Below are 57,671 nucleotides of genomic sequence, written 5' to 3'. Positions count from 1 at the left end.
CGCCTGCGGTATAGCAGGGGTCCCCTGCTAACAGGTGCCGGACAGCGAGCGCAAGACAGCGGTGCCGGGCGGCGCGTGAGGGCAGGGCGTCAGGGGCGCAGTGTCCGCAGCTCCGTCAGGTGTCGGGGCAGGTGGACGCGGGTGTGCAGGTCGATGACGCGACCCCAGGGCAACGGCTCGTCGACGACGAGGTCGAAACCCTCGCGCAGGTGCGTCTCCACCGGCGTGTCGGCCCCCGCGCCGAGCCGGGCCACCAGGGCGACCAGGCGATCGCTGCTGCGCCGGAGCCGGTCGGCCAGCCCGGCCAGGCCACCCGCCTCGGCGACCAACGCGTCCAGTTCCGGCCGGTGGATCTCGTCCAGCTCATAGAAGGCGTACGGGGAGCCGGCGAGCACCGCCTCGGTCGCCTCGCTCATCAGCTCGTCGCTGGTGACCAGGTGCGCCACGATCTGTTCGGCGCTGTAGCGGCCGGTCGGCGGCGGCCCGAACCCGCCCACGTCGATCTCGGTCAGCAGCGCGTCGTACGCCTGCCGCAACCCGTCGACCTCCACCCCGCCGAGCCTAGCGGCGACCGCGCCGTGACCGCAGGTAGTCGCTGACCACGTACTCGCCGAGGTCCTCGGTGTCCGGGGTGAAGACCCGGCCGCCGCTGCGCCGGGCCACCGCGTCCACGAAGCGGCGCAGCCCCGGATCGTCGCCGAGCATGAACAGGTTCAGCGTCGCGCCGTACCGGCCGATCCGGTCCACCTCGCGGATGGTCGCCTCGACGGTCTCCGGCAACGACGGCCAGTGGAACACCGCCTCGCCGTCGGCCGGGTCCAGGTGGGCGGTCGGCTCGCCGTCGGTCACCACCAGCACCACCGGTTCGGCGTCCGGGTGGCGGCGCAGGTGCCGGCCGGCGAGCCGCAGGGCGTGTTGCAGGTTGGTGCCCTGGGTCATGTCCGGCTCGGCGGCGGCCAACTCCTGCTGGGTCAGCGTCGCCGCCCGCCGACCGAACCCGATGATCTGGAGCGCGTCCTGCGGGAACCGGGTCGCCATCAGGTGGGCCAGCGCGAGGCCGGTCTGCTTCATCGGACCCCACCGGCCCTGCGAGATCATCGAGTACGACAGGTCCACGCAGAGCGCCACCGCCGCCGAGGCCCGTCGCTCGGTCTCGACCACCTCGAAGTCCTCGACGGCCAGGTGCAGCGGCACTCCGGGGCCGGCCCGGCGTACCGCCCGGGTCAGCGTCCGCACCACGTCGATGGGCTGCTCGTCGCCGTACCCCCAGGGTCGGGACGCGCCGGTGACCTCGCCGGCCGCGCCCGCCGACCGCAGGTCGTGCTCTCCCCGGGGCCCGGCGGTCAACTCGGCGAAGACCTGCCGCAACGCGGTGCCGCCGAGACGGCGCAGCGCCTTCGGACTCAGGGTCAGGCCCTCGGCGTCCCGGGTCACCCAGCCCTGCCGCCGCAGCTCCCGCTCCAGTTCCCGGAGTCGGCGTACGTCGTCGGCGGCGTCCCGGCCGAGGGTACGGGCCACCGACTCGACGTCGATGTCGTCCAGGGTCGCCCCCGGGTACTCCTGCCCCAACTGGTCCAGCAGGTCGTCCAGCTCGGCGATCTCGTCCAGCGCCCCCGTCGCCTCGCCGTAGCCGAGCGGCTGCTCACCGCGCATCCGCTCGCCCCGGCCCCAACGCAGGTCGGGGCGGAGCGCCCGCAGGTTGCCCTCCAGGTCGGCCAGTTCGCCGGCCAGCCGGTCGCCGAGCGACTGGCGCATCAGGCCGGCGAGTTCCTCCCGCTGCCGGTCGGAGAGCGAGTTCATCAGCCGTTGCCCGGCCGCCGACCGCCGGGCCAGCAGGTCGATCAGCTCGTCGACGTCGGCCGGACGTTCCGGGAAGAAGTCGCCGTGCCGGCGCATGAACTCGGCGAACGCGTCGGTCGTGTCCTCGGCGCGGGCGTGCCGGGCCAGCAGGGCGTTCAGGTCCCGCATCATCTCGACCAGCCGCTCCTGCACGGCCGGGTCGGCGGCCATCTGGGTCGAGGAGCGCAGCCCGGCGAAACGCTGGCCGAGTACGTCGTCCCGCAACCCGTCGAGGATCCGCTGGTAGGTCTGCCGGGCGTCCGCACTGGCCCACCGGTACTCGGAGAGTTCCCGCACCGCCTGGGCGGTGGAGCGGGGCAGGTCGTCCAGCATCGCCTCGGCGAACCGGGCCGCCTCGTCCGAGCGCCCGGACAACTCGTCCCGCTCGGCGGCGAGTGCCTGGTCCAGCAGGGCCTGTGCCCGGGTCACCGCACCGTCCAGGTCGCCCCGGCGCAGTGCCTCCCGCCGGAGCCGACGGGCGCGGGCGGTCAACGGGTCCAGTCCGCCCCGTTCCTGCGGTCCCCGACGCAGCAGCTCCCGCAACGCGTCCCGCAGGCTGCCGCCGGCCAGCACCTCCTGGCCGACCTGGTCCACCGCCGACTGCACGTCGTACGGCGGCGCCAGCGGATCGGGGCCACCCCGCCACTGCCCGTACCGGAACCGGTTGCCCGCCATGGTCAGTCCCGGCCGCCGTAGCGGGTCCGCCCCGAGTCGGTCACGTCCTTGTCCAACCGTCGACTCAGGTGCAGCCCTTCCAGCACGAACTCGACCGCCGCAGCGGCCTGCCCGGGGCTGGGCGCGTCACCGACGCCGAGCCGGTCGAGCACCTTGGCCAGCCCCGGCACGGTGCCCACCTGGCGCAGCAGCTCGGCCGCAGACACCAGTTCCCCGGTCTCGACGGTCTCGCCCTCCTCGACCAGCGTCGTGAACCCGGACAGGTCGAGCCCGGCCAGCCGGGCCCGGAACGTGTCGGCGGTGGCGGTGCGCAGCAGGTGGCCGAGGATCTCGATCTCGCGGCCCTCCTCGCCGCTCTCGAACTCGACCTTGCCGCGCAGGGTGGAGGTCACCGACACGGCGTCACCCACCCGCGCTACCGCGTCGAGCGCAAGGAAGGGCACCTTGTTAACGTCTGCGGTAGAGGAAGGGTCCCCTGCTAACACCTCACCCCGAGCGGCAGACGCACCCGACGCGGCAGCAGCGCCCGGCCCGGCAGACGTGCCCGCCGCGGTGGACTCGGCGGCCAGCAGGCCGGCCCGGCGCAGTGCGGCGGCGGCCACCGTCTCGGCGGCGGCGACGGCGAACCGGGCGGAGACGCCGGAGCGCGGGTCGACCGAGGGCGACTCGCGGACCGCGCGGGCGAACCGGGCGAGGACCTCCAGCACGTGTTCCGGCACCTCGGCGACCAGGTCGGCCTCCTGCCGGATCAGCTCCAGTTCCCGCTCCAGGTCGGTCGGGTAGTGGGTGCGGACCTCGGCGCCGAACCGGTCCTTGAGCGGGGTGATGATCCGCCCCCGGTTGGTGTAGTCCTCCGGGTTGGCGCTGGCGACCAGGAGCAGGTCCAGCGGGAGCCGGAGCTGGTAGCCACGGACCTGGATGTCCCGCTCCTCCAGCACGTTCAGCATCGCCACCTGGATGCGTTCGGCCAGGTCCGGCAGCTCGTTGACGGCGAAGATCCCCCGGTTGGTGCGCGGCACCAGCCCGAAGTGGATCGTCTCGGGGTCGCCGAGCGTACGGCCCTGGGCCAGCCGGATCGGGTCGACGTCACCGATCAGGTCACCGACGCTGGTGTCCGGGGTGGCCAGCTTCTCGCCGTACCGCATCGAGCGGTGCAGCCAGCCGATCGGCAGGTCGTCGCCGGACTCGGCGACCAGCGTCCGCGACGCCGGGGTGACCGGGTGCAGCGGGTGCTCGTTCAGCACCGACCCGGGGATCACCGGGGTCCACTCGTCCAACAGCGTCACCAGCGACCGGATGAGCCGGGTCTTGCCCTGGCCCCGCTCGCCGAGCAGCACCATGTCGTGCCCGGCCAGCAGCGCCCGCTCCACCTCCGGCAGCACCGTGTCGTCGTACCCGACGATGCCGGGGAAGCGTGGCGCGCCGCTGCGCATCCGGGCCAGCAGGTTGTCCCGCAGTTCCTGCTTGACGCTGCGGTACCGGTGGCCGGCGGCGCGCAGCGCACCGAGCGTGCCGGGCAGGTCGGCCGGTGGGACCGGGGTCATCGAGGTCGGTGCAGTCACCCGCCCAACGCTAGCGCGCTCGGGTGGCTTTCAGCTCTCCCCGTCGGATCCCCGGCTCAGCCGGGTGAGTGCGGCGTCGATGGCGGCCCGCTGCGACTCCTCGGAGTAGGTCTGCGGATCGACCGCTGCCAGCGCGTTCAGCCCTTCGACCACCGCGACCAGGCTGATCGCGGTCTCCGCGCTGGCGGCCGGCGGCCAGTCCGGGCGGACCTCGGCGACCAGGCCGCCGATGCGGTCCAGGAACCGCCGGTTGTAGGCGCGATGCAGGTCGGCGAGGACCGGGTCGGCCAGCGCGGCGGCGAGGAAGCCGACCCACACCCGCGCTTCCTCGCGCTTCTCCTCGGTCGGCGAGGCGGCCTGCCACAGCACGGCCCGCAGTGCCGCCCGGGGCGAGTCGGCGGCGGCTTCGACGGCGTCGGCGCGCTGGCCGGTACGACGGTGCAACAGCTCCCGGGCGTGCGCCAGCAGCGCCTGCTTGTCGGCGAAGGTGTGCAGCACCATGCCGGTGGTGCAGCCGGCCCGTGCCGCGACCGCGCGCAGGGTGAGGCCGGGCAGCCCCCGCTCGGCAAGCACCGACCAGGTGGCCGCCGAGAGGCGCTGTCGCTGGTCGGCGAGGTCCCGCCGTCTGGGCATCCGTCCCTCCCCTGGCCGTGGCCCGTTACCGTAGCGTACGTTACGGTAACGCTTGTTACGGAAACCGGAGAGGGAACGACGATGGTCTCCATCGACCACGAACCGTGGGGCTCGACCGACGCGACCCGCCTGCGCGCCGCGCAACGGGCCGAACTCGACGCCCGCTACGGCTGCGACGACCACGAGCCGGGGACGCCGCCGAGCGCCGAGACGATCAGCGTCTTCCTCGTCGCCCGCGACGCCACCGGCACCGCCGTGGGCTGCGGCGGCCTGCGCCTGCTCGGGCCCGACTCGGCCGAGATCAAGCGGATGTACGTGGTCCCGCCCGCCCGGGGCACCGGTGTGGCCGTCGCCGTCCTGCGCGCCCTGGAGGAGGCGGCCCGTCAGGCCGGCGTGCGCACCCTGCTGCTGGAGACCGGCACCGCCCAGCCCGACGCGCAGCGCTTCTACGAACGCGAGGGCTATCGGCGCATCGACAACTTCGGCCCGTACCACGGTGCGGCGCTCTCCGTCTGCTACGCCCGAGACCTGCCCTGAGCGAGCACCGCTCCCTGCCGCATCTCGCGAGGATCCGAGCCGCAGACGGGGCAGCTACCCTCCGTACCTGCGTCGGCAGTTCCCCTCTCTACCACTCCGGGCCCTTTGCTCTGCTTCAACCCACGCAATAGCGGCTGAGCAGGAGTGATCCACGGGCAGGGACCGACCGCAGAAGGACCGCCGACCACCGAGGGTGACTGCCGCGTCCGTTGAAGCAGAGCAAAGGGCACGGAGGGAAGGTCGGTGGCCGCCCCGGAGCGGGGCACCGGGAGCGGCAGAGGACCGGCAGCGGCCGAGGACCGGGCCGCCGGTGGGCCGGGCGGACGGTGGGCCGGTCAGCGGCCGGCGCGGGCCTTGATCATGCGTGGTACGGCGGCCAGGCCGGTCAGGGGGCGGAACGCCCGGGCGGCGTTGACCAGGGCGGCGTACTCGTCGTCGGTCAGGTCGATCTCGGCGGCGGCGGCGTTGCGCTCCATCTGCTCCACGCTGGACGCCCCGGGGATGGCCACCACGTTCGGGTGGCGCAGCACGTACGCCAGGGCGATCTGGCTCGGCGTGGCGTCGTGGGCGGCGGCCACCTGGCGCAGCGTCTCGATCAGGGCGGTGCCTCGGGCCAGGTTCTCCGGCAGGAAGTACGGGTTGGCCCGGCGGATCGCGCCGACCGGTGGGTGGTATGCGTCGTACCGCCCGGAGAGGAAACCCTGGGCCAGCGGGCTGTACGCGATGACGACCCGACCCGCCTGGGCCGCGTACGGCAACAGGTCCTGCTCCGGTTTGCGGTCCACCATGCTGTAGCGGACCTGGTTGCTCAGCACCCGGCGCCCCAGCACGGTCTCGGCCACCTGCCAGCGGCGCAGGCTGTAGTTGCTCACCCCGACCTCGCCGACCAGGCCGACGTCCTGCAACGCGCGCATGCCCCGCATGGTGGTGCCGTCGGCGACGAGCGGGTTGGGCGAGTGCACCTGGTACAGGTCGATGCTGCTGACGCCGAGCCGGGCCGCCGAGGCGACCGCCCGCTGCTGCACCACCGCCGCCACCGGCAGCACCGGAAAGATCTTGGTAGCCACGGTGACCTTGTCCCGGTCGGCGGCCAACGCGGCGCCGAGGATGCGCTCGCTGCGACCGAGGCCGTAGATCTCGGCGGTGTCGAAGACGGTCACTCCCAGCTCGACGGCACGCCGGACGATGTCCGCCGCCAACCGTTCGTAGTCGGGGCCGTAACCCCACTCCCGCGAACCGAACTGCCAGGTGCCGAGACCGATCTTGGACAGGGGCTTCGGGGTGTCGAGCTGCACGTAGCGCATGATGTCGACCGTACCCGCCGCGCTGTGCCCCGGCCGCCGGTCCGGCGGGCGAGGCCGCGCCGGGCGGTCACCAGGGGCGCGGGTTGGCCCGGTGGTTGCGGACCGTGCAGACGGGTCCCGGCGGTGGCCCGCCGCGCGAGCCGCGCAGCCACCGGACGATCGACACGAGCAGCAACGTGACCAGCAGGCCGCCCGCGACCAGCGGCCAGCGACGGCCGTCCAGGTAGGTGACCGCGGCGACGGGTACGTTCTCGGCGGCCTCGGTCCCCGCGTCGGCACCGGCGCCCGGCAGCGCGTCCGTGGTCTCCGGGGTGCCGCCGACCGCGCTGGCCGGTGTGGTACCGGGGCGGAGCGCGTCGACCGCCACGACGTCCACGTCCGAGCAGGAGTAGTAGGTGTCGGCGGTCTCCGAGTGCTGCCAGATCGTGTAGATCACGTGCCGGCCGCTGCGGTCCGTCGGCAGCCGGCCGGACATCAGGTACGTCCCGTCCCGCAGCGGCGGGTCGGTGATCCGCAGGAAGGGCAGCCTGTCCAGGTCCGCCCAGGTCAACGCCCTCGACGGGGTGTAGCCCGGCCGGGTCAGATAGAGCCGGAAGGTGCCCTTCTGGGCGGCGGTGGCGCGGTACTGGAAGGCGAACTCCGCGCCGGCGGTCAGCGGCGTCGCCGGCCAGTCGGTGCGCGGCAGGTCCAGCCCCCGGTACGCGGACAGGCCGCCGCTGCACAGCTCCCCGTCGGGGATCGTCTCCCGGTCCCGGCCGTCGACGCCGTACACCCGGACGTTGTCCCACTCGCGCAGCGCGGCGCCCTCCTTCTCCGCCGCCAGGCAGGCCGACGTGCCCACGTGCGGCCCGCCGGGCGCGCAGCCAGCCGAGCGGCTGACCGGGTACGTCGGGGCACCCTGCGCGGCGGCGGGCAGCGCACCGGTCGTCGTCCCGACGAGGGCGACCAACGCGACGACGACAACTCGACGTACGGCCATGATTTCGGACCTCCCACGCACCAGTACGGGCCGGAGGCGTCGAGAGTTCGATCTCTCCGGCCCGGATCGGCGGGCGGCCCGATCGACCGGCGTCAGGAGCGGTACGCGGCCACCGCCTTGGCGAACCGTTCCACCAGTTCACGGCAGTCGTCGGTGGAGACGGTCAGGTGCGGCAGCAGTGGCATCACGCCGCTCGCGTAGCTGGTCAGCAGCCCGTACTCGCGGCACACCCCGCGCAGGTTGTGCACGTCGCGCAACGACCAGAGTTGGCCGTCGGCGTCCCGCAGCTCCACGCCGAGCATCATGCCGATGCCACGGACCGCGCCGATGCGGGGATCCGCCTGCGAGGCGGCGTCCAGCATCTCGACCAGTTCGGCGCCGCGACGGCGGACCGCGGGGAGGAAACCGTCGGCGGTGAGGATGTCGAGCACCGCCAGGCCGGCCGCCGCGCCGATCGGGTGGCCGTCGGTGGTGGAGCCGTTGGGGAAGCCGAGCCGCACGGGCGGGTCGGCGAGGGCCTCGTAGATGTCGCTCGCCACGACGAGTGCGGCGAGCGGGAAGTAGCCGGCGCTCAGGCCCTTGCCGAGGACCAGCATGTCGGGGACCTCGGCGAGCCGCTCGACGTAGCTCATCGCGGCGACCCGGCCGGCACCGGTGGTCACCTCGTCGGCGATGGTGTGGATGCCCCGGCGACGGCACTCGACGATGAGCGTCTCCAGGTAGTGCTCCGGCGCGGGCAGGAACGAGGTGCCGGAGACCGGCTCGAACATGACCGCCGTCACCCGCTCCGCGCCGACCGACTCGATGGCGTCGAGGACCGGGCGTACGCACTCGCCGGTGCACGCGTCGGGGTCGCAGGTCACCGGCGGCGGCGTCGACACGTGCACCACGTGCCCGTCGATCGGGGCGGAGTAGTCGTGCAGGATCGGCTCGTCGGTCAGCGCCGTGGCCAGCGGTCCGGTCCCGTGGTACGCGTCGTGCAGCGCGATCACGGTGTGCCGGTCCGTCTCACCGGTCATCCGGCGGTAGAACCGGGACAGCATCGCCGCCGCCTCGGTCATCTGGCTGCCGGTGTTGCCGAAGCGTACGTGTCGCAGCGGCTGCGGCAGCAGCGCCACGAGCGCGGCAGCGTAGTCGACGGTGACCTGCGGCGGATGCTCGTAGCGCATCACGGTGCCGCTGGGCAGCACGTCGAGCTGACGGGTCATCGCCTGCTTCACCGTCTCGCACGAGTACCCCAGCGTGACGTTCCACATCGACGAGCGGGCGTCCAGGTAGCGCCGCCCGGCGGCGTCCTCCAGGTGGCTGCCGGCGCCGCTGACCAGGAACAGGTCGGGGCCGTTCTCCCGCAGGTGGGGGCCCATCGGCGTGAGGCCGTGCCAGACCGCGTACTCGCTGTTCGTCATGGTCATCTCCGCGGGGTGAGGGGGGCCGGGGTGTCGAGTGCCGCGCGGACGATGCGGTCCGCGTCGGGGAGCAGGCCGTCGAGCAGCGCCGGGCTCACCGGCGCGGGCACCGGGACGCCGGTGAGCAGCTCGACGTGCTCGGGGCGGGCGGCGCCGGTGCGTACCAAGTGATAGGCCAGATCGGTGAGGACGGACCCGGCCCGGGGCTGTTCGTCCACCAGGATCACCGGCCGGTCGGGCACCACCATCGCGGCGACGCCGTCCCGGTCCAGGGGCGCCGCCGTCCGCAGGTCGACCACCCGGGCCTGGACGCCGTGCTCCGCCAGCCGTCGTGCAGCCAGCAGACTCTCGATGACCGTGTTGCCGATCCCGACCAGCGTCAGGTCGTCACCGGGCCGGGCCAGCCCGGCGACGCCGAACGGCAGCGGGGCCGCCGACGGCTCGGGCTCGGGCAGGTCGGTCCAGGTGGGGGTGAACAGGCGCGGGGACTCCAGCAGGACGACCGGGTCGGGGTGCCGCAACGCGGTCCGCAGCAGGCCGCCGACGGCGTTCGGCGAGCCGGGTACGGCGACGACCAGGCCGGGGATCTGGCTGAGCAGGCCGTACGGCACGTGTTCGTGCTGCGCGCCGAGGTGCTCGCCGCCCTGGGTGACGCCCCGGATCACCAGCGGCACCGAGAACTGGCCGTCGCTCATGTACCGCCAGGTGGTGACCTGGTTGACCAGTTGGTCGAAGGCGCTGAACAGGAAGGCCGCCCGGTGGACGGTGAACAGCACCCGCCGACCCACCAGGGCCATGCCCAGCGCCATGCCGAGCATCGCGTTCTCCGCGATCGGCATCCGGACCATCCGCTCGGGGCCGTACTGCGCGACCAGGTCCTCCTGCTGGAAGGTGCTGAAGTGGCTCAGCGTCGGCTGCTCGGTGAACGCCTCCCGGACCGCCTCACCGATCGGGTGCCGGCGGCTCACCGGCCCGCCCCGATCAGGTCCCCGGTGACGGTCACGCCGGTGGTCGCGGTCGCCGGATCCGGCTCCTCGGCGTCCAGCGCCGCCTGCAGCAGCGCGTCGACCTCGGCGGCCACCTCGGCGTGCAGGGCGGCCAGGTCGGCCGTGAGCCGTCCGGCGGCGACGGTCAGTGGATCGCGTTCCGCCCACCGTCGCCGTTCCTCCTCGGGCCGGTACTGCGGCGGCGGATGCTGCCCGAGTTGGGTGTGGAAGTCGCGCAGGTAGGTGTGCGCCACGACGACCTGCGGTCCGGTGCCGGCACGGCAGGCCGCCAACGCGGTGTCGGCCGCGTCGTGCACCGCCTCGACGTCGTTGCCGTCGACCTCGACGTACGGCAGCTTCAACCCGGCGACGAGTTCGACGGGGCTGAGATGGCGTACCAGGGCACTCGCCGTCTGGTCCTGCCAGCCGTTGTCCTCGCAGACCACCAGCAGCGGCAGCCGCTGGGCGGCGGCGATGGTGAGGGTCTCGTACGCGCCGCCGGCACCGAGCGCGCCGTCACCGCAGAAGACCAGTACGGCCCGCCCGTCACCGTCGAGCCGGGCGGCCATCGCGGCACCGGCGGCGATCGGGAGTTGGGCGGCGACGATCGACGTCGAGCCGAGCAGACGGTGGTCCCGGTCGGCGAGGTGCATCGAGCCGGACTTGCCGCCGCACAGACCACCGCTGCGGCCGAGCACCTCGCGCATCACCCGGTCGGGCGGGCAACCGGCGGCGAGGGCGTGCCCGTGGCAGCGGTAGAAGCTGACCACCCACTCGGCGGGGTCCCGGGCGCCCAGCACACCGACGGCGACCGCCTCCTGGCCGGTGTACGGATGGATCGCGCCGGGCACCAGGCCCTGTTCCGCGCACCGCAGCAGGCTTTCCTCGAAGAGTCGGATGGTGAGCATGTCACGGTAGGCGGACAACAGGTCCATGGTGCTTCCCGTCGTTGGCTTCTCAGCGAGTGCGGTCCCGGGCGGAGATCGCAGAACGCGGTGCGCCAAACGTGATGCCGGTTCAACTTTCGGGTCGGCGAGGTGCGGCGTCAACGGCTGGCTCCGAGGATGGCGCGATGCTGCCAACCTGGTCGCCGCCGTCGGAATCGTCGATTGGCGAGATCGTGCCATCTTCCGGGCCGGACAGGTCCGTACCGGTGCCGCGCAGGCTGCTCACGCAGCCGCCGAGCAGCGCGGCGGAGGCGAACAGGATCAGCGTGGGCACCAGTCCCCACCACTGCGCCAGGGCTCCGCCGAGCAGTGCGCCGACCGGGATCGCGAAGGTCGTCGCGGCCCGCCCGAGGGCGATCACCCGGCCGAGTTGGTGAGTGGGCACCAGCGACTGCTGGAGGGTGGTGGTCGCGATGAACCAGACGGTGGCGCAGAACGAGAAGATCGCCTCGTAGACCACGAGCGTGACGAAGGGCGGGGCGACGGTGGCGGCCGGGATGAGGAACAGCGCGGCACCGGCCAGCGGGGCGAACACCGGCACCACCCGGGTCATGCCCAGCCGGCGGATGACCCGGCCCGCCACCGTGACGGCCAGCATGGACACCATGCTGCTGACCACGTAGGTGATCCCGATCAGCCCGGGTGACAGGTGCAGGTGCTGGTAGGCGTAGACGAGATAGAGGGCACCGAGCGCCGAGCCGCCGAAGTTGAGGGCCGCCGCCGTCACCGCCACCCGCACCAGGACCGGGCGCTGACGCATCGCGGCCACGCCCTCGCGCAGTTGGTCGAGCAGTCCGGCCTTCGCACCCGCGGAGGTGGCGGCGGGGTCGGTGCGGGGGCCGATCCGCAGCCGGGCGTACGCGACCACGCTGACCAGCCGGGCCAGCGCGTCGACGCCCATCGCGGCGGCGGCGCCGGCCACCTGGATCAGCCAGCCGGCCAGGGCGGGCCCGGCCACCTGCCCGACCGACCGCGCCCCGGCCATCGCCGAGTTCGCCTGGACCAGCCGCTCCGCCGGCACCAGGCGGGGTATCGAGGCCTGGAGGCCGATGGTGACCAGGGCACCCAGGCCACCGGCGACGACCGCGGCCACGGCCAGCATCGGGATGGTGAGCACGTCCAGCAGAGCGGCGACCGGCACCGTGGCCACCACGGCCGCGTAGCCGAGACTCCCACCGACGAGCAGGCGGCGCGGCGAGCGGGTCCGGTCGACCACCACCCCGAGCATCGGGGACGCGAGGGCATGCGTGCCGAACTCGATCGCGAACAACGCGCTGGCCACCAGCGGCGACGCTCCCAGGTGGAGGATCGCCAGCGTGGGCAGCGCCAGCGCGGTGATCTCGGTGCCGACGACACCGGCCCCGTGCGCCGCGACCAGCGGGCCCAGACCCTCCACCCGGCGCCGTAGCCGCCCCAGTCCCGCAGTCATCAGCGCAGGGTATGCCGCCCGGGTGGCAGGTCCGTGCCACCGCCCGACGGGCACCTTGACCATGGTTCACACCGCCGTTACCGTGGCGCCAAGCTCCGGGCGGAGAAGTGGCTGGTAGCACCGGCCGCAGGCAGGACATGAGGCGCGTGGCCGGTCCCAGCCGAACCCACGGGTTCGCCGCCGGATCGCCCTGCCAGACGTGAGGCCGAGATCCCTTCCCCTGTCGGTAGTGGAGCTGGTCATGGCACTCATTCGTCACGATGAACTCGACAGCGACGCCGTCGCGTACCGCGTCTTCGGTGTGACCCGGGACAAGAAGGCCTGGCGCGCGAGCGACATCATCGGCGACGGACTGCGCCGCAAGGACTGGGACCGCACCGAGATCGCCTGGCGGGCCGCCTCGCGCGGGTACTACGCCGAGCAGGCCGGACTGGTCGCCGCCGCCACGCTGGCGGCGAACACCGAGGACGCGCCGTTCCGCTTCAGCCTGGCCCTGGCCACCGCCGACGAGGCACGCCACGCGGACGCCTTCTACCAGTACGCCCGCGCGATCGGCGGCGACGTCGAGCCGGACGCGCAGGAGACGATGGAACCGCTCGACGAGATGCTGCTGAGCCTGCCGCACATGGGTCGGGCGCTGGTCCACACGATCCTGGAGGGGCTCGCGTCGGACGAGTTCATCCTCTTCAGCGAGATCTTCGCCGGTGACCCGCTCGCTCGCCTGTACGAGGCGGTGCGGACCGACGAGATGCAGCACATCGCCATCGGGCTGAACTATCTCTCCCGGGTCTCCGCCACCCCGGCCGGCGCCGAACTCTGGCGCGCGCACGGCCAGGAGTGGCACGACATCGGCTTCGACATCACGGCGCTGAACAGCATCGCGACGTCGTGCGCCACGTTGACCGGCCGCGACCCCGAGAAGGTGCGGTCCTGGTTCGTCCGGCGGCACCGGGCCCGACTGCGGGCCGCCGGTCTGTCCTTCCTCGACCTCGAAGGAGGTGAACGTAAATGAAGATCAAGAAGGTGGCGATCAAGAAGGTCACGCACGGCTCCTGCAAGTACGCCGTCATCCTGTGAAACACAGGTGACTGATCCGGTGGTCCGGGTGGGGTGACCCGCCCGGACCACCGGTAGCCCGCGCTGCCCACCCAGTTCCTGCCACCCGCGCCGGATCCCGGAGACGAGACGATGACCATCTGCCTCGCGGCCATGCCGTGGCAGTCCCTGGACTGCCCGTCGCTGCCCATCGGACTACTGAAGGCCGTCACCGTCGCCGCCGGCCGACCGGAGCCACTCAGCTACCACGGCGGCATCCGGTGGGCCGAGTACCTGCTTGAGGCCTCCGGCGGCGAACTGGGACCGCCGGAGTACACCGAGGTCGCGGAGGAGGGGCTGTTCCACGGGCTCGGCGACTGGGTGTTCGCCGGTGTGTTGCGCGGCGACGACGCGTTCGGTGTGCCGGAGTTGCGCCGCTACGCCGAGGACCGTGGCCTCGACATCGACCGGGTCACCCGGATGCGCGAGTACGCCGCCGGCTTCGTCGAGGTCGCGGCCCGCGAGATCCTCGCCACCGAACCGACCCTGGTCGGCTTCACCACGACGTTCATGCAGAACGCGCCGAGCCTCGCCACCGCCAAGCGGATCAAGGAGCTGGCTCCGCACGTGCCCATCGTGCTCGGCGGCGGCAACTGCGACGGGATGATGGGCGCCGCGATCCACGAGAACTTCCCCTTCGTCGACTACGTCGTCCGCGGCGAGGGCGAGATCGCCTTCCCCGCCCTGCTCGACGCGCTGGACGGCCGGATAGCCCTGGCCGCCGTACCCGGGCTGTGCTGGCGTGACCAGGACGGCCGGCACGACAACCCGCAGGGAAAGCTGATCCCGCCGGCCCTGATGCCGGTGCCGGACTACGACGACTGGTTCGCGCTCATCGCCGAGTCGCCGGTCGGCGAGTACGTGGAGCCGAAGCTGGTGCTGGAGAGCGCCCGGGGCTGCTGGTGGGGCGAGAAGCACCACTGCACCTTCTGCGGCCTGAACGGCACCGGCATGCAGTTCCGGGCCAAGGCGCCGGAGACGGTCATCGAGGAGCTGACCTCGCTGGTCCGCCGGCACCAGACGCTGGACGCGATCATGGTCGACAACATCATCGACAACCGCTACTACCGTGACCTGCTGCCCAGCGTGGCCGCGCTCGACTGGGACCTGCGCATCCACTACGAGGTCAAGTCGAACCTGCGCCCGGACGAGATCACCGTGTTGCGGCAGGCCGGCGTCACCCACGTGCAGCCGGGCATCGAGTCGCTGGTCAGCCCGGTCCTCAAGCTGATGGACAAGGGCGTCACCGGGGTACGCAACGTCCGCACGCTGCGCGACTGCGAGGCCGCCTCGCTGACCGTCTCCTGGAGCTGGCTCTACGGATTCCCGACCGAGTCCACCGCCGACTACGAGGCGGTCCTGCGGCAACTACCGGCACTGGTGCACCTGCAACCACCGGCCGGTGCCGCCCGGATCCTGCTGGAGCGCTTCAGCCCGTACTTCGAGAACCCGCTGCTGGGGTTCCCGAACCGCCGGCCCGCCAGGATGTACGACCACGTCTACGCACTCGCGCCGGAACAGCTGACCGACATGGTCTATCTGTTCGACACCGATCCGGCCGGGCTCTCCGAGACCGACGCCGAGGGGCTGCACAAGCTCATCGGGATCTGGATCGACGCGTACCCGTCCAGCTCGCTGCGGATCCTGCACGCCGACGACGAGGAGATCGTGATCGAGGACCGGCGGGTCGGCTGGCCGGAGCAGGACCACCGGATCACCGGGGCCGGGTTCGTGGCCGCGTACCGCGAGTTGGAGAACGGGCGGACCGCGAAGGCCCTGGCCGCCCGGGTCGCCGAGTACGGCCTGCCCCCGGAGGAGTTGCAGGACTGGTTGGCGAAGCTGGCCGGTGACGGGCTGCTCTTCACCGAGCAGGGCCACTGGATCTCCCTGGCCACCCCCACCGAACCGTTGAAGGTGAGCTGATCCCATGACGACGGCGACGAGCGCGGTGATCGCCTTCGACGCACTGCGGACGGACCCGGCGGCGTACAGCCTGCTCGCGGTCGAGCTGCCCGAGCCGTTGCGGTTCGGGCAGTCCCCGGCGCAGGACCTCGACCTGCTGCGGCTGCTCCGTGCGGTCACCAGCCACGCGGTGCGGCTGCGGTGGACGCTGAGCGGTCGTCCGTCGTTCCCGCTGCACACCTACTCGCACCTGTTGCCACCGTGCCTCGGCGTGGAGCTGGACGACGTCACCCACACGGTGGCGTGGGCGCGGGACTACCGTTACGGGTCGTTCTACTACCGCCGGGGGCCCGGGATCGTCACGATCAAGGACGTCCGGCCCGGCCAGCCGGCCTCGCGGATGGTGATCGAGGACGGTGCCGACCGGTTCGAAATTCTCGCCGAGTCGGCGGACGGCCGCCCGGAGGCCGACGACGCGGAGCTGGTCGCTGACGCGGTCGAGGCAGGTCTGGCCGTCGAAGCCGACGGCCGCACGCTCGTACTCCCGTTCCGGATGCGGCACTGGCCGGTGCCATACCTGGCGGTCTGATCAGACCAGGCCGCGCCGCGCGGCATGGACACCGGCCTGGAATCGGGTGTTGGCGTCGAGCCGGTGCATCATGTCGGACACCCGCCGGGCAAAGGTCCGCCGGCTCATGTGCAACGTCGCCGCGGCCTGGTCGTCGGTGAGTCCGTCGCCGAGCGCGCGGATCAGCTCCTCGCCCTCGTCGACCCGGGCGGTCGTGGTGCGGGCGGCCCGGGTGCGCTGCACCGCGGTGTCCCACATCAGGCCGAACACCGTGGCCATCGAGTCACCCATCACCACGCTGCGGATCCGCGTGAGCCGGCCGTTGCACGGGTTCACCGGATCCTGGTGGGGCAGATAGACCACGGCCCGGTCCCGCACCACGAGGAAGTAGGGCAGGTCCACCGGGGCCGGCAGGGCGATCCCGTCCCGGGCGAGGGCGGCCACCGGCTCGGCCGGCGACTCCCGGCCGGGCGTGAAGAGCAGGCGGACCGTCAGGTTGCGGGCCCGTAGCTCGCCGAACACCTCCGCCGGCAGCGGCATCTGACCGGGTACGGGCGCCACGACCAGGAGTTCGGTCCGGGTGAGGTCGGTCAACTCGGCGCTGAGCAGCAGGGCGCTGATGTCGGCGCTGAGTACGCGCCGATCCTGATAAGCAGCCCGCTGGACGAGGTTTCTATCAGTAATGGTGGAACGGACGGGTATTGAGCTTGGGCTATCGTATATCACCTTATATGCCCATCGATAACGGCACGCGTCACCGACCGACCATCGGCCGGCACGGTCCTGCTGCATTTCCACCGGACCACGGAGAGTGAAAGTCGGACCCTCCGCCGCCCATTCAGAGCGGGTGTCGGACGCCGCGCGACCGGACGATGATCACAGCTCCCACTGCCGGATCACCTCCCAGCCGTCGAGTCGCTCGGCGGCCCGTACACAAAGATCAGCCAGACTCAGTTCGGCGGATCTCATGTCACAGATAGCGACATAGGCCCCTATCCACATCAAACCCGCTCGTTCTATAACCTTGACGTGTTCGACCCGATCGCCGTCCACACGACAGCCGAGAATCAGGTCCCTTAGCCGTTCGGGCGTCAGCGGCGTCCGTGCCGTCGTCACCGGAATGAGCGTTACGGCTGACAGCTGCACGTTTCCATCCAATGTGTCGTAGACATCCCCCCGCCAACACACCCCCACGTTCAGCGAACGGCATCCGCGACCTAGCGCAGCGGCATTCCCCAGGAGTACCCGGCGGTCGGCCCGTCGGTTTTGGGAACCCGGTCTCCGAGCACCGGAGCGGAGGCGCTGACCACGAGAGCCAGGGCGGCAAGGGCGAACTTCATGCGACGAGACATACGGCGTCTTTCCTTCCCGAATCAGGCAACCTGCCTAACGGTTTCCCCGATTACCGCGTCGGCGAAGCCAGTCTCTTGCGACGCCCGGATACGGTCAACAAGATCGAAGTGACGGGATCGCGCCAGGCGGGTTCACGTCAGCGTGGCAGGATCTTGCCAGCCGTCTTTGCCATCTGACAATCTCTTTCCCGGCACGCCACCGGTCAGGCACGGAGTACTAGTGGAAGGGAGCAGCGTGTTCAGCACCCTGGGCATATCGACCACCGCAGAGGCCGTTTACATGACCATGTTGCGCCAGTCGACCTGGGGGGTCGCCGAGATCGCCGAGTCCCTACGCATCGACGCGCGGCAGGTGCACGACGCACTCGACGAGCTGATCGAACTCGCTCTGGTCCGCGAGTCGCCCGTCAGCCCCGGCAAGATCACGCCGACCAGTCCCAAGGTCGGTCTCGCGGCGCTGCTCGCCCGCGCCAAGGCGGACATCGCCCAACAGCAGTACGAGATCGAGGCGACCCAGGCGGCCATCGACGCGCTCTCCGAGGCGCACCACGTCGACCAGCCCGACCAGCAGGACCAACTGATCCAGATCGTGCAGCTCGACTCGGTGCGCCAACGCCTCCAGCAACTCGCCCGGCTGACGCAGGTGGAGTGCCTCTCGTTCAACCCGGGCGGGGCGCACCGGCCGGACGCGATGGCCGCCAGCAAGCCGGTCAACCAGGAGGCCCTGGAGCGGGGCGTGACCATCAAGTCGATCTATCAGGAGAGTTTCCGGAACGACCCGGACACGCTGGCCTACGCCCGCTGGTTCAACAACCTCGGCGGCGAGACCCGCTGCCTGCCGGTGGTGCTGTTCCAGATGATCATCGTGGACCGTCGGATCGCCCTGTTGCCGGTCGACCCCACCGACGCCCGCAAGGGCGCCGTCGAGATCCACAATCCGGGCGTCACCGCCGCCCTCAGTGCGCTGTTCGACCACGCCTGGTCCACCGCGACACCGTTCGGCGCCGCCGCGAACGCCGACGAGAACGGGTTGGAACCGACCGAGCGGCAGTTGCTCCAACTCCTCGGTGACGGCTACACCGACGAGGCCACCGCCCGCAAACTCGGCCTGTCGGTCCGCACCGTGCAACGGATGATGTCCGACCTGACCACCCGGTTGGGCGCGGAGAGCCGTTTCCAGGCCGGCGCCAACGCGGTGCGGCAACGCTGGCTGTGATCCGGTCCGCGCCCCGCCCCGGGAGGTCCCGCGACGCGGGACCACGGGGCGAGGGCGCGGCGGGTCACACCGACGGTTCGCAGATGAGCCAGTCGCCGTCCTCGCGGAGCATCGACACCAGCCGTGCCTGGGTGGTGCCGTCGGCGTAGCTGACGCTGACCCCGACCGTGCCGGTGGTCTTCCACGGCAGGCCGTTGACCCGCAGCTCACCGGTCATCTCGTGGAAGCTGGGCAGCCGCGCCTCGGCCGCCGAGGTGAACGCCTCCCGGGACTGGTCGGCGCGTACGTCGGCGCAGAGCGACCCGTACGCGTCGTCGAAGCGCCGCTCCTCCAACGCACGGTAGTAGTCGTCCACCACGTCCTTGGCGACACCACCACTGCGGGCCGTCAGGAACACGGCCGACCCCGCTCCGGCGAGCACCAGCAACACGACCGCACCGATCACCACCAGCAACACCGTCTTCCTGGTCTGTTCCGACTCCTGCTTCCTCATGCCGGCACTCCGCTCCGCGTCGTCCCCTGCTCCCTGCGACCGGCACCGCCCTGCGTGCCGCCCCCGGGCGCGTCTGCCTCGATGATCTGCTCACTCCGTTCGCTCGTGTCGGCGCCGAACACGGCGGTGGTCGCGCCGGCGGTCTCCGCGCCGTCGATCACCAACTCCTGCCCGGTCAGGAAGCTCGCCTCCGGGGAGGCGAGATAGTGGAACGCCGCCGCGATCTCGTCCGGTGACGCGTGCCGTCCGGCAGGGATCTTCGCGTTCACCTCGTCGAGCATCGCCGGCGTGTACTCGGCCAACTGCATCGGCGTGAGCACCGCACCCGGGCTGACGCAGGCGACCCGGATCCACGGGCTCAGCTCCAGGGCGAACGTGCGGCACAGCGCCACGATGCCGGCCTTGGTCGCGTTGTAGTCGGCGTAGAGCGGGTATCCGCGCGCGCCGTTGACCGATGCGGTGGCCAGCAGGACGCCGGCCCGCTGCCGCACCATCACCCGGGCCGCCGCCTGCCACAGTCCGAGCACGCCCAGCAGGTTGACGTCGATGACGCGGCGCGCGTCGGCCTCGGACAGGTCCAGCACCCCGTGCCGCACGCTGATGCCGGCATTGGCGATCACCACGTCGATCGGGGCGGTCTCGGCGACCTGAGTGACCGCGTCGCGGACCGCCGACCAGTCCGCGACGTCGGTCTCGATCCACTGCACCGCCGGGTTCTGCGGATCGGCGGGGGCCTGCACGTCCAGGTTGAACACCCGGTCCCCGCCCGCGGCGAACCGTTGGGCCGTGGCCCAGCCGATGCCGCTGGAGGCACCGGAGATGATTACCGTCCGCATCGAACTCTCCCAGTTCTCGTTGGGTCGTGGGGGGGGGGGGGGGGGGGGCCCCCCCCCCCCCGGCCCCGGCCCCCCCCCCCCCCCCCCCCCCCCCCCCCCCCCCCCCCCCCCCCCCCCGGGGGGGGGGGGGGGGGGGGGGGGGGGGGCGCCCCCCCCCACCACCGGTGTTCCCGGTCAGACCAGCACCCGGCCGCCCGCCGGCGACCCGCTGCCCGACCGCAGGTTGCGGCTGACCGTCAACTTCTTGAGCCACCGATCGGTCCCGTCGTACCGGGCCCGGAACGACTTGCGGCCGTGCACCGCCTGGTAGTTGTCGACGATGAGCAGCGTGCCGCGCTCCACCACCACGTCGTGCTGGTGGGCGAGCAACTGCGAGTGCAGCGCGTCCAGCGCCCGCCGGGCGGCCGCGTCGTCGTCACCGCCCACGCACCGCATGAACGGCAGGTCGATCCGCAGGTACGGCCGGGACGGATCGCCGAACAGCACGGCGACCGGATCCGGGTCGTCCCGCATCCGCTCGACCAGCTTGAGGGCCGGATGGTCCGGCTGGCTCAGGGTGAGCTGACGGATGTGCTCGTCGTCGGGAAGGATGTGATAGCGCGGCTGCCGCAGCACCTCGACGTCGGCCGGGTCCAGGTCCAGTTCCCGGACCGACGCCACCGTGGTGGCCACCTTGTCCTCGTTGCGGACGCCGAACAGCAGCAGGTAGTCGCAGCGGCTCGGGTGGAAGGCGTCCTCGGTGTGGAACTCCAGCAACGCCTCGCTGCCGTGACCGTTCTGCCGCACCTCGTCACCGGCGATCGGCACGATGTTCTGGATGAGCCGCCCGCCCTGGAGGGTGGTCCAGGTGAACGGATCCCCCAGCGCCATGCCGCACAGCGCCATGAACACCTCGACCTCGGTGACGTGGCTGCCGCGCCGCTCGGCGTCCCAGTGCGTCGGCGTCGGCCCGACCTGCCCGTCGTCGACCGGGAAGCCGAGCACCGAGCAGGCCGCGGCCGGCTCGCCGTGCCGGAACTCGTCCAGGAACTCCCAGAGACCGGCCGGCAGGTGCCGCACCGCGTACCGGTGGCGGTCGTAGAAGTCCGGCTGCCGGGGGTCCACGTCGGGCGTCGCGCGTACGGTCTCGCTGATCGCACGCAACGCCGTCAGATCGGCGTCGCTGAGCTGGTATCGGGGCCAGTCGGTGGTCACCGGGACGCTCCGGAGTCCGCCGCCATCGCCCGGGCGAGGCTCGCCGGCCGCATGTCCGCCCAGGTGATCTCGACGAAGGCGAGGCAGTCGTCGCGCCCGGCCGGGCCGTGCGCCACCGACCAGCCGTCGGGCACCGGGTTCGACTCGGGCCACAGGGAGTACTGCGCTTCGGCGTTGACCAGCACCAGGTATGTGCCGTCCGGCCGGTCGAACGGGTTGGACATCTCAGGCGCTCCTGGGGGCCGACGGGACCAGCTCGAAGAGGATCCCGGACGGAGGCGCGGCGACGTGACGCTCGCGGACCAGGTCCCACCCGGCTGCCTCGAACGCCTCCAACCACTCCTCCCGACTGGGGATGTAGACGCCCATCAGGGCGTGGATCAGCTCGAAGCCGAGGGTGAAGATGGTGGTCGTCTCCGGGCTGGCCGGACCCGGGGTACGGACCACGTCGCAGAGCATCAGTCGCTTGACGTTCGGGAACGCCCGGCGCAGGTTGGCCAGCCCGTCGACGCACCGCTGCATCGGCCAGAAGTCGTGGCCCATGAAGACGCAGGTCACCACCTCCACGTCGGCGAAGACCTCGGTGGGCTCCAGGGCCAGCACGTCACCCTGGACGATGTGGACGCGACCCTCCAGGCCCGCGTCGGCCACCGACTTCTCGGCCAGTTCCACCGAGCCCCGGGCGATGTCGACGCCGACCGCGCTCACCGACGGGTCGCGCTGGGCGATCCGGATCAGGCGCTGCCCGGAGCCGCAGCCGAGGTCGGCGATCACGGCGAAGTCGAGCCCGGTGACGATCTCGTCGAAGAGCGGTTCCACCTCGCTGTCGCCGATCAGCCGGGAGCCGATCGCCACGGCCCGCATGTCGCGGTGGTAGAAGTCGCCCGTCCGCTGTTCGGGTGCGGCGACGTCCGGGGCGATGGAGAACAGTTCGCCGCACCCCTTGACCACCCAGTAGAAGTAGCCCCGGGCGGCGTAGACGTCGGCGAAGCCCGGCCCGGTCCGGTACCGGTCCCCGTCGGCCTCGACCACCTTCGCCCAGACCAGCGTGTCCAGCAGCCCCCGGACCACGCCGTGGTCGAGGCGGTTGCCGGCGGCCGTGGCCACGTCCGTGCCGCCCTCGGCGTGCAACAGGTCGAGCAGGCCGATCTGGTGGCTGGCGGAGATCGCCGAGGTGACCACATAGGACGAGAAGAGGCTCGCGGCTGCTCCGACCGTGTACGAGGGAGCGTCCGCAGAATTAGTCTCGACGATGGTGTCGGTCATTGTTTCCTCCTTAGCGGATTTGTGGCGCCGCCGGAGACGACTCAGCCCACAACGCGTCCATCGTCTCGTGTGAGATGTGCCGTTCCAGATCGGTGGTGGCGGCGTAACCCATATTGATGATCGTCCGTACTCCCCCGGTGATCGGATAGACCCTGTGCAAGGTGGTGTCGGTGCGCATCAGATAGAGGTCACCGGGCACGAAGGAGGCCGAATAGGTCGGGCCGGCCAGGAAGGCCCGGTGGATCTCCGGGTTCTCCTTGTTCCACGTCGTCCCCGGCACGCACTGCACGAAGCCGCCGTGCTCGACCGCCGGGCACTCGATGATCCAGACCAGCGCGAAGGCGTAGTCGTCCCAGTGCCAGCCGTGCGTGTCCCCGCTCTCCTCGAGCCGGGTGATCACGTACTGCTCCGGCTCGTACGGGCAGGGCAGCACGGCTTCGCCGGCCACCTTCGAGAGCAGCGCGAGCAGGGCCTCGGACTGGTACACCGCCGGGATGACCGTGCTGCGCTCGGCCACCTCGTCCCGTCGCACGTTGCGCATCCGGCGCAGGGTGTTGCCGGTCGCGGCGAACCGCAGGTCGCGTCGGACACCGGCCTCGCCGACCAGGTTCAGCACCTCGGTCGCGACGGTCTCCTTCAACTCCTCCGGAACGACGAAGGACACTTTTGTGAAACCGAACTTCGCGAGGTGCTCACGTGCCTCGGTCAGCTGTTCCGAGCTGACCTCGTGCGCCGCGAGTTTCGCGAGGGGATCCACCACAGAAGCTTCCACAGTTACCTCCTATTCGCTTCTCTTACGCCGTTTTCGCCCATGCCCGAGCCACCGGTCGCGGCGCGGACAACGCACTTTCATCGCGTCGAACATGCGGAAGGAACACGGTCACGCCACGGTTGACCGGAAGAACTCGACGAGCAGGGCGTTGACGGCGTCCGGCCGTTCCAGATAACCGAAGTGCCCGCACCGGGCGACCTCGGTGAACCGGGCGCCGGGGATCGCCTCGGCGACCTCCCGACCGAGATGCGGCGGAGTCACCAGGTCGTCGGCGAAGCCGACCACCAGAGTGCCGTCCGTCGGCGGTGTGACGGCCCGGTACGCGTCGAGCCGGTCCGCCATCCGTTCCAGTTCGGTCTGGGCCTCGGCCACCTCCAGAGAGGGCGGGAAGAACTCCATCAGGTCCAGCCAGGAGCGGGCCTGCTTCTCGTCGTTGAGCGTGTGCGGGGACAGGCTCTGGATCAGCCGCCACACGGCGTACGCCTGCGGCGGCAGCGTCGCCTCCCCCAGCGCGATGGCCGCCTCCGCCGTGGCGAGCGCGCCCCGGAACGTGTCGGTCCGGCCCCGCGTCGCCATCAGCACCGCCTGCCGCACCAGGTCCGGCCGGGTGACCATCACCTCCTGCACCACGTGCGCGCCCATAGACGTGCCGACCAGCCGGGCCCGGCCGCCGCAGATTCGCTCGACCAGGGCGACGACGTCGCCGACGAGGTCTTCCACGGTCGGCTTCGCCGCGCCCGGCGGCACCGGCGCGACGCCACGGTTGTCGAAGGTGACGACCCGGTACCCGGCCGCCACCAGCGCCGGCACCTGGTGCAGCTGCCACACGCTGCCCGGGCTACCGGTCCCCATCACCAGGACGACGGGTTCCCCGGTGCCGCGCTCGGCATAGCTGATCTTCGTGCCGTTGGCCACGACGAGTGGCATGACTGGCTCCCTCGCTCCTGGGTCAGGCCACCGGAAGGGACAGGTTCCGGACGTCCCGGGGCGGCCGGGTCGGCGACAGCGGCAGCGACCGCGTCCCGCCGACCACGGTGCGGCGGGGGCGGGGCATCGGGTCGACGTCGCTGTCGGAGACGCAGACGCTCATGACCCGGTGTCCCTCGAAGAAGAGCAGCCCGCGTTCCCGCAGTCCGGCCAGCCGCGCCTCCAGCACCTCGGCCAGATGCGGCAGCTCGGCGCCCAGCTTGTCCACCCGTACCGGCTTGTCGAGGTGCAGCAGCAGCTCGGTGTCGACCTCGTCGATCGGGTAGACCAGCTCCGCACCCGCGCGGGTGTCCCGGATCGTGGTGCCACCGGCCGTCCGGGTCAGGGTCAGCGCCGGGCCGCTGCCCGCCGCCCACGCCGAGTTCCACTGCCCGACCCGCTCGCGCAGCGGACGCAGCCAGGTCGCCGACGAGATCATGTAGTCGGAGACGTTCTGGTCGGCGAAGTAGTAGGCCACGTCGCGCAGGCCGTCGCGGTCGAACGGGTACGTCAGCCGGTAGTGGTCCACCGGTTCCAGGTCCAGCCCGTACTCGGCGGCGTTGTTGAAGTACGGGCTGAACCGGTCGAACCGCACCGGGAAGCAGCCCTGCGGCGGCGGCAGATGGGCCAGCAGCGGCAGGTCCTCGACGTAGCGCCGGTAGGTCTCCTCGGCCTCGCCGGGGAACCCGATCAGCAGGTTCCACACCGGGCTGATCCCGAGCCGCAGGCAGTTCTTCAGGAACTGGATGTTCTGGAACGACGACGTGCCCTTGCGCATCAGCTTGAGCGTCGGCGTCGCCATCGCCTCGATGCCCGGCTGGATCTCGTTCACCCCGGCGCGTTCCAGCACCGTCATGTCCTCGATGTCCAGGCCGACCTTCACCTCGTAGAAGATCGAGATGCCCTCGGGCGGATCGAGCTTCGGGAACACGTCGGTGAGGTAGTCCATCGGCATGATGTTGTCCGTGCAGCAGTACTTCTTCGCCCACGGCGCGTGCGAGAAGAGCCAGTCGAACTGCTTGAGCGCGTTCTCCGGTCGCATCGCCCGGTAGGCCATGGTCTGACCGTTGAGGCCGCAGAATGTGCAGTGCGCCCGCTCCCCCCACCAGCAGCCCCGCGAGGTCTCGAAGAACAGCATCGGCTCGGCCGCGGCGGCCGGTAGCTGCACCATCCGGTCGAACGACTCGCGGAACTCGGTGTAGTCGGGGTCGAAGTAGTCGTCGATGTCGGCGTTGGGGCCGATCCCCTTGCGGTAGCGGCTCTCCATCTGGTTGCGCCGGGTGACGACCCCACGGATCTGGTGCGCCCGCTCCAGGTCGTCGTCGAGCACGCTGCGCAGGAACTCGGGGAACGTGACCAGCGACGGCCCGGAGAAGACGAAGTCGAGCTGGGGACAGTTCTGCGCCAACGCGGCGCCCATCGGCGCCTCGCAGTTGGCACCGCCGATCAGCGTGGTCACCGCCGGGTTGCGGTCCTTGACCATCCGGGCCGCCGCGAGGCTGGGCAGGTTCTGCGTGAACATCGAGCTGAAGCCGAGCAGGTCCGCCTCGTCGAGGCGGTACTTCTCCACCATGCCGCGCAGGAAGTCCTTGAGACCCTCGCGGCGGCGCAGCACGGTACGCCGCAGGTCGGCTTTTGCCGGGCCGGTGAAGTAGCGGCTGAAGTACTCGTCCACGTTGTCCGGCAGCTCCGGGAAGGCGAGCTGCCGGAACATCCAGTCCCCCACCCCGGCGACGTGGAAGTCCATGTCCCCGGCGATGGCGTCGTACTCCTGGGCGCCGAAGTAGCGGACGAAGTCGTGGTTGAGGTAGCAGACCCGCACGTCGAAGTCGTCCGGGAAGTCCCGGCGGACCAACGCGGAGAGCTGACTGAGCGCGAACGACGGTCGACGCCGGTCGGCGAAGGGCATGTTGACGAGGACTAGCTGGCGCACGTGGACCCTTCCACGATCGAGGGCTGCCAGCGCGAGTACTGGCGCAACCCGTACAGCAGCGGGGTGTCGGCGGTGTACTGGACGTCGGAGACCTGGCCCACCACCAGCGCGTGGTCACCGACGACCCGGACGTCGGAGAGGGCGCAGGCGGCGAACCCGCAGGCGTCCTCCACCAGCCACGGCAACCGGTCGTCGCCTCGGGGCTGCCACCTCACCTGGTGGAAGCGGTCCGCCTGACCGGTGGCGAAGACCTCGGCGGCCCGCTGGCCCCCGGCGTGCAGCAGGTTGACCCCGAACCTCCCCCGGTCCTCGATGGCGGCCAGCGTGCGGCTGCCCACCTTGAGGCTGACCAGCAGCGTCGGCGGCTCCAGCGTGACGCTCATCAGCGACGAGCAGGTCAGCCCCCACGGCGCCCCCTCGCCGTCCACACTGGTCACCACCGCCACGCCGGTCGGGAAACCGCTCATGAAGGTCCGGCAGCCGTCGGCCAGCGACGGCTCGGACCCGGGACGCATCGGTACGACCGTCATCACCCCTCCGCCGCCGGTTGGATGGTGCTCAGGTACTCGTACGCGCTCGGCAGGGTGCTCACCAGCCGCTCCGCGTCGGCCCGGATCGCGGCCAGCTCGGCCGACGCGCGGGTGGGGTCGATGTGCGCCAGCGCCGGCCGGGGACTCTTCGGGGCGAGACCCATCCCGAGGCAGATCGTGATCCACGAGTAGACCTCGAACCCGTGGTAGTACGGGTAGATGGTGCTCTCGTCGAGCAGCCGCACGGCCGCGGTCTCCAGGCGCTCGGCCAGCCCGTCCGGAATCGTCCGGACCTTGGTCTCCCGCCAGTAGTCGGTGTCCTGCCGGGGCGAGGCGACGTAGTGCAGGACCAGGAACTCCTTGACCCCGTCGATCACCCGCGCGACCTTGTCGTTGTAGCCACGGATGAGCGTCTCGTCCCAGGTGTTGTCCGGGAAGTGCTTCACCAACTGCTCGATGGCGTGCTGGATGAAGAAGATGCCGGTGGACTCCAGCGGCTCGACGAAACCGCTGGAGAGGCCGACCGCGACGCAGTTGTTCACCCAGGACCGCTCGTTGCGACCGATCCGCATCCGGATGTGGTTGGCCTGCAGGTCGTCCTGACCGGGCGCGGCGAACTCGCGCAGCGTGCGCTCCGCCTCCTCCGGCTCGCAGAACTCGTCGGAGTAGACGTAGCCGGTGCCGATCCGGCCGTACAGCGGGATGGTCCAGATCCAGCCGGCGTCCTTGGCGGTGGCCCTGGTGTAGGGGGCGATCCCGTGCTCCGCCATGTCGCGGGGCACCCGCAGCGCCACCGCGCGGTTGTTCGGCAGCACGTCGGTGAAGGAGACGAACTTCTCCTTCAACGTCTGGTTGATCAGCAGGCCCCGGAAGCCGGTGCAGTCGACGAAGAGGTCACCGGTGACGTCGCCCTGGTCGCGGGTGGAGACGTGGGTGATCCAGCCGCGCTCGTCCTGCCCGACACCCACCACGTCGTCGACGACGTGCCGGACGCCCTGCGCGACGCCGAGCTTGGTCAGGTAGCGGGCCATCAGCGCGGCGTCGAAGTGGTAGGCGTACGGGAACTGCGCCCGCTGCTCGTCCAGGGTGGAGCGGCCCAGCTCACCGTCGAGGCTCGCGGTGAACAGGCTGCCGTCGAGCATGCGCGGGGAGCGCTGCGCCTCGCAGAGGTACGGCGTGATGAACGAGCCCCGGTCGAAGCTCTCGGTCGGGTCGCCGAGGGCCAGGTTCCACTCCGCCGCGGTGAACCCGTCGGAGGTCCGCAGCCGCTCGAACGGGTGGAAGAAGTGGCTGCCGTCGCCGCGCCAGTTGTCGTACTTGATGGCCAGCTTGTAGGAGCCGCTGCACTGCGGCATCCACTCCCGCTCGTCCAGCCCCAGGTAGTCGAAGAAGTGCCGGATGGTGCTGAACGTCGCCTCGCCGACGCCGATCGTGCCGACCGCCGCCGACTCCACGAGGGTGACCGAGATCCGGTCCTGGAAGGCGGTCTTGAGGTAGGTGGCGGTCATCCAGCCGGCGGTCCCGCCACCGACGATGACAACGTCGCGGATCATCATGCCTGCGCTCCCTGGATCGCTTCCCGAACGGTCCGCACGCTGCGCGGCCGCATGTCCTTCCACACCCGGTCGATGTGGTCGAGGCACTCCTGACGGGTGCCGTCGGTGCCCTCGTCCTGCCAGCCCGGCGGGTTGGGCCGGTCCGACCACCACACCGAGTACTGCTCCTCGTGGTTGACCACGACCTTGAAACGGACGTCATCCGGCTGCGTCATCGGTGGTTCCTCTCATGCCGTGGGGATCTCGTGGTCACGGGCGTGCCGCAACCGGTCGGCCAACGCCGGGCCGATGGTGTCCAGTGCCGGAGCCTGCGTCATCCGGTCGTGCTCGTCGTCGACCGGCAGCACGTCGACGCGGCCGTCGACGTACGCCTGCCAGACCGTGGCCGGGTCGAGGCGGTCGTCCCAGGTCCGGGTGGCCACGAACAACTGCACGTCGCCGTGGAAGCGTTCGGGCGTGAACGCGTCCATCAGGCGGGCGTTGTTGAGCACCACCCCGGTCAGCGCCTCCACGGTCTTCGCGTCGAGCAGTTCGTCGCCCGGATCGGGCCGCTCCCCGTCCTCCGGGTCCCCGGTCGTCGCGTCCCGGTCGGTGGCCGCACCCGGCCGGCCGAGGGCGTCGAAGAGCAGCGCCCGGGCCTCGGCCGCGGTCTCCACCCGGACGTCCTCCACGTCCATCGCCGGGTAGCTGTCGATCAGCGTGAGCACCGCGACCTGCTCCCCGTCGGCCTGCAGGCGGGTGGCCATGGCGTGCGCGACCAGACCACCGAAGGACCAGCCGAGCAGGTGGTAGGGGCCGTGCGGCTGGATCCGCCGGATCTCGGCGAGGTAGTCGGCGGCCATCTCCTCGACGCTGCCGGCCAGCACCTCACCGCCGTCCGCGCCGCGCGCCTGCAACCCGTAGATCGGCCGGTCGATGCCCGACTGCCGGAGCAGCCCCGAGTAGCACCAGCTCAGACCACCGACCGGGTGTACGCAGAAGAGCGGCGCGCCGTCGCCGTGCACGCGCATCGGCATCAGCACGTCGAACGGGTCGGCGGCCACCCCGGACTCGACGGCCGACGCGAGGCTGGCCACGGTCGGGTTCTCGAACAGCGCCCGGATGGTCAGCTCCACGCCCAGCGCGGCCCGCACCCGGGAGACCAGGCGGGTCGCCAGCAGCGAGTGACCGCCCAGGTCGAAGAAGCCGTCGTCGACACCGACCGTGTCCAGGCCCAGCACCTCGGCGAACAGGCCGCAGAGCACCGTCTCGCGGGGGCCCACCGGTCCCCGGCCACCGGCGCCGCCGGTCGACTCCGGGACGGGCAGCGCCGTGCGGTCCAGCTTGCCGTTGGGAGTCAGCGGCAGCGAGTCCATCGGCACCAGCGCCGAGGGCACCATGAAGCCGGGGAGTTGTTCGCCGGCCAGCGCCCGCAGGGCGGCCAGGTCGACCTGGCCACCGGCGACCGGGCAGACGTACCCGACCAGTCGCTGGTCGCCGGGGCGGTCCTCGCGTACCACCACGGCGACCTGTCCGACGGCGGGGTCGGCGGCCAGGACGGCCTCGATCTCGCCGAGCTCCACCCGGAACCCGCGGACCTTCACCTGGTCGTCGGCGCGGCCGACGAAGCTCAGGTTGCCGTCCAGCCCCCAGCGCACCACGTCGCCGGTGCGGTACATGCGCGATCCGGGCGGGCCGAACGGGTCGGCGACGAACCGGGTCGCGGTGAGTCCGGCGCGCCCCCAGTAGCCCCGGCCCAGGCCGGCACCGGCCACGTACAGCTCACCGGCGGCGCCGGGTGCCACCATCCGCAGCGCCTCATCCAGCACGTACAGCCGGGAGTTGAGGATCGGCTTGCCGATCAGCGGCACGTCCCCGTCGGAGACCCGGTACGACGCGGTGTCGTTCGAGCACTCGGTCTGGCCGTAGAAGTTGTAGCTGGCGGTGTCCGGGGTGGCCCGCATCGCGTTCCACAGCGTCTCGGTGACGGCCTCGCCGCCGACCATCAGCACGGTCGGGTGGTGCCGGCCGTCGGCGAACATGCCGGCCGCGACGAGCTGCTGCATGAACGACGGCGTCAGGTCCACGAACCCGATGCGCTGCCGGTCGATGTAGTCGACGAAGGCCTCCGCGTCGCGGCGCACGAAGTCGTTGATGACGTGCAGCTCGTGCCCGTCGAGCATCCAGAGCAGCGAGTCCCACGAGGTGTCGAACGTCAGCGGCGCGGTGAAGCCGATCCGCAGCCGGCCGCCGCCGGCCGCCGCCACCTCGGGCCGGAAGAACGTGGTGCGGTGGCTCCAGTACAGGTTGACCATGCCCCGGTGTTCGATCACGACGGCCTTCGGCCGACCCGTCGACCCGGAGGTGTAGATGACGTACGCGGGGTTCTCCGGCCGCAGCGGCGCAAGGCGTTCCGGGTCGGCCAGCTCCGCGTCGGAGAGCGCGGCCAGCTCGGTGCGGACCGCCTCGTCGTCGAGCCGGACCACGGGGGTGGTCAGCGGGGGCAGCGCCGCGAGCCCGGCGGCGGTGCCGAGCACCACCACCGGCGCGGCGTCGGCCAGCATGAACGCCAGCCGGTCCGCCGGATGCTCCAGGTCCAGCGGCAGGTACGCGCCACCGGCCTTGAGTACCGCGAACAGCGCCACGACCATCTCCGCCGACCTCGGTACGGCCAGCGCGACCACCCGCTCCGGGCCGACCCCCCGGTCGACCAGCAACCGGGCCAGCCGGTTGGCCCGCCCGTCCAGCTCGGCGAAGGTCATCCGGGTGTCGTCGTGGACCACCGCCACCTCGTCACCGGTGGCGGCCACCTGCTCGGCGAGCAGGTCGATCAGCCGCACCGGCGGCGCGGGCCGACTCGGGCCCATCCAGTCCACGGTGAGCGCCTGACGTTCCTGCGCCGACATCACCTCCAGCTCGCTGACCGGCAGGTGCGGGTCGGTCGCCGCGGCGGAGAGCAGCCGCACCAGGCGCTCGGCCAGGGCCGCCACCGACGGCTCGTCGAACAGGTCGGTCGAGTACTCCAGGTAGCCGCGCAGGCCCGCCGGAGAGCCGTCCGGACCGTAGTCCTCGAACACGTCGAGCGTCAGGTCGTACTCGGACACCCCGTGCCGGACCGCCTCGTGGCTGACCTGCAACCCGGCGAAGTCGAACGCGGCCGAGGCGTTGTTCTGGAAGGCCAGCAGCACCTGGAACAGCGGGAACCGGGCCAGCGAACGGGTCGGGCTGACCGCCTCCACGACACGCTCGAAGGGCACGTCCTGGTGGTCGTAGGCGGCCAGGTCGGTGTCGCGTACCCGGTCGAGCAGCTCGGCGAAGCTCGGGTCGCCGCCGACGTCGGTGCGCAACACCAGCGTGTTGACGAAGTAGCCGACCATCGCCTCCAGCGCCGGGTCACCCCGGCCCGCCGACGGGGTGCCGATCGGGATGTCGGTGCCCGCGCCCATCCGGGACAGCAGCGCGGCGAGCCCGGCCTGCACCACCATGAACAGGCTCAGTCGCCGGTCGCGGGCCAGGCGCAGCAGCCCGTCGTGCTGGTCGGAGTCGAGCCGCAGGGCGACGGTGTCCCCCGCGTAGCTGGCCACCGGCGGGCGGGCCCGGTCGGTGGGCAGCGACAGTTCCTCCGGCGCACCGGCCAGGTTGGCCCGCCAGTAGTCGAGCTGCCGGTTGACCTCGCTGTCCCGGTCGCCGTCGTCGCCGAGGATCTCCCGCTGCCAGACCGCGTAGTCGGCGTACTGCACCGGCAGCGGCGACCACTGCGGGGCCCTGCCCTGCCGGCGCAGCGAGTAGGCGTCGGCCAGATCCCGGCTCAGCGGGGCGAGCGACGCCCCGTCGACCGCGATGTGGTGCATGACCAGCAGCAGCACGTGCAGTTCCGGGTCGATCCGGAACAGCTGCGCCCGCAGCGGGATCTGCGCGGCGAGGTCGAAGCCCTGCGCGGTGGCCGAGGCCAGCGCGTCGGCGAGGTCCGCCTCGGTGATGTCCCGCACCGGCATCGGCGGCCGGGTCGGCGGCAGGACCGTCTGGAACGGCACCCCGCCCTCCTCGCCGAACACGGTGCGCAGCGGCTCGTGCCGCGCCACCAGGTCGGCGACGGCGGCGGCGAGCGCGTCGGCGTCGAGCGAACCGGCCAGCCGCAACGCGATCGGCGTGTTGCGGGCGCCGGTGTCGGTGCCGTCCATCCGGTCCAGGAACCAGAGGCGCTGCTGGCCGAAGGAGAGCGGGATCCGCTCGCCGCGCGGCACCGGGCGGACCGCCGGTCGGGCCGTCACCGTGGGGTCGATCGCCTTGGCGAGCGCGGCCACGGTCGGGTTCTCGAACAACGCCCGGATGGTCAGCTCCACCCCCAGCACCGACCGCACCCGGGAGACCAGGCGGGTGGCCAGCAGCGAGTGCCCGCCCAGGTCGAAGAAGCCGTCGTCGACGCCGACCCGGTCGACGCCGAGCACCTCGGCGAAGAGCCCGCACAGCACCGACTCGCGGGGACCGACCGGCTGGCGGCCGCCACCGGCGCCACGGGTCGGTGCCGGCAACGCGGCCCGGTCCAGCTTGCCGTTCGGCGTCAGCGGCAGCGCCGACAGCTTCACGATCGCCGACGGCACCATGAAACCGGGCAGCCGCTCGGCCGCCGAGGTCCGCAGCTCCTCCACGTCGACCCGGGCACCGTCCGCCGCACAGACGTAACCCACCAGCCGCTGGTCGCCGGGGCGGTCCTCGCGGACCACCACCGCGACCTGGCCCACTCCGGGGCCCGCCGCCAGCACCGCCTCGATCTCACCCAGCTCGACCCGGAACCCGCGGACCTTGACCTGCTCGTCGGCGCGGCCGAGGAAGCTCAACCCGCCGTCGGGCCGCCACCGCACCAGGTCACCGGTGCGGTACATACGCGATCCGGCCGGTCCGTACGGGTCGGCGACGAACCGCGAGGCGGTCAGGCCGGGCCGTCCCCGGTAGCCACGGGCCAGCCCGGGACCGGCCACGTACAGTTCGCCGGCCGCCCCGGGCGCCACCAGCCGCAGCCCCTCGTCCAGCACGTAGACCCGGGCACCCGAGATGGGGCGACCGATGTCGGAGCGGACCGACTGCGGGTCGGGCGGGCCGTCGGCCTCGTACACCCGGGAGCTGACGTCGATGGTCGCCTCGGTCGGCCCGTACGCGATGACCATGCGACGGCCCGTCGACCAGTACGCGGCCACGTCGGGCGGGCAGCCCTCGCCACCGGTGATGATCGCTCTCAGGTGCGGCAGCTCCCGTTGCGGGACGGTGGCCAGCACCGACGGCGGGATGTGCGCGTGGCTGATCCGGTGCTCGGCCAGGTAGGCGTGGAGTTCCTCACCGGCCACGGTGGTCGGCGACACCACGAGGCAGCCGCCGGCCAGCAGCGCCATCGACACCTCTGCCACCATCACGTCGAAGCTCGGCGACACCAGTTGCGACACCCGCGCGCCGGGCCGGGCGTCGTGCCGGACGATCTGGTTGGCCAACAGCCCGGCCAGACCGGCGTGGGTCACCTCGACGCCCTTGGGCACGCCGGTGGAGCCCGAGGTGTAGATGAGGTACGCCGGGTCGGCGACCCGCAGCGGGCCGATCCGGTCGGTGTCGGAGAGGTTCGCCGGGGAGGCCGCCGCCAGGTCGATCTCCTCCAGCACCACCGTGGTGGACGCCGCCGCCACCGGTGGCACGGCCAGCCCGGCCCGGTTGGTGAGCACCACCGTGGGCGCGCTGTCGTCGAGCAGGAAGGCGAGCCGCTCGGCGGGGTACGTGAGGTCCACCGCCAGGTAGGCCGCGCCGGTCTTGGCGACCGCGACGATGGCGACGATCAGGTCGATCGAGCGGGGCAGCGCAAGCGCGACCGTCCGCTCCGGGCCGACGCCCCGGGCGACGAGCGTACGGGCCAGGCGGTTGGCCCGCTCGTTGAGTTCGGTGTAGCGCAGCGTGCGCCCGTCCGCCTCGACGGCGGGGGCCGACGGGGTGGCCGCGACCTGCGCCTCGAACAGTTCCGGCAGGGTCAGGGCGGACACCGCACCGGCAGTGCCCGCCCAGGTGGTGAGCAGTTCCCGCCGTTCCCGCTCCGCCAGGATCTCCACCGCGCAGACCGGTGCCGTCGGCTCCGCCACCAGGTTGCCCACCAGCCGGACCAGCCGGTCGGCCAGCAGCTCCACGGTGGTGTGGTCGAACAGGTCGGTGGCGAAGTAGACCTCACCGGTGAGCCGGTCGTCGACCAGGTGCATCATCAGCGCCAGGTCGAACTGGAGCGACGAGAGCGCGAGATCCTGCGTCCGTACCTCGACGTCGGCCAGGCCGGTGGGCTCGTCCTCGGCCCCGGCCAGCGTGAACATCACCTGGAACAGCGGCGACATGCTCTGGTCCCGGACCGGGTTGAGCCGCTCCACCACCTGGTCGAAGGGCACCTCGGCGTGGCTGAGCGCGCCGAGCACGGTGCCGCGTACCCGCTCCAGCAGCTCGGCGAAGGTCGGGCCGTGCGGGCTGTCGCCCAGCTCGGTGCGGACCACGACGCTGTTGACCAGGAAGCCGACCACGTCGGCGAGTTCGGGGTGGTCACGGCCGGTGACCGGGGTGCCGACGGCGATGTCGCGCTGGCCGCTCACCCGCGCCAGGAGCACCTGGAAGGCGGCCAACAGCACCATGAACGGTGTGACGCCGCGTGCCGCGGAGAGGTCCCGTAGCCGCCGGACGGTCTCGGCCGGCACCTCCAGCCGGACCCGGTCGGCGGCGAAGCTGGGCGTCGCCGGGCGCGGCCGGTCCAGCGGCAGACGCAGCACCGGCAGGTCGGCGAGTTGCCCCTGCCAGTAGTCGAGCGCCTCCTCGTACCGGCCGCTGTCCCGCCGCTCCCGCTGCCACCAGGCGAAGTCGGCGTAGTGCAGGGTCACCGGGTCGAGGTCGGGCGCGGTGCCGGCCCGCCGGGCCCGGTAGCACTCGGTCACCTCGCGCCACACGACCTGGTGGGACCAGCCGTCGTAGGCGATGTGGTGCAGCACCACCAGCAGCACGTGGTCGTGCTCGCCGACCCGCAGCAGGAAGCCGCGCAGCACCGGGCCGCTGCCCAGGTCGAACGGGCGGGCCCACTCGTCGTGCAGGACCCGGGTGATCAGGTCGTCGGCGAGGCCGGTGACCGTGACCACGGGCAGCTCGACCCGGTACGGCGCGTCGACCACCTGCACCGGGCCGTCGTCGGTGGCGACGTAGTGGGTCCGCAGGATCTCGTGCCGGGCGACCACGTCACCGAGCGCGCCGGCCAGGGCGTCCACGTCGAGCGCGCCGTGCAGCCGCACCGCGACCGGCATGTTGTACGCCGGTGACTCCGGCGCGTACTGCCAGAGGAAGTAGAGCCGCTCCTGCGCGTACGACAGCGGCATCCCGTCGGAGAGGCGGGGCACCGGTATCGGGGCCGGGCCGGCGATGTGCACGGTGGTGGCGAGCCGGGCGGCCATCGAGGCGACCGTGGGGGCGTCGAACACCGCCTGCACCGGCAGCTCGATCCCGAGCGCCTGACGCAGGCCGAAGACGACCCGGGTGGCCAGCAGCGAGTGCCCGCCGATCTCGAAGAAGTCGTCGTGCACGCCGATCGGGTCGGTCCGGCCCAGCACCTGCTGCCACACCTGCGCCACGGCCCGTTCGGTCTCGTCGCGCGGGGCGACCCGGTCCACCGTGCCGTCCTCCGGCGTGACCGCCGGCAGCCGGGACTTGTCCACCTTGCCGCTGAGCGTGCGGGGCAGCCGGTCGATCGGCACGAACGCCGAGACCCGCAACTGCGCCGGCAGGCGCTCGTCCAGGTACGCGCGGAGGTCGCCGCCGGTGGGCGCGGTGCCGGTCGCGGCCACCACGTACGCCACCAGCCGGTGGTGGGAGACCCCGTCCCGGACCGCCACCACGCACGCCTCGCTGACCGCGTGGTGCCCGCGCAGCACCGCCTCGATCTCGCCCGGCTCGACCCGGTGGCCCCGGATCTGCACCTGGTCGTCGCTGCGGCCGATGAACTCGACGGCCCCGTCGGCGAGCCACCGGCCCCGGTCACCGGTGCGGTAGAGCCGAGCGCCGCTGTCGCTGCCGTACGGGTCGGGCAGGAACCGGTCGGCGGTGAGCCCGGGCCGGTTGAGGTAGCCCCGGGTCACCCCGTGGCCGCCGACGTACAGGTCACCGACCACCCCGATCGGGACCGGACGCAGCCGCTCGTCGAGCACGTGCACGGCGGTGTTGGCCACCGGGGAACCCACCGGCACGATGCCGGAGGCGGTGCTCACCCCGGGCCGGGCCGCGAACATGGTGCTGTCGATCGACGTCTCGGTGGCACCCCAGGCGTTGACGATCCGCACCCCGGGCGGCAGCACCTCCAGCGCGGCGGCGTAGTCGCTGATCGCGAAGCTGTCCGCGCCGACCATCAGCAGCTTGAGGTCGGGCAGCCGCCGGCCGCTCTCGGTCAGGTGCGCGGTGACGGCGGTCAGCACGGCGGGCACCGTGTCGAAGGCGTCGATGCGCTCCGCCGCCAACTCGCCCACCAGCGCCTGCGGGTCACGGGCCAGCGAGCGGGGGCCGAGCACCAGACAGCTACCGAAGGCCAGGCTACGGACGACGTCACCGACGAAGACGTCAAAGGCGGAGCTGGCGATCGTCATCCAGCGGCGCAGCGGTCCCGGGTCCCAGGTGGTCCAGGCCGCGCGCAGGTTCGCCGTGCCGCCCCGGGTGACCATCACGCCCTTCGGCGTACCGGTCGAACCGGAGGTGTAGATCACGTACGCGAGGGCGGACGGCGGCGCGGTGCGGGGTGGCCGGGCGGCCGACACGTCGGCGAGCGTGGCCGGGTCGTCGAGCCGGACCTGCCGCCACGGACCGGTGGGCAGGTCGGCTGCGGTGCTGGCGTCACAGAGCACCACCGTCGGCGCGGCGTCGTCGAGCAGCACGGCGATGCGGGCCGCCGGCTGCTCCGGGTCCACCGGCATGAACGCGGCGTCGGCCTTGAGCACGGCCAGCGGCGCGACCACGGTGTCGTGGCCGCGTCCGACACAGATCGCCACCCGGTCGTCGATGCCGACACCGAGCCCGCGCAGCAGGTTCGCGATCCGGTTCGCGCGGTCCTCGACGGTGCCGTAGTCGAGCGTCCGCCCGTCCCAGACCAGCGCGGGTGCGTCCGGGGCGGCGTCCGCGTACGCCTCGAAGTGCTGCTCCACGGAGATCGACGGCGAGTAGCTGAGCCGGGTGCTGTTCCAGTCCCGCACCAGACGGCGCTCGTGGCCGGTGGAGAGGCGGTAGTCGCCGATCGGGCGGTCCGGTGCCTCGGCGATGCCGGTGAGCAACTGTTCCAGGTGCTCCACGATCCGCTCGGCGGCGTCGGCGTCGAAGAGGTCCACGCTGTACTCGAGTTCACCGGTCAGCCCCTCGGGACCGTCCCGCAGGCCGAGCGTGAGGTCGACCTGCGCGCCCTGGGCCGCCCCCGAGTACGGCTCGACGTCGACGTCGCCCAGGTCCCAGGCGTCGTTGGCGCCGGCCGCGTCGCCGTCGGTGGTGAACATGACCTGGAACAGCGGGGTGGCGCTGGCGTCCCGGGCCGGGTTGATCCGCTCGACGACCTGGTCGAACGGCACGTCCTGGTGGGCCAGGCCGTCGAGCACGACGCTCCGGACGCGGCCGAGCAGCTCGGTGAAGGTGGGGTTGCCGGAGAGGTCACCGCGGAGCACGACGGTGTTGGCGAAGAAGCCGACCAGCCCGGCGACGGCGTCGGAGTCCCGGCCGGCGACCGGCGTGCCGACGGCGATGTCCGGCTGACCGGAGAGCCGGGACAGCAGCACCTGGAAGGCGGCGAGCAGCACGACGAACGGGGTGCAGCCGGTGGACCGGCCGAGTTCCCGCAGCCCGTCGGCGACCGCAACGGGCAGCCGGACCGGCACCCGGTCACCGGCGAAGGTGGGGGTGGTCGGGCGGGGCCGGGCGACCGGCAGGTCCAGCACCGGAACGTCGGTCAGTTGCTCCTGCCAGTGCCGCAGGCCGGGCTCGTACCCGCCGTCGGCCTGGCGGCGTCGCTGCCACCAGGCGACGTCGGCGACCTGCACCGGTAGCGCGGGCAGCCGCTGGGCCGCCGCCGCGCCGTCCCGGTAGACCGTGGACAGTTCCCGCCACATGATCGGCAGGGACCACCCGTCGCAGGCGATGTGGTGCATCACCAGCAGCAGTACGTGTTCCTCGGGTGACCGCCGGAACAGCGTGGCCCGCAGCACCGGCCCCTCGGCCAGGTCGAACGGCCGCAGCGTCTCGGCGTCGATCAGCTCCCGCAGCGCCGCCTGCGCCCCGGCCCCGGCCGGTACGTCCACCACCGGCAGCGGCACCGGGGCCGCCGCCTCGACCACCTGCTCCGGGCCCTGCGCCCCGTCGACGTACCGGGTCCGCAGCACCTCGTGCCGAGCCACCACCGCCGACAGCGCGGTGCCCAGCGCCGCCACGTCCACCCGCCCCGTCAGCCGCACCGCCACCGGCGCGTGGTACGCCGCCGAGGCCGGCGCCAGCCGCCACAGGAAGTAGAGCCGTTCCTGGGCGAACGACAGCGGCAGGGCCTCGTCGCGCGGGGCACGCGGAATCCCGGTGGGACGGGCGTCGCCGCGGCCGAGCCGCTCCAGCAGCAGCCGGCGTCGCTCCGGGGAGAGCTGGGCGAGCCGCTCGGCGAGGGTGTCAGACATGGAGGTCCCTTCGGAACTGGGCCGTCGGTGGCCGGCTAGGAGTTCGCCAGGAGCGCCCGGACGTCCTCGTCGGACATCGACTCGACGCTCTCCAGCGCCTCGGCGAGGAGGTCGTCCTGTTCGCCGAGCGCCTCGTTGATGGCCTTGGCCAGGTCCTCGACGTACGGCGCTTCGAGGATCCGGCGCAGTTCCAGGTCCACCCCGAACGTGGTGCGGATGCGGAACGCCACCTGCACGGCCTGGAGCGAGTGCCCGCCGAGGGCGAAGAAGTTGTCGCCGATGCCGACCCGCTCGACGCCGAGGATGTCGGCCCAGACGGCGGCGACCTCCCGTTCCAGGGCGTCGCGCGGGGCCACGTGCGCACCTGCGGCCTCCGGCCGCTCGGGGTCGGGCTCCGGCAGCACCGCCCGGTCGATCTTCCCGTTCGGGGTGAGCGGCAGCGTGCCCATCACCACGAACGCGGACGGCACCTCGTACTCCGGCAGGCGCTCGGCCATGAACGCGCGCAGCCCGGCCACGTCCACGGACGTGCCGGCCGCCGGCTCGACGTAGCCGACCAGGCGCACCGGGCCGGTGCCGGACCGCAGCGCCAGCACCACCCCGGAGGCCACCGTCGGGTGCGCCACCAGCACCGCCTCGACCTCACCCAGCTCGACCCGGAAACCCCGGACCTTGACCTGGTGGTCGGCGCGGCCGACGAACTCCAACGTCCCGTCGGCACGCCAGGAGACCACGTCCCCGGTCCGGTAGAGCCGGGCACCGGGCACACCGGAGAAGGCGTCCGGCACGAACCGGTCGGCGGTCAGCCCCGGCCGGTTCCAGTAGCACCAGGCGACACCGGGGCCGCCCAGCCACAGCTCGCCGGGAACCCCCACGCCGACCGGACGGCCCCACTCGTCCACCACGTACGTGGTGGTGTTGGTGATCGCCGCACCGATCGCGCCGGAGCTGGCCGGGACCTCGGGCAGCGGGTTGCAGGTCGAGATGCTGGTGACCTCGGTCGGGCCGTAGATGTTGTTCATCCGGGCACCGCCCGCCCGCACCGCGGCGTCGATCGCGCCGAGGTTGATCCGCTCACCGCCGATGTAGACCTGCTGGAGCGTGGTGAAGGCGTCCGGGATCTCGTTGACCGTGGAGTTGAACAACGCGGTGACGATCGCGACGGCGCTGACGTTCTCCCGGCGCAGCAGTTCGACGAAGCGCGGCGGCGAGAGCGCCACGTCGGTGGGGACCACCACCACCCGGCCGCCGTTGAGCAGCGGCCCCCAGACCTCGAACAGCAGCGGGTCGAAGGAGGCGTTGGAGACCTGGCCGACGGCACGCAGTTCCTCGGGCCGGATCAGGTCGGTGTCGCGGACCAGGCGGACGATGCCACGGTGCGGCACGACCGCGCCCTTGGGCCGACCGGTGGAGCCGGAGGTGTAGATCAGAGACGCGGCGTCCTCGGTGACGGTGCCGGCCCCGGTCGGCGTACCCCGGCCGTCGGGCAGCGGCGGCACGTCGGTGATGTCGACGGTCTCGCGGCCGGTCAGCGGGAGCTGGTCGAGCAGGTCCCGGTGCCCCACCACCACCCGCACGTCGGTGTCGGTCAGCATGAACTCCAACCGCTGCGCCGGGTAGTCCGGGTCCAGCGGCACGTACGCGCCACCGGCCCGCAGCACGCCGAGCATCCCCACCACGAGGTCGGCGGAGCGCCGGCAGCACAGGCCGACCAACGAACCCCGGCCCACGCCGGACTCCGTCAAGCGCGCCGCCAGCGCGTCCGCGCGGGCCAGCAGCGACGCGTACGACACCGACACCTCGCCGTCGACCACCGCGACCGCATCCGGCGTCGCCTGCGCCCAGCCGGCCACCAGCGCGTCCACGGTCAGCTCCGGGGACTGCTCCCGCCCGGTCCGGTTCCACCCGTCGACCTGGGCACGTTCGGCGGGCGAGGTGAGGTCCACCTCGACCAACGAGCGGTCCGGGTCGGCCACGATGGAGCGCAGCGCGGCCAGGTAGTAGCCGCGTACGCGCCGGATCTGCTCCGGCGAGAACTCGGTGGTGTGGTAGTCGAGCCCCATCAGCAGCCCGCTGGCGCCCGGGTCGCGCAGGAAGCCGCAGACGAACGGGTAGTTGGTCGGCTCGACCCGCATGGTGGTGAAGGAGTTGATCTTCGGATCGACGATCCGGACGTCCCGGTCGGCCAGGCCCCGCATGACGTGGAAGTGGTTGTAGACGAAGTGCGACTCGTAGAGCGACTCCCCGCCGGCCAGGCGCTGGATCTCCGCCATCGGGAAGCGGCGGTGCGGCAGCAGCTCGTTCTCCTCGTCGAGCATCGCCCGGATCAGGTCCGCCCAGGTGCCACCGGCCACGGTCGCGGTAACCGGCAACGAGTTGAGGAACAGGCCCCGCGACTCGGTGCCGTCGAGCACCTCCAGGCGGCCGTTGAAGGCCATCCCGGTGGACACCTCCCGGCTGCCGGTCAGGTGGGCCAGCACCCGCATGTGCGCGGCGAGCAGCACGCTCTTCAGCGGTACGCCGACACCGGCGGCCACCCGCTCCAACCCGGCACAGAGGTCGTCCGGGATCTTCGTCTCCAGCCAGCGGTAGAAGTCGGAGTGTCCCGGCGGCAGTTCCCACTCCAGCAGCGGCTGCTCGTCCACGGCGGGCTCCGGCTCCGGCAGCGGCTCCACCTCGGCGCCCTGCGGCCAGCGCGGCAGCCGGAGGCGGTTGGCCTGCCGGACCCGCGCCGACCAGAACTCCCGCTCCTCCGTCGAGGCGAGCGCCTCCCGCTCGGCCTCGACGAACTCGCGGTAGGTCGAGGCGGGCTTCGGATCGGCGCTGCTCGACGGGTCGCGCATCAGTTCCATGTAGCGCTGGAGGATCTCGGTGATCGAGGAGTGCAGGCTCCAGCCGTCGAGGATGGCGTGGTGCTCGACCAGGGTCCACTCGAAGGACTCCGCGCTGCGCCAGTGGAAGACGAAGCGCCACAGCGGCGGCCGGGCCAGGTCGAACGGGACCTCGCGCAGCCCCTCGATCACCTCGACGATGCGGCGGTCCTGCTCCTGCTCGTCCAGCTCGCGGACGTCGTACACCTCGATCGGCAGGTCCGCCTCGCGGTGCACCACCTGGAGCATCTCGCTGTACTCGCTGAGGTGGAACGAGGTCCGCAGGATGTCGTGCCGGTCGACGATCTGCCCGATGGCCCGCCGGATCAACGCCTCGTCGAACGGCGCGCGGACGTGGAAGCTGTCGACGTTCTGGTACAGCCGACGTCCCTCGTCGGCCTCCATGTGGAAGATCATCCCGGCCTGGAGCACCGCCATCGGGTACGCGTCCACCGCGTCCTCGGGCAGCCGCTCCCGGTCCGCCTCGGAGATCAGCGCGAAGGGCCGCCGCTCGGCGGCGGGCGCCTGCGCGGTGGTGACCTCACCGGCCAGCGCGGCGATGGTGGTGCGCTGGAACAGTTGCTGCAACGAGAAGTCGAGCCCCTTGGCGCGGGCCAGGCCGATCACCTGGACGCTGCGGATCGAGTCGCCGCCGAGGTGGAAGAAGTTGTCCTCGACGCTGACCTGGTCGAGTTCCAGCACGGTCGCCCAGATCTCGGCGAGAGCCTGCTCGGTCTCGTTGCGGGGCGCCACGTACGCCCGGGCCAGCGCCGGGCGGTCGACGCCGGGCTCCGGCAGCCGTCGCCGGTCGATCTTGCCGTTGGCGGTCAGCGGGAAGGCGTCGAGCACCGTCACCACCGACGGGATCATGTGGCTGGGCAGCGTCGGTTCGAGGAACTCGTGCACCTCGGGAACGGTCAGGTCCCCGTCGGCGACCAGGTAGGCGACGAGCCGACGTTCGGTGCCCGCCTCGCCGTGCGCGATCACCAGGCAGGCGCTCACCGCGGGGTGGGCCAGCAGCGCGGCCTCGACCTCGGCCGGTTCGATCCGGAAGCCCCGGATCTTGACCTGGTGGTCGAGGCGGCCCAGGTACTCCAGCGTGCCGTCGGGACGCCAGGTCGCCAGGTCGCCGCTGCGGTAGCGCCGTCCGCCCGGGACCACCGGGTCGGCGACGAAACGCTGCGCGGTCAGCTCCGGCCGACGCCAGTAGCCGTGCGCCACGCCGTCACCGCCGACATAGAGCTCACCGGGTACGCCGATCGGGGCGGGACGGCCGTACTCGTCCAGCACGTGCAGGCTCAGGTCGGCCACCTGCCGCCCGATCGGGCTGTGCCGCTCGGCCAGCAGATCGGCGGTGAGCAGGCAGTACGTGGTGTGCACCGTGGTCTCGGTGATGCCGTACATGTTGACCATCTCGGGGCTGGTCTCCGGGTGCCGGGTCCACCAGCGACGCACCGCGTCGGGGTCCAGCGCCTCGCCCGCGAAGATGACCACCCGGACGGCCAGGTCCGCCCGACGCCGCTCGTCGACGGCCTCGAACTGCCGGAACGCCCCCGGCGTCTGGCTGAGCACGGTGACTCCGGCGCGCTCCACCAACTCGTAGAACGCCTCCGGGTCGCGGCTCTCCCAGTAGCGCACCACCGCCAGCGTCGCGCCGTGGGTCAGCGCCCCCCACGCCTCGAAGACGGACACGTCGAACGAGGCGGAGTGGAAGAGACTGAACACGTCCTGCGGGCCGAAGTGGAACTGCTCCTCGGTGGCCGCGAACAGCCGCAGCACGTTGCGGTGCGAGACCATGACCGCCTTCGGCAGCCCGGTCGATCCGGAGGTGTAGATGAGGTACGCGGGGTCGTCGACCGCCGGTGGGACGAGGTCCGGGGCGTCGGCGGTGTCGACGCGTACCGCCTGCTCGATCGCCACGGTGCGGACGTCCTCGGGCAGCGTCAGGTCGGCCGGGATCGCGTCGCTCTGGGCCACCACGACCCGCAGGCCGCTGTCGCGCACGATGAAGTCGAGCCGGTCGGCCGGGTAGTTGGGGTCCAGCGGCACGTAGGCCGCCCCCGCCCGCAGCGCACCGAGCATCCCGACGACCAGGTCGGTCGAGCGGCGGCAGCACACCCCCACCATGTCGCCCCGACCGACACCGGCCCGGCGCAGGGTGGCGGCCACCGCGTCGGCGGCGGCCAGCAGGTCCGCGTACGTGGTGCGGGTCTCGCCGTCGAGCACCGCGACGTGGTCGGGGCGCTGCTGCGCGTGCCGGGCGACCAGGTCGCCGATGGGCGCGTCGACGGGGAAGGTCCGGGTGATGCCCGACCAGCCCTCGATCGTGTCGCGCTCCTGCTCCGGCAGGCCGCAGACCTCGGCGACGGACCGGTCCGCGTCGGCGACCAACCGCTGCACCAGCGTGAACCACTGCGCGGCGAAGCGGTCCATGGTGGAGGCGTCGAAGAGGTCGGTGGCGTACTCCAGCTCCACCCGCATGCCGTCGGCGCCGGTGTCGTAGACCAGCAGGGTGACGTCGAACTTGGCGGTGCCGGTGTCGATGCCGACCGGGGCGGCGTTCACGCCGTCGCCGAGCCGCCATCCGGTGGGGTCCTGGCGTTGCAGCACGAACTGCACCTGCACCAGCGGCGACCAGGCCAGCTCCCGTTCCGGCGCGAGCGCCTCCACCAGGGCCGCGAACGGCACGTCCTGGTGGTCCTGGGCGTCGGCCGAGGCGGCCCGGACCCGACCGACCAGGTCGGCGAAGGTCGGTGCGCCGGAGGTGTCCACCCGCAACGCGAGGGTGTTGACGAAGAACCCGACCAGGTCGTCCACCTCCGGCACCGGCCGACCGGCGACCGGCGTGGCCACCACCACGTCGGTGCGGCGCGACCAGCGCCCGAGCAGCAGGGCGAAGCTGGCCAAGAGGACGTCGAAGACGGTGCTGGAGCGCTGCCGGGCCAGTGCCCGGACGGCGTCGGCCACGTCGGGCGCCAGCTCGGCGTGCCGGGTGTGCCCGGCGTAGCTCTGCACCGGGCGGCGGACCCGGTCGGCGGGCAGTTCCAGCACCGGCGGCAGGCCGTCGAGCTGCTGCCGCCACCACTCGACGCCGTCGGACAGGCGGTCACCGGTGAGCTGGTCCCGCTGCCAGGCGGCGAAGTCGCCGTAGCCGAGGGACCGGTCCCGGGCCGGCGGGCGGGTGCCGGCGACCAGCGCCCGGTACGCCTCGGCGAGTTCACCGAGCAGGATCTCCAGCGACTGCCCGTCGCACGCGACGTGGTGGATCGACAGCCAGAGCAGCCACCCGTCGTCGGCGTGCCGGATCAGCCCGGCGCGCAGCAGCGGTGCCCGCGACAGGTCGAAGGGTTCGGCGACGGCGGCACGCGCCGCGTCCCGCGCCGCCGCCTCGGCTCCCGTCCCGGCGGCGCGCAGGTCGTCGACGCGCCACGACACCGGCGTACCCGCCTCGGCCCGGAGCAGCCGGGGCCGCCCCTGCTCGGTGTCGATGGCGGTCCGCAGCGACTCGTGCCGGTCGACCAGGAGCTGCACCGCGGCGCCCAGCGCGTCGGGGTCCACCGCGCCGGTCAGCGCGAAGGCGACCGGCACATTGTAGAGCGGCAGTCCCGGCCGCCACCGGTCGAGGAACCAGAGGCGTTCCTGGCCCGGCGACAGCACCGTCGGCGCACCGATCGCGGCGATGACCGGACGGGCGGCGGTGTCGGTGATCCCCGCCTGCGCGAGCAGGTGGTCGATGAGGTCGTCCTCGGTCGGCCCCAGCGACCCGGCGGAATCAGTGGTCGTCACCAGTGTTCTCCTTCGTTGCGGACGCGGTGCCGAGTCGTGCGGCGCGTTCGGTGGGGCTGAGTCGGCGGACCTGCATGACGACGGCGGCGATCCGGTCGAGCCGGCCGGCGTCGGGTCCCTCGGCGCGCAGGCGTCGGGCCAGGTCGGCGACGGTGGGTTGTTCGACGAGGTGGCGCACGGAGACCGGGGTACGCAGCGTGCGTTCCAGTCGGCCACAGACCTGCACCGCGTGCAGGGAGTGCCCGCCGAGGCCGAAGAAGTTGTCGTCGAGACCGATCCCTGCGACGTCGAGCACCTCGCCCCAGACCTCGGCGATGATCTGTTCGAGCGGGTCGGCCGGCGCCCGGAAGGCGGCCTGGTCGGCCCGCTGGTCGGTGTCCGGGTCGGGCAGCGCCGCCCGGTCGATCTTGCCGTTCGGCGTCAGCGGGAGCGTGTCCATCACCACGAACGCCGTCGGCACCGCGTGCTCCGGCAGCCGTTCGGCCAGGAACTCCCGCAGCTCCGCCACGCTGACCGGGGCACCCGCCACCGGCTCCACGTAGCCGACCAGGCGTACCGGCGCGCCCTCCGACCGCGCCGCGACCACCACCGCCGACGCCACCGCCGGATACCCCAGCAGCGCCGACTCGACCTCGCCCAGCTCGACCCGGAAACCCCGGACCTTCACCTGGTGGTCGGCGCGGCCGACGAACTCCAGCGACCCGTCCGGCCGGCGGAACACCACGTCCCCGGTCCGGTACAGCCGGGCACCCGGCACGCCGGAGAAGCCGTCCGGTACGAACCGGTCGGCGGTCAGCCCCGGCCGGTCCCAGTACCCCCAGGCCACTCCCGGGCCGCCCAGCCACAGTTCGCCGGGGATGCCGACGCCGGCCAGGCGACCCGCGTCGTCCACCACGTACGCCCAGGTGTTCGCGATCGCCGTACCGATGGCTCCGGTGCTGGTGGGTCGCGCCGTCAGGCGGGTGTAGGTGGCGAAGGTGGTCACCTCGGTCGGGCCGTAGATGTTGTGCAGCCGCGCCGGACCCTGTCCGCCCTCGACGACCCGGCCCACCGTCCCCGGGTCGAGGCTCTCGCCGCCGAAGTAGAGCTGGTCCACCCCGGCGAAGGCGTCGGGCACCGTGTTGACGGTGGCGTTGAACAACGCGGTGGTGATGAAGACCGTGGTCACCGCCCGGGTACGCAGCAGGGCGGCGAGGCCCGGCGGGGAGAGCACCGTCTCGGTGGGCACGATCACCACCTGCCCGCCGTTGGCGAGCGCACCCCACACCTCGAAGGTGATGGCGTCGAAACTGGCGTTGGCGAGCTGGGCGAGGACCGTCCGTGGGGTCAGCTCGACGTAGTCGGCTCCACCCACCAGGCGGGTGATGCCGCGATGCGGCACCACCACGCCCTTCGGGTCGCCGGTCGAGCCGGAGGTGTAGATGACGTAGGCGGCGTCGTCCCCGCCGCACGCCGACCGGTCCGGGGCGGCACCGGTCGGGGTCACCGCACCGGTCGCCTCGGGCAGGGTGACGGCGTGCCGGTCGCCGAGCGGGAGCTGGTCGAGCAGATCCCGATGCCCGACCACCACCCGCGCGGCCGTGTCGGCCAGCATGAAAGCCAACCGCTGCGGCGGATGGTCCGGGTCCAACGGCACGTACGCGCCACCGGCCCGCAACACCCCCAACATCCCCACCACGAGATCGGCCGACCGCCGACAACAGAGACCCACCAGGGAACTCCGACCCACCCCCAGTCCGGTCAACCGCGCCGCCACCGCGTCGGCCCGGGCCACCAGCGACCCGTACGACAGCGACATCTCGCCGTCCACCACCGCCACCGCGTCCGGTGACGTCCGGGCCCACCCGGCCACCAGCGCGTCCACGGTCGACCCGGCGGGGTAGTCGCGGGGCTGCCCGGCCCAGTCCAGGAGCCGCCGCTCCTCCTCGGTGGGCAGCGCGGACACCGACGTGACCGGGGCGTCGACGTCGGCGAGCAGCCGCTCCAGCAGCACCGTCCACTGGGTGGCGAAACGGTCGGCGGTCGACTCGTCGAAGAGGTCGGTCGCGTACTCGACCTCGACGCCGAGGTCCGGGCCACCGGTGTCGACCACCGCCAGGGTGAGGTCGAACTTCGCGGTGCCGGTGTCCACCGAGTCCAGCTCGGCGACCAGCCCGTCGGACTCCCAGCGGCCCCGGGCGTGCTGGTTCATTCCGAAGGCCACCTGTGCGAGCGGGGCCCGGCTCTGGTCACGGTCCGGGTCGAGCGCGTCCACCAGCGACGCGAACGGGATCTGCTGGTGGGCCTGGGCGGCGGCCGAGACGGCGCGTACCCGCTCGACCAGTTCCACGAAGGTGGGCGTGCCACCCAGGTCGGCCCGGAGCACGACGGTGTTGACGAAGAACCCGACCAGGTCGTCGAGTTCGGGCAGCGGACGCCCGGCGGCCGGGGTCGCCACCACCACGTCGGTCCGGCCCGACCAGCGGCCGACCAGCAGCAGGTACGCGGTCATCAGCAGGTCGAAGACGGTGACCGAGTGGGTCCTCGCGGCGGCCCGCAGCGCCGACACCGTCGAGGGGTGCAGGCGATGCCGCAGAGTCGCACCGGCGTGACTCGCGACCGGCGGGCGACGGCGGTCGGCGGGCAGTTCCAGCAGGCGCGGTGCCCCGGCCAGCCGCTGCCGCCACCAGGCGACCTCGTCGGCGATCACCTGCGGGGTGAGGACCTCGCGCTGCCAGGCGGCGAAGTCGGCGTACGTCGGCGCGAGCAAGGAGGGGTCCCCTGTACGACACGAGGCGTTAGCAGGGGGCCCTTCCTTACCCGAGGGCCGGCCGGTGAGGATCTCGGCGAGCAGGATGTCCAGCGACCAGCCGTCGCAGGCGGCGTGGTGGACGGAGAGCCAGAGCAGCCACTCGTCGTCGGCGACCCGGACCACTCCGCCCCGCAGCAGCGGTGCCTGTGACAGGTCGAAGGGGCGGGCGACACCGGCGGCGGCCAGTCGTCGCCCCTCCCGCTCACCTCCGGCGCGGGCGTCCGACACGGTCCAGTCGATCTCCGTACGGTCGGCGGTGCGGGCGACCGGACGACCGTCGACGGTCACCAGCGCCGTCCGGAGCGCCGGATGGGCGGCCACCACCGCCCGGACGGCGTCGTGGAGCCGTCCGGGGTCGACCGTGCCGGTCAGCCGCACCAGCACCGGGACGTTGTAGAGGGCCGAGCCGTCCCGCAGCCGGTCCAGATACCACAACCGTTCCTGCCCGAACGACACCACCGGCTCGCCGCCGTGCGCGGTGAGGGCGGGCAGCGCGGGCGCCGGCTCACCGGCGTCGACCAGCGCGGCGAAGTCGGTGAGGACCGGATGGGCGAAGAGCTGGTCCACGGTGAGGGCCACCCCGCGCTCGGCCGCCGTCCGGGCGACGACCTTGGCGGCCAGCAGGGAGTGCCCGCCGAGGGCGAAGAAGTTGTCGTCGGCGCCGACCCGGTCCAGGTGCAGGACGTCGGCCCAGACGGCGGCGAGCAGTCGCTCGGTCGGGGTGGCGGGCTCGATCGGCTCACCGGCGGGCAGGCTCTCCACGGCCGCCGCCACGGCGTCCGCCGCACCCGCGCCCGGCAGCCGTCCGGTGCCGGCCACCAGGCCGTTCAGGATCCCGTCGAGGCGGTCCAGGTGGGCGGCGACGCTCACCGGGCCGTACCGGTCCTCGTCGTGGTCGCAGCGCACCACCAGCCCGCCGTCGCGGGCGGTGACCTCCAGGACGGCGTCGCACCAGACGATCTCGTGTTCGAGGGCGGCCACGTCACCGGGGTCGAGTCCGCCGCCGAGCGCGCCGAGCGGGACCACGGCGATCCGTACCTCGCCGTCGCCCGCCGGACGCGCCGCCGGCAGCGCCGTGGCGGCGCGCTCGGCCAGCCGCCGCAGCGGCAGCTCCGGTTCGACCGCGCAGTGCACCGCGCGCAGGGAGACGCCGTCGGTGGCGTCGGCGACGATCACGCCGACCACCGCCGTCGTCGCGGCCGTCCGGCCCCGGTCGCCGGCCACCAGGGCCTGCGTCGCGGCGGTCAGCACCGCCGCCGTCGTGGTGCCGAGGTCGTCGGCGAGGGCGGTCAGGTCCGCCTCGCCGACGGCGAGCGCCCGGGTGACCTCACCACGACGGAACGACAGGCCGGGCATCACCTCGTCGTCGGCGGCCAGCGTCGCGGCCACCAGCGGGTCCCGGCTGACCTCGACGGTCATGGCCGGTCCCCGCCGGCATCCGGCGGCGTGACCGTGTACGCCCCGATGACCAGGCGGGACAGGCCGCCGCGCAGCAGCGTGTCGACGGCGATCTCCGGGGTCCGCACGATGGGCTGTCCGCGCAGGTTGAAGGAGGTGTTCAGCAGGACCGGGATGCCGGTGCGGTCGGCGAACGCCGTGAGCAGCTCCCAGAGCAGCGGGTTGCCCTCGCGGGTGACGACCTGCACCCGGGCGGTGCCGTCGAAGTGGGTGACCGCGCCCAGCGAGTCCCGGTGTTCCGACCTGGTGCGGGTGGTGAACAGCATGTGCCGGAAGCGCTCCTCGTCCCCCGGCTCGATCTCGAAGTACGTGGACGCCGCCTCTTCGGTGACCACCGGCGCGAACGGACGGAAGTCCTCCCGGCGCTTGATCAACGCGTTGATGTGGTCGCGCATCCGCGCCTCGCGGGGATCGGCGAGGATGCTGCGGTTGCCCAGCGCCCGGGGGCCGAACTCCATCCCGCCCTGGAACCACGAGACGACCTCGCCGGCCTCCAGCGCCTCGGCGGTCTCGGCGAGCAGCCGCGCCCGCTCCGGTACGTGCCGCACCACCACATCGGTCCGGCTCCCGACGGCCGCGCCGATCTCCTCGTCGGTGTAGGAGGTGCCCCAGTACGGCATGGACATCGCCGGGATCCGCGTCGACGGCTCCTGCTGGGCCTGCACGTAGAGGGCCGCGCCGACAGCCGAGCCGTCGTCGCCCGCGCCCGGCGGGATGAAGATGCGCTCGAAGAGTCGGCTGCGGGCGATCACCCCGTTGGCGGAGCAGTTCAGGGCGACACCACCGGCGTAGCACAGGTCCCGCAGCCCGGTCTCGCGCCGGAAGTGCCGCAGCACGTGCACCAGGCAGAGTTCCACCACCGCCTGGAGGGCGGCGGCGACGTCCCGGTGCCGCTGCTCGATCGGCGTACCCGGCTGGCGGGGCGGGCCGAAGCGCTCGGCGAGCAGGGCCAGCACGCCCCGGTGCGTCTCCCGCTCCCGCAGGTTCCGGTCGGCGGCGAGCGCGGACACCGTGAACGTGCCGCCGTCGAGCAGCTTGACCAGCTTCGACATCTCGGCGTAGTGGACCCGCCGGTCCCCGAAGGCGGCCAGGCCCATCACCTTGTACTCGTCCATCATCATGTCGAAGCCGAGGTACATGGTGAAGACGCCGTAGAGCGTGCCGATCGAGTGCAGCGCGGGAATGCGGTGCAGGACCTCCAGCTTGCCGCCGGTGCCGGCCGCCACGGTCAGGCTCTCCGTCTCCCCCATCCCGTCCGCGACCAGGACCAGCGCCTCGTCGTACCCGCTGGGGTAGTAGGCGCTCGCGGCGTGGGCGAGGTGGTGCGGGACCGGCACCAGCTTGGCGGCCCAGTCCACGCTCGGGAACTCCCGCCGCAGCCAGGTCAGCTGCACGTCGGGGTCGTAGACCTCGGCGTACCGGGCGGCCAGGTAGGGGTCGGACAGGTCCAGGTCGGCGGACCGGTGGGCGAAACCGTGCGCGACGACGTCGATCTCGTCGGGGGTGACGCCGGTACGCCGGAGCGCGTCGCGGATCGCGTGCGCCGGGAAGCTGCCGGTCGCCTTCTCGGCGGTGTACCGCTCCTCGGCCGCCGCGGCCCGCACCACACCGTCCACCACGAGTGCCGCCGCCGAGTCCAGGCCCTGCACCACCCGGTACTCGCGGGCACTGAGGTCCGGCAGCTCGCGGCGTTTGAAGTCGACGCTGTTGTGCAGCCCGCTGATGCCCAGAACCTTCATGATGGCGTCTCCTCGGAGCCGGCCCGACGGTGGATGTGTGCCGTCGCCGCCTCCCGCAACGCCCGCCGGTCGACCTTCTGGCTGGGCGTGAGGGGCAGCTCCGGTAGCGCGACGATCCGTTGCGGCAGCAACGCGGTGGGCAGCGACGCCGCCAGGTGCTCGCGGAGCGCCGTGTCGGTGACGGCCGGACCGTCCCCGCCGGTCCGCACGTACAGCACGAGCCGCTGGTCGTCCTCGGCCGCGGTGACGACCACCGCCGCCGCCTGGATCACCGCCGGATGGCGCTCGGCGTACGTCTCGATCTCTTCGAGCTCGATCCGGTGTCCCCGGATCTTGACCTGGTTGTCGGCGCGCCCGTGGTACGACAACGTGCCGTCCGGACGCCAGGCGCACAGGTCACCGGTGCGGTACTCGTCGTCCCGGAACACCACGGCGGTGCGCTCGGGGTCGCCGAGGTACCCGACGGCGAGCTGCGGACCGCCGACGTGCAGCTCACCGACCTGGCCCACCGGGACCGGCCGCCCGTCCCGGCCCCGGACGACGGCGACGGTGCCCGGCAGCGGTGCGCCGATCGGCACCGGGTCGGGCACCGGAGGGCCGAGCCGGTGGGCGGTGCACCAGATGGTGGCCTCGGTCGGGCCGTAGACGTTCCACACGGTGGCACCGGTGTCCACCAGGCGGGCCGCCAGGTCGGCGGTGACCGCCTCGCCGCCGCAGAGGAGTGTCCGCCCGGCCAGGTCGCCCGAGAGGTGCGGCAGGATCAGCCGCCAACCCGACGGCGTGGCCTGGATCAGGTCGGGCCGGGCGGCGGAGAGGTACCCGCCCAGTCGGGCCGGGTCCCGCCGCGTCGCGTCGTCGACCAGCAGCAGCCGGCCACCGGTCGCCAGCGGCAGGAAGAGTTCGAGCAGCGAGATGTCGAAGGTCAGCGCCGTCGTGCCGGCCACCGTCGGGGTGCCGGGGGCCAGCAGGTCGGCGAAGGTGACGACGCAGTGCGCCAGCGCCGCGTGCGACACCCCGACCACCTTGGGCCGACCGGTCGAGCCGGAGGTCGACATCGCGTACGCGAGGTCGTCGCCGGTCGGCGGGTCGCCGGCGGGAAGCGGGGCCGCAGCCGGGAGCGGGTCACCGGCCGGTGGCGCCACGACCCGACAGTCCGGGCGGGTCGTCTGCGGATCGGCCAGCACGGCGAACCGCGCGTCCGCGGTGTCGAGCAGGGTGTCCAGCCGAGCCTGCGGATGCTTCGGGTCGACCGGCAGGAACGCGGCCCTCAGCGACCAGACGGCCAGCAGGGTGACCACCAGCTCGGCCCGGCGGGGCAGCCCGACCGCGACCACGTCGCCGGGGGCCACGCCCGCCGTACGCAGGACGCCCGCGTACCGGTCGGCCGCCGCGACGAGGTCGGTGTAGGTGACGCTGCGGCCGGCGTCCTCGATCGCGATGGCCGTCGGGTGCGCGAGCGCCTGGGCGCGGACGAGGGCCGGCACGCTGTCGCCGGGGGCGCGGCCCGGACGGTGGGCGGCGGCGACGATCCGCAGGTCCTCCTCGCCGCAGAGGTCGATGGCCCCGACCGGTACGTCGTCCGCCGTGGCGAGGACCCGGTCGACGCGCCCGGCCAGCAGCGCCGCGTCGGCCGAGGGTGTGAGGTCCGCTCCGGTGACCAGGATGTGCGGCCCGTCGCCGTGGTCGACCCGGATCGCGGTGTCGCTGCCGATCTGCGCGATCTGCTTTTCGACGAGTGCTTCGAGGACGGACCGGCGGGCGCGCCACGGCGCCGACACGGTCACCGACCGCCCGGTCGCCGGGTCGGTCAGCTCACCGGTGACGGTCGGCGCGGCACCGGCGTGCGCGAGCACCAGCAGACTGGCCGCCACCGTCTCGACATTGACCGACGCATTCGCCCCAGCGGCGTTTCCCGAAGCCACCAGCGATCGCGTCATCGCGCACTCCCTAATACCGGCGGGGGCAGAGAAAAGCAATTCATCGCGCCGCCGTCCACCCCATTCGTGCTGGACGAGTGATCCTTGAATTACTGTCCGTGTCCGGCAATTGGATCAGGTCCCGCCGGGTTACGAGGCAGCACGCTAGGAGTGACCGGATCGGGGTGTCAACGGCCAGAGACCGGGGGAACCAATCGGACATGCCATGGAAGATTGGGTCAGATACCCCGAGGACCTCGTCATCTTAGGGCCGTTTTTGCCTAGTTCCGGAGCGCACCCGCCAACGAAGCAGCCGGCGGCACGCTGGCAGAACTGTGCCAAGTGGAAACGGATCCGCCCCTTCAGCAGGTCTTTTGTGTGACCCTTGGGGGGCAGCCTTTAGGCCGCACCCGCGTCGGCGCGCCCTTTATCAAGGAGAAGGACATGTCACGGATTCTTGCCACGCGACGGATGCGGCTTTTCGTATTGGCGGACACGGCGTCGAACCTCGGCGACTTCGCGCTGTTCCTCGCCATGACGATCTGGGTCAAGACGATAAGTGGCAGCACCTCGGCCGCCGCCCTGGTGATGTTCTCCTTCGCCGCCGGCAGCCTTCTGCTGCCCGCCGCCGGGCTGCTCTCCGACCGGGTACGCCGACGCCCCCTGCTCATCGGCGCGAACCTCGCCCTCGCCGCCGTCGTCCTGCTGCTGCTCCTGGTCGGCGGCGCCCACCATGTCTGGCTCGTCTACGTGGTGATGTTCACCTACGGCGCGCTGGGCAGCGTGACCGGTCCCGCCCAGCTCGCCCTGCTGCCCTCCCTCGTGTCGAAGGACCTGCTGGGCGACGCCAACGGACTCATCCAGTCGGTCCGTGGCCTGATCCGGGTCTTCGCACCGGTGGTCGGCGCGGGTCTGTTCGCCTGGTTCGGCCCGGAGGCGGTCATCCTCATCGACGCCGCACTGTTCGTCCTGGCCGCCGGAGCCCTGCTCGCGATCAAGGTGGACGAGGCGAAGCCGGTCCCGTCCGGCGAACCCTGGCGCACCGAGATCACCGCCGGTCTGCGCTTCATCGGCCGCACCGTGACGCTGCGCCAGCTCGTCGTCTCCTGTGGACTGGCCATGCTCGTGCTGGGCTTCTTCGAGGCGATCGGGCTGGCCGTGGTCACCGCCGGGCTGGACCGCGAGCCGACGTTCCTCGGCGTACTCGGCGCGGCGCAGGCGGTCGGGACCATCATCGGCGGGGTCTCGGCGGGTGCGGTCCTGCGCCGGACCAGTGAGAGCATGACCGTGATCATCGGCCTGGCGATGGTCGCCGTCTCCAGCATGCTGCTGATGATCCAGGTGACGCCGCTGGTGGTCGCCGCGATGGCCCTGCTCGGCCTCTGCATCCCGTGGCTCGTCGTCGGCGCCACCACCGCCCTGCAACGCCGTACGCCGGAGCACCTGCTCGGCCGCGCGTCGGCGGCCTTCGAGTTCGCGGTGACCGTGCCGCAGACCCTGTCGATCGCCGTCGGCGCGGCCCTCATCGCCCTGCTCGACTACCGGCTGCTGCTGGGCATCGTGGCCGCCGCCGTCACCGTCTCCGCCGTCTACCTGGTCACCCGGCCCGCGCAGCCCACCGATTCCGACGAGCAGCTCACCGACGCGCAGGCCGGCGACACGCAGCCCGACGGCGCGCAGCTCACCGACGTGCCGGCCGGCGACGTACTGGCCGCCGCCGCCAAGCCGGTCGTGACGCCGACCTCGGACCGCTAGGCACCGCCCGCCGCTCCCGCCCGGACCGCCTCCTCCCGGCGCCTGACAAACCGCCGTTCTCACCAGGAGACAGACGCCCATGTCTTCGCATCAGGTCCCGACACTCCTCCTCGCGCTGGCCCTGATCTCGCTGCTCGCCTTCGGGGCGGGCGCGGTGGCCCGGCGGTTGCGGCAACCTCCCGTGATCGGTGAGGTGCTGGTGGGCATCCTGCTCGGCCCGACGCTGTTCAACGGCCTCATCTCCGACACGCTCTTCCCGACCGACATCCGGCCGATCCTGACCGCCCTGGCCACGATCGGCGTCGTGCTGTTCATGTTCACCGTCGGGACGGAGCTGAACGCCGGCCTGCTGCGGGGACGACGGATGGTGGCCGGCACGGTCGCCGCCGGCTCCATCGCCGTGCCGTTCGGGCTCGGCGCGCTACTGGCCGTCTACCTGTTCCCCCGGCACCCCACCGACAGCAAGCTGGGCTTCGTGCTGTTCATGGGGGCGGCCATGTCGGTGACCGCGTTCCCGGTGCTGGCCCGCATCCTCATCGACCGGGGCCTGAGCCGCACCTGGCTGGGCAGCGTGGCGCTGGCCTGTGCCGCCATCGACGACGTGCTCGCCTGGACGCTGCTCGCCGTCGTGGTCGCGGTCGCCGGGGCCGGTGCCGGATCCGTCTGGGTGCTGCTCTTCGTGCCGTACGTGCTGGCCATGTTCCTGGTCGTCCGACCGCTGGTGGCCCGGCTGCTGGCCGAACGCACCGAGGGCGGTCCGCCCCGGCCGGCGGCGTTGGTGATCACATTGGTCGGGCTGCTGCTGTCGGCGGCGTTCACCGACTGGATCGGGCTGCACTTCATCTTCGGCGCCTTCCTGTTCGGCGTGGTGATGCCCCGCTCCGTCCTGCCCGAACAGGGCCTCACGGCTCTGGTCAGCGAGCGCATCACGCACCTGAACAGCATGTTGCTGCTGCCGATCTTCTTCGTGGTCGCCGGCCTGAAGGTCGACCTGTCCACCATGGACGTCGGCGACGCGATCGAGCTGGGGCTCATCCTGACGGTCGCGGTGGGCGGCAAGTTCGTCGGCGCCTTCGCCGCCGCACGCCTCAGCGGGGTGGCCCCGCGACCGGCGGGCGCACTCGCGGTCCTGATGAACACCCGTGGCCTGACCGAGCTGATCATCCTCGCCGTCGGTCTGGAGCTCGGCATGCTCGACGGCCAGCTCTACTCCTCGATGGTGGTGATGGCCCTGGTGACGACCGCGATGGCCGGGCCGCTGCTGCAACTGCTCTACCCGATGCCCAGCGGCCGGGACACCGCGCCGCCGCACGCGCCGGACCTGGAACCGGCGGGCACCCCGGCCCGGTAGCGCCCGATCTCGACGACACACCGTGTCGGCGCGTCGCCCGACACGCCGACACGGTGTGCGATCTGTCCGAAACCGAACGTAGCGGTGTCGACGGACAGACAGAGACGAGCCTGGATCATCCGGGCCGATATAGCTTCCCCATCGACAGCGTCACCGTTCGATGAGGAGGGCCCACGTGACCCGCACACCGCCCATCACCGCCCGACTGCGGATCATGCTCGCCGTCGGTCTGAGCGCCGTGCTGGCGTCGGCGGTCGCCGCCGCGCCGGCCACTGCGGCACCTACCACCACCGCCCGGTCCGGCGCGCACGCCGCCGTCGCGGACTCCGGGTCCGTACCCAGCTCCACCCTCTCCGCCAGCGTGCAGCGCGGCGTCGACGGCTCCCGGGGCGGCGGCGTCACCGGTGCCGCCGGCAGCGGCGCGGTCCAGCCCGGCGGGCTCCGGTTCGACGCCGGCGGCCAGGCACTGAAGGCGGGCGGCGCCTCGGCCGGCGTTTTCAGCGTGATCGGCACCGACAACCGGGTCCGCGTCGACCCGACCACGGTTTTCCCGTCCCGGGCCATCGTGCAGATCGTCCGGACCACCGGCGGCTCCACCTGGGGTTGCACCGGCTGGCTGTACGGGCCCAGCATAGTGGCCACCGCCGGGCACTGCGTCCACCCGGGTGGTGGTGCCAACGGCGGCGGCGGCAACGGCTTCTACCCGCGCGGCGACTTCCAGATCATCCCCGGCCGGAACGGGGCGTCGACGCCGTACGGCACCTGCGCCGCGACCCAACTGCTCTCGGTCACCGGCTGGACCCAGGACGGCAGCGAGACCAACGACTACGGCGCGATCCGGCTCAACTGCGCCGCCGGCAACACCACCGGCTGGTTCGGTTTCTGGTGGCAGAGCGCCACGTTGACCGGCACCGCCAGCACGGTCAGCGGCTACCCGTGCGACAAGACCTTCGGGCAGCAGTGGCGGCACGCCGGGCAGACCATCCAGGTCACCCACGACCGGCAGGTCTTCTACCAGAACGACACCTTCGGCTGCCAGAGCGGCAGCCCGGTCTACCAGACCCGCCCGGCCGGCAGCTCGTTCTGCGCCGGCGAGTGCGTGATGGCCATCCACGCGTACGGCGTGCACGGCTCCGCACCGCACTCGACCAACAACCACGGGACCCGGATCACCGAGTCCGTCGCCAACAACCTGGTCACCTGGCGAAACGGCTGACCGGAATCGGACGTGGGGGGGGGGGGGGCCCCCCCCCCCCCCCCCCCCCCCCCCCCCCCCCCCCCCCACCCACAAACCAAAAAGCAACCGACCGACAAACCACCCCCCCACACCCCAAAACCAACACAAAAACAAAAACCCGGCAAAAG

36 protein-coding genes are annotated in these 57,671 nt (G+C 72.3%); 8 read left to right on the top strand and 28 right to left on the bottom strand.

The window, feature by feature from the left end:
• Positions 1-89: 89 nt before the first annotated feature.
• From ACFYTT_RS28755 to ACFYTT_RS28740, 4 genes are read right to left on the bottom strand one after another with little or no spacing between them, the layout of a single operon-like run.
• On the bottom strand, positions 90-551 hold the full coding sequence (locus ACFYTT_RS28755) for a hypothetical protein (RefSeq protein WP_387263869.1): 462 nt from the start codon (positions 549-551) through the stop codon (positions 90-92).
• A 10-nt stretch (positions 552-561) separates the two neighbouring features.
• Positions 562-2,514 carry a VWA domain-containing protein gene (locus tag ACFYTT_RS28750; RefSeq protein WP_387263866.1) on the bottom strand — a complete coding sequence of 651 codons (1,953 nt, stop codon included), beginning with the start codon at positions 2,512-2,514 and terminating at the stop codon, positions 562-564.
• Between the two features lie 2 nt (positions 2,515-2,516).
• Positions 2,517-4,058 carry a magnesium chelatase gene (locus ACFYTT_RS28745; RefSeq protein WP_387263946.1) on the bottom strand — a complete coding sequence of 514 codons (1,542 nt, stop codon included), beginning with the start codon at positions 4,056-4,058 and terminating at the stop codon, positions 2,517-2,519.
• A gap of 48 nt (positions 4,059-4,106) precedes the next feature.
• Positions 4,107-4,709, bottom strand: a complete 603-nt coding sequence (locus ACFYTT_RS28740; protein WP_357218500.1) for a TetR family transcriptional regulator C-terminal domain-containing protein — start codon at positions 4,707-4,709, stop codon at positions 4,107-4,109.
• An 81-nt stretch (positions 4,710-4,790) separates the two neighbouring features.
• Here ACFYTT_RS28740 and ACFYTT_RS28735 point away from each other — a divergent pair, with 81 nt between their 5' ends.
• Positions 4,791-5,246, top strand: a complete 456-nt coding sequence (locus ACFYTT_RS28735) for a GNAT family N-acetyltransferase (protein WP_131051470.1) — start codon at positions 4,791-4,793, stop codon at positions 5,244-5,246.
• A gap of 335 nt (positions 5,247-5,581) precedes the next feature.
• On the opposite strand, the gene ACFYTT_RS28730 is transcribed toward ACFYTT_RS28735, so the two are convergent.
• From ACFYTT_RS28730 to ACFYTT_RS28705, 6 genes are all read right to left on the bottom strand, one after another.
• Positions 5,582-6,550: an aldo/keto reductase gene (locus ACFYTT_RS28730; protein WP_357218494.1), complete on the bottom strand. Its 969-nt coding sequence runs from the start codon at positions 6,548-6,550 to the stop codon at positions 5,582-5,584.
• Between the two features lie 67 nt (positions 6,551-6,617).
• Complete coding sequence (locus ACFYTT_RS28725; protein WP_131051468.1) at positions 6,618-7,529, bottom strand: lytic polysaccharide monooxygenase; 912 nt, start codon at positions 7,527-7,529, stop codon at positions 6,618-6,620.
• A gap of 92 nt (positions 7,530-7,621) precedes the next feature.
• Positions 7,622-8,935, bottom strand: a complete 1,314-nt coding sequence (locus tag ACFYTT_RS28720; protein ID WP_387263861.1) for an aspartate aminotransferase family protein — start codon at positions 8,933-8,935, stop codon at positions 7,622-7,624.
• Between the two features lie 2 nt (positions 8,936-8,937).
• A complete protein-coding gene (locus ACFYTT_RS28715; protein WP_176092796.1) occupies positions 8,938-9,903 on the bottom strand; it encodes an alpha-ketoacid dehydrogenase subunit beta in 966 nt (321 codons plus the stop codon).
• Positions 9,900-10,847 (bottom strand): thiamine pyrophosphate-dependent dehydrogenase E1 component subunit alpha, encoded by a 948-nt coding sequence (locus tag ACFYTT_RS28710; RefSeq protein WP_387263859.1) that lies wholly within the window; start codon positions 10,845-10,847, stop codon positions 9,900-9,902. The genes ACFYTT_RS28715 and ACFYTT_RS28710 overlap by 4 nt, the downstream gene beginning before the upstream one ends.
• Positions 10,848-10,938: 91 nt before the next feature.
• Positions 10,939-12,297 (bottom strand): MFS transporter, encoded by a 1,359-nt coding sequence (locus tag ACFYTT_RS28705; protein ID WP_387263856.1) that lies wholly within the window; start codon positions 12,295-12,297, stop codon positions 10,939-10,941.
• 241 nt (positions 12,298-12,538) lie between these two features.
• Between ACFYTT_RS28705 and ACFYTT_RS28700 the strand changes: the two genes are divergently transcribed.
• The 3 genes from ACFYTT_RS28700 to ACFYTT_RS28690 all read left to right on the top strand — a co-directional run bounded on the left by ACFYTT_RS28700 (position 12,539) and on the right by ACFYTT_RS28690 (position 15,883).
• A complete protein-coding gene (locus ACFYTT_RS28700; protein WP_131051463.1) occupies positions 12,539-13,309 on the top strand; it encodes a ferritin-like domain-containing protein in 771 nt (256 codons plus the stop codon).
• Between the two features lie 176 nt (positions 13,310-13,485).
• Positions 13,486-15,315, top strand: coding sequence for a RiPP maturation radical SAM C-methyltransferase (locus ACFYTT_RS28695; protein ID WP_176092794.1), 1,830 nt, complete (start codon positions 13,486-13,488; stop codon positions 15,313-15,315).
• Positions 15,316-15,319: 4 nt separating this feature from the next.
• Positions 15,320-15,883 carry a DUF5825 family protein gene (locus ACFYTT_RS28690; protein ID WP_131051461.1) on the top strand — a complete coding sequence of 188 codons (564 nt, stop codon included), beginning with the start codon at positions 15,320-15,322 and terminating at the stop codon, positions 15,881-15,883.
• Here ACFYTT_RS28690 and ACFYTT_RS28685 read toward each other — a convergent pair whose 3' ends face one another.
• Positions 15,884-16,588, bottom strand: a complete 705-nt coding sequence (locus ACFYTT_RS28685) for a hypothetical protein (protein ID WP_357218482.1) — start codon at positions 16,586-16,588, stop codon at positions 15,884-15,886.
• A 491-nt stretch (positions 16,589-17,079) separates the two neighbouring features.
• Positions 17,080-17,202, bottom strand: a complete 123-nt coding sequence (locus ACFYTT_RS28680; protein ID WP_255446594.1) for a hypothetical protein — start codon at positions 17,200-17,202, stop codon at positions 17,080-17,082.
• Between the two features lie 247 nt (positions 17,203-17,449).
• On the opposite strand from ACFYTT_RS28680, the gene ACFYTT_RS28675 reads away from it, so the two are divergent.
• Positions 17,450-18,430 carry a helix-turn-helix transcriptional regulator gene (locus tag ACFYTT_RS28675; RefSeq protein WP_131051459.1) on the top strand — a complete coding sequence of 327 codons (981 nt, stop codon included), beginning with the start codon at positions 17,450-17,452 and terminating at the stop codon, positions 18,428-18,430.
• A gap of 64 nt (positions 18,431-18,494) precedes the next feature.
• On the opposite strand, the gene ACFYTT_RS28670 is transcribed toward ACFYTT_RS28675, so the two are convergent.
• The 16 genes from ACFYTT_RS28670 to ACFYTT_RS28595 form a co-directional block, all read right to left on the bottom strand.
• Entirely contained in the window at positions 18,495-18,923 is a 429-nt protein-coding gene (locus tag ACFYTT_RS28670; RefSeq protein ID WP_387263851.1) for a hypothetical protein, read from the bottom strand.
• Positions 18,920-19,759: an SDR family NAD(P)-dependent oxidoreductase gene (locus tag ACFYTT_RS28665; protein WP_131051457.1), complete on the bottom strand. Its 840-nt coding sequence runs from the start codon at positions 19,757-19,759 to the stop codon at positions 18,920-18,922. Before ACFYTT_RS28665 ends, ACFYTT_RS28670 begins: the two co-directional genes overlap by 4 nt.
• A 174-nt stretch (positions 19,760-19,933) precedes the next feature.
• On the bottom strand, positions 19,934-20,953 hold the full coding sequence (gene gntD, locus ACFYTT_RS28660; RefSeq protein WP_387263847.1) for a guanitoxin biosynthesis L-enduracididine beta-hydroxylase GntD: 1,020 nt from the start codon (positions 20,951-20,953) through the stop codon (positions 19,934-19,936).
• Positions 20,950-21,177 carry an MbtH family protein gene (locus ACFYTT_RS28655; protein ID WP_131051455.1) on the bottom strand — a complete coding sequence of 76 codons (228 nt, stop codon included), beginning with the start codon at positions 21,175-21,177 and terminating at the stop codon, positions 20,950-20,952. The genes gntD and ACFYTT_RS28655 overlap by 4 nt, the downstream gene beginning before the upstream one ends.
• Position 21,178: 1 nt before the next feature.
• Complete coding sequence (locus ACFYTT_RS28650; protein ID WP_176092789.1) at positions 21,179-22,219, bottom strand: class I SAM-dependent methyltransferase; 1,041 nt, start codon at positions 22,217-22,219, stop codon at positions 21,179-21,181.
• Positions 22,220-22,229: 10 nt separating this feature from the next.
• Positions 22,230-22,976, bottom strand: coding sequence for a hypothetical protein (locus ACFYTT_RS28645; protein ID WP_131051453.1), 747 nt, complete (start codon positions 22,974-22,976; stop codon positions 22,230-22,232).
• A gap of 123 nt (positions 22,977-23,099) precedes the next feature.
• Positions 23,100-23,918: an alpha/beta fold hydrolase gene (locus tag ACFYTT_RS28640; RefSeq protein WP_387263842.1), complete on the bottom strand. Its 819-nt coding sequence runs from the start codon at positions 23,916-23,918 to the stop codon at positions 23,100-23,102.
• A 22-nt stretch (positions 23,919-23,940) separates the two neighbouring features.
• Positions 23,941-25,890, bottom strand: coding sequence for a RiPP maturation radical SAM C-methyltransferase (locus ACFYTT_RS28635; protein ID WP_387263839.1), 1,950 nt, complete (start codon positions 25,888-25,890; stop codon positions 23,941-23,943).
• Positions 25,878-26,420: a flavin reductase family protein gene (locus ACFYTT_RS28630; protein ID WP_131051450.1), complete on the bottom strand. Its 543-nt coding sequence runs from the start codon at positions 26,418-26,420 to the stop codon at positions 25,878-25,880. Before ACFYTT_RS28630 ends, ACFYTT_RS28635 begins: the two co-directional genes overlap by 13 nt.
• Positions 26,420-27,976 (bottom strand): tryptophan halogenase family protein, encoded by a 1,557-nt coding sequence (locus ACFYTT_RS28625; RefSeq protein WP_387263836.1) that lies wholly within the window; start codon positions 27,974-27,976, stop codon positions 26,420-26,422. Before ACFYTT_RS28625 ends, ACFYTT_RS28630 begins: the two co-directional genes overlap by 1 nt.
• Complete coding sequence (locus ACFYTT_RS28620; RefSeq protein WP_131051449.1) at positions 27,973-28,191, bottom strand: MbtH family protein; 219 nt, start codon at positions 28,189-28,191, stop codon at positions 27,973-27,975. The genes ACFYTT_RS28625 and ACFYTT_RS28620 overlap by 4 nt, the downstream gene beginning before the upstream one ends.
• Before the next feature lie 12 nt (positions 28,192-28,203).
• A complete protein-coding gene (locus ACFYTT_RS28615; RefSeq protein WP_387263831.1) occupies positions 28,204-38,640 on the bottom strand; it encodes an amino acid adenylation domain-containing protein in 10,437 nt (3,478 codons plus the stop codon).
• 35 nt (positions 38,641-38,675) lie between these two features.
• The gene (locus ACFYTT_RS28610) at positions 38,676-45,296 is read right to left on the bottom strand and encodes an amino acid adenylation domain-containing protein (protein WP_387263828.1); all 6,621 of its coding nucleotides are present in this window, start codon (positions 45,294-45,296) and stop codon (positions 38,676-38,678) included.
• On the bottom strand, positions 45,283-49,506 hold the full coding sequence (locus tag ACFYTT_RS28605; RefSeq protein ID WP_387263825.1) for an amino acid adenylation domain-containing protein: 4,224 nt from the start codon (positions 49,504-49,506) through the stop codon (positions 45,283-45,285). Before ACFYTT_RS28605 ends, ACFYTT_RS28610 begins: the two co-directional genes overlap by 14 nt.
• Positions 49,503-51,284: a carbamoyltransferase C-terminal domain-containing protein gene (locus ACFYTT_RS28600; RefSeq protein WP_176092782.1), complete on the bottom strand. Its 1,782-nt coding sequence runs from the start codon at positions 51,282-51,284 to the stop codon at positions 49,503-49,505. The genes ACFYTT_RS28605 and ACFYTT_RS28600 overlap by 4 nt, the downstream gene beginning before the upstream one ends.
• Positions 51,281-53,155, bottom strand: coding sequence for an amino acid adenylation domain-containing protein (locus tag ACFYTT_RS28595; RefSeq protein ID WP_387263822.1), 1,875 nt, complete (start codon positions 53,153-53,155; stop codon positions 51,281-51,283). Before ACFYTT_RS28595 ends, ACFYTT_RS28600 begins: the two co-directional genes overlap by 4 nt.
• Before the next feature lie 489 nt (positions 53,156-53,644).
• Here ACFYTT_RS28595 and ACFYTT_RS28590 point away from each other — a divergent pair, with 489 nt between their 5' ends.
• The 3 genes from ACFYTT_RS28590 to ACFYTT_RS28580 all read left to right on the top strand — a co-directional run bounded on the left by ACFYTT_RS28590 (position 53,645) and on the right by ACFYTT_RS28580 (position 57,522).
• Positions 53,645-54,955, top strand: a complete 1,311-nt coding sequence (locus ACFYTT_RS28590) for an MFS transporter (RefSeq protein ID WP_131056924.1) — start codon at positions 53,645-53,647, stop codon at positions 54,953-54,955.
• 79 nt (positions 54,956-55,034) lie between these two features.
• A complete protein-coding gene (locus ACFYTT_RS28585; RefSeq protein WP_387263819.1) occupies positions 55,035-56,306 on the top strand; it encodes a cation:proton antiporter in 1,272 nt (423 codons plus the stop codon).
• A 175-nt stretch (positions 56,307-56,481) separates the two neighbouring features.
• Positions 56,482-57,522: a trypsin-like serine peptidase gene (locus ACFYTT_RS28580; protein ID WP_387263816.1), complete on the top strand. Its 1,041-nt coding sequence runs from the start codon at positions 56,482-56,484 to the stop codon at positions 57,520-57,522.
• Positions 57,523-57,671: the final 149 nt, after the last annotated feature.

Origin of the sequence: Micromonospora sp. NPDC003816 (assembly GCF_042874705.1) — a bacterium.
Classification (GTDB): domain Bacteria; phylum Actinomycetota; class Actinomycetes; order Mycobacteriales; family Micromonosporaceae; genus Micromonospora.
This window is presented reverse-complemented; position numbering and strand designations above follow the sequence as displayed.

Excerpts from the sequence above, each read along its gene's own strand:
- ACFYTT_RS28720 (WP_387263861.1), bottom strand. The coding sequence starts at position 8,935 with ATGACGAACAGCGAGTACGCGGTCTGGCACGGCCTCACGCCGATGGGC.
- ACFYTT_RS28640 (WP_387263842.1), bottom strand. The coding sequence starts at position 23,918 with ATGCCACTCGTCGTGGCCAACGGCACGAAGATCAGCTATGCCGAGCGC.
- ACFYTT_RS28605 (WP_387263825.1), bottom strand. The coding sequence starts at position 49,506 with ATGACCGTCGAGGTCAGCCGGGACCCGCTGGTGGCCGCGACGCTGGCC.
- ACFYTT_RS28740 (WP_357218500.1), bottom strand. The coding sequence starts at position 4,709 with ATGCCCAGACGGCGGGACCTCGCCGACCAGCGACAGCGCCTCTCGGCG.
- ACFYTT_RS28700 (WP_131051463.1), top strand. The coding sequence starts at position 12,539 with ATGGCACTCATTCGTCACGATGAACTCGACAGCGACGCCGTCGCGTAC.
- ACFYTT_RS28705 (WP_387263856.1), bottom strand. The coding sequence starts at position 12,297 with ATGACTGCGGGACTGGGGCGGCTACGGCGCCGGGTGGAGGGTCTGGGC.
- ACFYTT_RS28665 (WP_131051457.1), bottom strand. The coding sequence starts at position 19,759 with ATGCGGACGGTAATCATCTCCGGTGCCTCCAGCGGCATCGGCTGGGCC.
- ACFYTT_RS28745 (WP_387263946.1), bottom strand. The coding sequence starts at position 4,058 with ATGACCCCGGTCCCACCGGCCGACCTGCCCGGCACGCTCGGTGCGCTG.
- ACFYTT_RS28585 (WP_387263819.1), top strand. The coding sequence starts at position 55,035 with ATGTCTTCGCATCAGGTCCCGACACTCCTCCTCGCGCTGGCCCTGATC.
- ACFYTT_RS28620 (WP_131051449.1), bottom strand. The coding sequence starts at position 28,191 with ATGACGCAGCCGGATGACGTCCGTTTCAAGGTCGTGGTCAACCACGAG.
- ACFYTT_RS28615 (WP_387263831.1), bottom strand. The coding sequence starts at position 38,640 with ATGTCTGACACCCTCGCCGAGCGGCTCGCCCAGCTCTCCCCGGAGCGA.
- ACFYTT_RS28670 (WP_387263851.1), bottom strand. The coding sequence starts at position 18,923 with ATGAGGAAGCAGGAGTCGGAACAGACCAGGAAGACGGTGTTGCTGGTG.
- ACFYTT_RS28730 (WP_357218494.1), bottom strand. The coding sequence starts at position 6,550 with ATGCGCTACGTGCAGCTCGACACCCCGAAGCCCCTGTCCAAGATCGGT.
- ACFYTT_RS28600 (WP_176092782.1), bottom strand. The coding sequence starts at position 51,284 with ATGAAGGTTCTGGGCATCAGCGGGCTGCACAACAGCGTCGACTTCAAA.
- ACFYTT_RS28655 (WP_131051455.1), bottom strand. The coding sequence starts at position 21,177 with ATGTCCAACCCGTTCGACCGGCCGGACGGCACATACCTGGTGCTGGTC.
- ACFYTT_RS28625 (WP_387263836.1), bottom strand. The coding sequence starts at position 27,976 with ATGATGATCCGCGACGTTGTCATCGTCGGTGGCGGGACCGCCGGCTGG.
- ACFYTT_RS28695 (WP_176092794.1), top strand. The coding sequence starts at position 13,486 with ATGACCATCTGCCTCGCGGCCATGCCGTGGCAGTCCCTGGACTGCCCG.
- ACFYTT_RS28735 (WP_131051470.1), top strand. The coding sequence starts at position 4,791 with ATGGTCTCCATCGACCACGAACCGTGGGGCTCGACCGACGCGACCCGC.
- ACFYTT_RS28750 (WP_387263866.1), bottom strand. The coding sequence starts at position 2,514 with ATGGCGGGCAACCGGTTCCGGTACGGGCAGTGGCGGGGTGGCCCCGAT.
- ACFYTT_RS28590 (WP_131056924.1), top strand. The coding sequence starts at position 53,645 with ATGTCACGGATTCTTGCCACGCGACGGATGCGGCTTTTCGTATTGGCG.
- ACFYTT_RS28690 (WP_131051461.1), top strand. The coding sequence starts at position 15,320 with ATGACGACGGCGACGAGCGCGGTGATCGCCTTCGACGCACTGCGGACG.
- ACFYTT_RS28630 (WP_131051450.1), bottom strand. The coding sequence starts at position 26,420 with ATGACGGTCGTACCGATGCGTCCCGGGTCCGAGCCGTCGCTGGCCGAC.
- ACFYTT_RS28725 (WP_131051468.1), bottom strand. The coding sequence starts at position 7,529 with ATGGCCGTACGTCGAGTTGTCGTCGTCGCGTTGGTCGCCCTCGTCGGG.
- ACFYTT_RS28650 (WP_176092789.1), bottom strand. The coding sequence starts at position 22,219 with ATGACCGACACCATCGTCGAGACTAATTCTGCGGACGCTCCCTCGTAC.
- ACFYTT_RS28680 (WP_255446594.1), bottom strand. The coding sequence starts at position 17,202 with ATGAAGTTCGCCCTTGCCGCCCTGGCTCTCGTGGTCAGCGCCTCCGCT.